The organism is Luteipulveratus halotolerans (genome assembly GCF_001247745.1).
In the GTDB taxonomy this organism is placed as follows: Bacteria; Actinomycetota; Actinomycetes; order Actinomycetales; family Dermatophilaceae; genus Luteipulveratus; species Luteipulveratus halotolerans.
The window spans coordinates 1-56,528 of sequence record NZ_LAIR01000002.1 but is presented as its reverse complement, the minus strand read 5'-3'; the positions used below and the strand labels follow the sequence as shown (position 1 = coordinate 56,528).

Annotated in this window: 55 protein-coding genes, 1 tRNA gene, 1 pseudogene and 1 other annotated feature; of the genes and pseudogenes, 23 read left to right on the top strand and 34 right to left on the bottom strand. The window is 69.4% G+C overall.

What is annotated here, in order from left to right; translation table 11 throughout:
* Nucleotides 1-129 precede the first annotated feature (129 nt).
* Nucleotides 130-1,650 (bottom strand): hypothetical protein, encoded by a 1,521-nt coding sequence (locus VV01_RS00670; RefSeq protein ID WP_050668206.1) that lies wholly within the window; start codon nt 1,648-1,650, stop codon nt 130-132.
* Between the two features lie 153 nt (nt 1,651-1,803).
* Between VV01_RS00670 and VV01_RS00665 the strand changes: the two genes are divergently transcribed.
* From VV01_RS00665 to VV01_RS23715, 4 genes are all read left to right on the top strand, one after another.
* Nucleotides 1,804-4,080 carry a (Fe-S)-binding protein gene (locus tag VV01_RS00665; protein ID WP_050668205.1) on the top strand — a complete coding sequence of 759 codons (2,277 nt, stop codon included), beginning with the start codon at nt 1,804-1,806 and terminating at the stop codon, nt 4,078-4,080.
* Between the two features lie 148 nt (nt 4,081-4,228).
* Nucleotides 4,229-4,384 carry a hypothetical protein gene (locus tag VV01_RS23110; RefSeq protein ID WP_157508681.1) on the top strand — a complete coding sequence of 52 codons (156 nt, stop codon included), beginning with the start codon at nt 4,229-4,231 and terminating at the stop codon, nt 4,382-4,384.
* Nucleotides 4,385-4,488: 104 nt separating this feature from the next.
* The gene (locus VV01_RS00660; RefSeq protein ID WP_050668204.1) at nt 4,489-4,869 is read left to right on the top strand and encodes a peptidoglycan-binding domain-containing protein; all 381 of its coding nucleotides are present in this window, start codon (nt 4,489-4,491) and stop codon (nt 4,867-4,869) included.
* Nucleotides 4,845-5,054, top strand: coding sequence for a peptidoglycan-binding domain-containing protein (locus VV01_RS23715; RefSeq protein ID WP_050668203.1), 210 nt, complete (start codon nt 4,845-4,847; stop codon nt 5,052-5,054). The genes VV01_RS00660 and VV01_RS23715 overlap by 25 nt, the downstream gene beginning before the upstream one ends.
* A 49-nt stretch (nt 5,055-5,103) precedes the next feature.
* On the opposite strand, the gene VV01_RS00650 is transcribed toward VV01_RS23715, so the two are convergent.
* The gene (locus VV01_RS00650) at nt 5,104-5,712 is read right to left on the bottom strand and encodes a CGNR zinc finger domain-containing protein (RefSeq protein WP_050668202.1); all 609 of its coding nucleotides are present in this window, start codon (nt 5,710-5,712) and stop codon (nt 5,104-5,106) included.
* Nucleotides 5,713-5,797: 85 nt separating this feature from the next.
* On the opposite strand from VV01_RS00650, the gene VV01_RS00645 reads away from it, so the two are divergent.
* From VV01_RS00645 to VV01_RS00630, 4 genes are all read left to right on the top strand, one after another.
* On the top strand, nt 5,798-6,343 hold the full coding sequence (locus VV01_RS00645) for a hypothetical protein (protein WP_050668201.1): 546 nt from the start codon (nt 5,798-5,800) through the stop codon (nt 6,341-6,343).
* A gap of 90 nt (nt 6,344-6,433) precedes the next feature.
* Nucleotides 6,434-6,775, top strand: coding sequence for a WXG100 family type VII secretion target (locus VV01_RS00640; protein WP_050668200.1), 342 nt, complete (start codon nt 6,434-6,436; stop codon nt 6,773-6,775).
* Nucleotides 6,772-7,425 carry a hypothetical protein gene (locus VV01_RS00635; RefSeq protein WP_157508680.1) on the top strand — a complete coding sequence of 218 codons (654 nt, stop codon included), beginning with the start codon at nt 6,772-6,774 and terminating at the stop codon, nt 7,423-7,425. Before VV01_RS00640 ends, VV01_RS00635 begins: the two co-directional genes overlap by 4 nt.
* Nucleotides 7,422-8,999 (top strand): alpha/beta hydrolase family protein, encoded by a 1,578-nt coding sequence (locus tag VV01_RS00630; RefSeq protein ID WP_050668198.1) that lies wholly within the window; start codon nt 7,422-7,424, stop codon nt 8,997-8,999. The genes VV01_RS00635 and VV01_RS00630 overlap by 4 nt, the downstream gene beginning before the upstream one ends.
* Nucleotides 9,000-9,022: 23 nt before the next feature.
* Here VV01_RS00630 and VV01_RS00625 read toward each other — a convergent pair whose 3' ends face one another.
* The 9 genes from VV01_RS00625 to dcd form a co-directional block, all read right to left on the bottom strand.
* A complete protein-coding gene (locus VV01_RS00625) occupies nt 9,023-11,044 on the bottom strand; it encodes an ABC transporter ATP-binding protein (RefSeq protein WP_050668197.1) in 2,022 nt (673 codons plus the stop codon).
* Nucleotides 11,041-12,774, bottom strand: coding sequence for an ABC transporter ATP-binding protein (locus VV01_RS00620; RefSeq protein WP_050668196.1), 1,734 nt, complete (start codon nt 12,772-12,774; stop codon nt 11,041-11,043). The genes VV01_RS00625 and VV01_RS00620 overlap by 4 nt, the downstream gene beginning before the upstream one ends.
* Nucleotides 12,775-12,877: 103 nt before the next feature.
* Nucleotides 12,878-13,495: a TetR/AcrR family transcriptional regulator gene (locus VV01_RS00615; protein ID WP_050668195.1), complete on the bottom strand. Its 618-nt coding sequence runs from the start codon at nt 13,493-13,495 to the stop codon at nt 12,878-12,880.
* A gap of 340 nt (nt 13,496-13,835) precedes the next feature.
* Entirely contained in the window at nt 13,836-14,765 is a 930-nt protein-coding gene (locus VV01_RS00610) for an ABC transporter substrate-binding protein (RefSeq protein WP_050668194.1), read from the bottom strand.
* 32 nt (nt 14,766-14,797) lie between these two features.
* Nucleotides 14,798-15,565: an ABC transporter permease gene (locus tag VV01_RS00605; protein WP_082221139.1), complete on the bottom strand. Its 768-nt coding sequence runs from the start codon at nt 15,563-15,565 to the stop codon at nt 14,798-14,800.
* Nucleotides 15,562-16,209: an ABC transporter permease gene (locus VV01_RS00600; protein ID WP_050668193.1), complete on the bottom strand. Its 648-nt coding sequence runs from the start codon at nt 16,207-16,209 to the stop codon at nt 15,562-15,564. Before VV01_RS00600 ends, VV01_RS00605 begins: the two co-directional genes overlap by 4 nt.
* A 2-nt stretch (nt 16,210-16,211) precedes the next feature.
* Nucleotides 16,212-17,360 (bottom strand): ABC transporter ATP-binding protein, encoded by a 1,149-nt coding sequence (locus VV01_RS00595; RefSeq protein ID WP_050668192.1) that lies wholly within the window; start codon nt 17,358-17,360, stop codon nt 16,212-16,214.
* 48 nt (nt 17,361-17,408) lie between these two features.
* Nucleotides 17,409-18,047, bottom strand: coding sequence for an alpha/beta hydrolase (locus tag VV01_RS00590; RefSeq protein WP_050668191.1), 639 nt, complete (start codon nt 18,045-18,047; stop codon nt 17,409-17,411).
* A 2-nt stretch (nt 18,048-18,049) separates the two neighbouring features.
* On the bottom strand, nt 18,050-18,625 hold the full coding sequence (dcd, locus tag VV01_RS00585; protein WP_050671636.1) for a dCTP deaminase: 576 nt from the start codon (nt 18,623-18,625) through the stop codon (nt 18,050-18,052).
* 71 nt (nt 18,626-18,696) lie between these two features.
* On the opposite strand from dcd, the gene VV01_RS00580 reads away from it, so the two are divergent.
* Nucleotides 18,697-18,770, top strand: a tRNA-Gly gene (locus VV01_RS00580).
* A gap of 60 nt (nt 18,771-18,830) precedes the next feature.
* Here VV01_RS00580 and VV01_RS00575 read toward each other — a convergent pair.
* Entirely contained in the window at nt 18,831-19,622 is a 792-nt protein-coding gene (locus VV01_RS00575; RefSeq protein ID WP_157508679.1) for a hypothetical protein, read from the bottom strand.
* 211 nt (nt 19,623-19,833) lie between these two features.
* Here VV01_RS00575 and VV01_RS00565 point away from each other — a divergent pair, with 211 nt between their 5' ends.
* The gene (locus tag VV01_RS00565) at nt 19,834-20,205 is read left to right on the top strand and encodes a hypothetical protein (protein ID WP_157508678.1); all 372 of its coding nucleotides are present in this window, start codon (nt 19,834-19,836) and stop codon (nt 20,203-20,205) included.
* Nucleotides 20,205-20,369, top strand: coding sequence for a hypothetical protein (locus VV01_RS23105; RefSeq protein ID WP_157508677.1), 165 nt, complete (start codon nt 20,205-20,207; stop codon nt 20,367-20,369). The genes VV01_RS00565 and VV01_RS23105 overlap by 1 nt, the downstream gene beginning before the upstream one ends.
* On the opposite strand, the gene VV01_RS00560 is transcribed toward VV01_RS23105, so the two are convergent.
* From VV01_RS00560 to VV01_RS00550, 3 genes are all read right to left on the bottom strand, one after another.
* Entirely contained in the window at nt 20,370-20,996 is a 627-nt protein-coding gene (locus tag VV01_RS00560) for a superoxide dismutase (RefSeq protein WP_050668187.1), read from the bottom strand.
* 72 nt (nt 20,997-21,068) lie between these two features.
* The gene (locus VV01_RS00555) at nt 21,069-22,538 is read right to left on the bottom strand and encodes a glycosyltransferase family 39 protein (RefSeq protein ID WP_050668186.1); all 1,470 of its coding nucleotides are present in this window, start codon (nt 22,536-22,538) and stop codon (nt 21,069-21,071) included.
* Nucleotides 22,516-23,004 carry a Fur family transcriptional regulator gene (locus VV01_RS00550; protein ID WP_050668185.1) on the bottom strand — a complete coding sequence of 163 codons (489 nt, stop codon included), beginning with the start codon at nt 23,002-23,004 and terminating at the stop codon, nt 22,516-22,518. Before VV01_RS00550 ends, VV01_RS00555 begins: the two co-directional genes overlap by 23 nt.
* 88 nt (nt 23,005-23,092) lie before the next feature.
* On the opposite strand from VV01_RS00550, the gene VV01_RS00545 reads away from it, so the two are divergent.
* Together VV01_RS00545 and VV01_RS00540 are read left to right on the top strand one after the other, a co-directional pair.
* Nucleotides 23,093-23,659 carry a GNAT family N-acetyltransferase gene (locus VV01_RS00545; RefSeq protein WP_050668184.1) on the top strand — a complete coding sequence of 189 codons (567 nt, stop codon included), beginning with the start codon at nt 23,093-23,095 and terminating at the stop codon, nt 23,657-23,659.
* A 61-nt stretch (nt 23,660-23,720) separates the two neighbouring features.
* Nucleotides 23,721-24,242: a GNAT family N-acetyltransferase gene (locus tag VV01_RS00540; RefSeq protein ID WP_050668183.1), complete on the top strand. Its 522-nt coding sequence runs from the start codon at nt 23,721-23,723 to the stop codon at nt 24,240-24,242.
* Here the strand turns inward: VV01_RS00540 and VV01_RS00535 are convergent.
* From VV01_RS00535 to VV01_RS00500, 8 genes are all read right to left on the bottom strand, one after another.
* Complete coding sequence (locus tag VV01_RS00535) at nt 24,224-25,003, bottom strand: SDR family NAD(P)-dependent oxidoreductase (protein WP_050668182.1); 780 nt, start codon at nt 25,001-25,003, stop codon at nt 24,224-24,226. The two genes, VV01_RS00540 and VV01_RS00535, sit on opposite strands and share 19 nt — an antisense overlap.
* Before the next feature lie 233 nt (nt 25,004-25,236).
* Nucleotides 25,237-26,286, bottom strand: a complete 1,050-nt coding sequence (locus VV01_RS00530; protein ID WP_050668181.1) for a P1 family peptidase — start codon at nt 26,284-26,286, stop codon at nt 25,237-25,239.
* Between the two features lie 184 nt (nt 26,287-26,470).
* Nucleotides 26,471-27,349 (bottom strand): ATP-binding cassette domain-containing protein, encoded by an 879-nt coding sequence (locus VV01_RS00525; protein ID WP_231635121.1) that lies wholly within the window; start codon nt 27,347-27,349, stop codon nt 26,471-26,473.
* Nucleotides 27,346-28,314 (bottom strand): ABC transporter ATP-binding protein, encoded by a 969-nt coding sequence (locus VV01_RS00520; protein ID WP_050668180.1) that lies wholly within the window; start codon nt 28,312-28,314, stop codon nt 27,346-27,348. Before VV01_RS00520 ends, VV01_RS00525 begins: the two co-directional genes overlap by 4 nt.
* Complete coding sequence (locus VV01_RS00515; protein WP_050668179.1) at nt 28,311-29,144, bottom strand: ABC transporter permease; 834 nt, start codon at nt 29,142-29,144, stop codon at nt 28,311-28,313. The genes VV01_RS00520 and VV01_RS00515 overlap by 4 nt, the downstream gene beginning before the upstream one ends.
* Nucleotides 29,141-30,088: an ABC transporter permease gene (locus VV01_RS00510; RefSeq protein WP_050668178.1), complete on the bottom strand. Its 948-nt coding sequence runs from the start codon at nt 30,086-30,088 to the stop codon at nt 29,141-29,143. Before VV01_RS00510 ends, VV01_RS00515 begins: the two co-directional genes overlap by 4 nt.
* A 7-nt stretch (nt 30,089-30,095) precedes the next feature.
* Nucleotides 30,096-31,634, bottom strand: a complete 1,539-nt coding sequence (locus VV01_RS00505) for an ABC transporter substrate-binding protein (protein ID WP_050668177.1) — start codon at nt 31,632-31,634, stop codon at nt 30,096-30,098.
* Between the two features lie 190 nt (nt 31,635-31,824).
* Entirely contained in the window at nt 31,825-32,511 is a 687-nt protein-coding gene (locus VV01_RS00500) for an ImmA/IrrE family metallo-endopeptidase (protein WP_050668176.1), read from the bottom strand.
* A gap of 103 nt (nt 32,512-32,614) precedes the next feature.
* On the opposite strand from VV01_RS00500, the gene VV01_RS00495 reads away from it, so the two are divergent.
* Entirely contained in the window at nt 32,615-33,910 is a 1,296-nt protein-coding gene (locus tag VV01_RS00495; protein ID WP_050668175.1) for an ISL3 family transposase, read from the top strand.
* Nucleotides 33,911-33,919: 9 nt separating this feature from the next.
* On the opposite strand, the gene VV01_RS00490 is transcribed toward VV01_RS00495, so the two are convergent.
* The 3 genes from VV01_RS00490 to VV01_RS00480 all read right to left on the bottom strand — a co-directional run bounded on the left by VV01_RS00490 (nt 33,920) and on the right by VV01_RS00480 (nt 35,881).
* Nucleotides 33,920-34,183 carry a hypothetical protein gene (locus tag VV01_RS00490; protein ID WP_050668174.1) on the bottom strand — a complete coding sequence of 88 codons (264 nt, stop codon included), beginning with the start codon at nt 34,181-34,183 and terminating at the stop codon, nt 33,920-33,922.
* A gap of 148 nt (nt 34,184-34,331) precedes the next feature.
* Nucleotides 34,332-34,820 carry a DUF4411 family protein gene (locus VV01_RS00485; protein WP_050668173.1) on the bottom strand — a complete coding sequence of 163 codons (489 nt, stop codon included), beginning with the start codon at nt 34,818-34,820 and terminating at the stop codon, nt 34,332-34,334.
* Nucleotides 34,820-35,881, bottom strand: a complete 1,062-nt coding sequence (locus tag VV01_RS00480) for an ImmA/IrrE family metallo-endopeptidase (protein ID WP_082220762.1) — start codon at nt 35,879-35,881, stop codon at nt 34,820-34,822. Before VV01_RS00480 ends, VV01_RS00485 begins: the two co-directional genes overlap by 1 nt.
* Before the next feature lie 819 nt (nt 35,882-36,700).
* Here VV01_RS00480 and VV01_RS00465 point away from each other — a divergent pair.
* Nucleotides 36,701-37,944 (top strand): IS3 family transposase gene (locus VV01_RS00465; RefSeq protein WP_157508676.1). Its coding sequence is split into 2 segments (ribosomal slippage): nt 36,701-36,989 and nt 36,989-37,944, totalling 1,245 coding nucleotides; the frame shifts between segments, so codons are not numbered across the junction.
* Nucleotides 36,988-37,116 (top strand) — a sequence feature (AL1L pseudoknot). (Overlaps the previous gene by 129 nt.)
* Here the strand turns inward: VV01_RS00465 and VV01_RS00460 are convergent.
* Nucleotides 37,900-38,412 carry a hypothetical protein gene (locus VV01_RS00460; protein WP_050668169.1) on the bottom strand — a complete coding sequence of 171 codons (513 nt, stop codon included), beginning with the start codon at nt 38,410-38,412 and terminating at the stop codon, nt 37,900-37,902. The two genes, VV01_RS00465 and VV01_RS00460, sit on opposite strands and share 45 nt — an antisense overlap.
* Before the next feature lie 234 nt (nt 38,413-38,646).
* On the opposite strand from VV01_RS00460, the gene VV01_RS00455 reads away from it, so the two are divergent.
* The gene (locus VV01_RS00455; protein ID WP_050668168.1) at nt 38,647-39,303 is read left to right on the top strand and encodes a hypothetical protein; all 657 of its coding nucleotides are present in this window, start codon (nt 38,647-38,649) and stop codon (nt 39,301-39,303) included.
* A 99-nt stretch (nt 39,304-39,402) separates the two neighbouring features.
* On the opposite strand, the gene VV01_RS00450 is transcribed toward VV01_RS00455, so the two are convergent.
* On the bottom strand, nt 39,403-41,388 hold the full coding sequence (locus VV01_RS00450; RefSeq protein ID WP_157508675.1) for an MSCRAMM family protein: 1,986 nt from the start codon (nt 41,386-41,388) through the stop codon (nt 39,403-39,405).
* A gap of 367 nt (nt 41,389-41,755) precedes the next feature.
* Between VV01_RS00450 and VV01_RS00445 the strand changes: the two genes are divergently transcribed.
* Nucleotides 41,756-43,156, top strand: coding sequence for an amidase (locus tag VV01_RS00445; protein WP_050668166.1), 1,401 nt, complete (start codon nt 41,756-41,758; stop codon nt 43,154-43,156).
* 15 nt (nt 43,157-43,171) lie between these two features.
* Here VV01_RS00445 and VV01_RS00440 read toward each other — a convergent pair whose 3' ends face one another.
* Nucleotides 43,172-44,503, bottom strand: a complete 1,332-nt coding sequence (locus VV01_RS00440; RefSeq protein ID WP_050668165.1) for a bifunctional metallophosphatase/5'-nucleotidase — start codon at nt 44,501-44,503, stop codon at nt 43,172-43,174.
* 201 nt (nt 44,504-44,704) lie between these two features.
* Here VV01_RS00440 and VV01_RS00435 point away from each other — a divergent pair, with 201 nt between their 5' ends.
* From VV01_RS00435 to VV01_RS00425, 3 genes are all read left to right on the top strand, one after another.
* On the top strand, nt 44,705-46,558 hold the full coding sequence (locus VV01_RS00435; RefSeq protein WP_050668164.1) for an acyl-CoA dehydrogenase: 1,854 nt from the start codon (nt 44,705-44,707) through the stop codon (nt 46,556-46,558).
* Between the two features lie 305 nt (nt 46,559-46,863).
* A complete protein-coding gene (locus VV01_RS00430; protein WP_050668163.1) occupies nt 46,864-47,301 on the top strand; it encodes a peptidase inhibitor family I36 protein in 438 nt (145 codons plus the stop codon).
* Between the two features lie 166 nt (nt 47,302-47,467).
* Complete coding sequence (locus VV01_RS00425) at nt 47,468-48,829, top strand: alkaline phosphatase PhoX (RefSeq protein ID WP_050668162.1); 1,362 nt, start codon at nt 47,468-47,470, stop codon at nt 48,827-48,829.
* A 138-nt stretch (nt 48,830-48,967) separates the two neighbouring features.
* Here the strand turns inward: VV01_RS00425 and VV01_RS00420 are convergent, their stop codons facing one another.
* From VV01_RS00420 to VV01_RS00405, 4 genes are read right to left on the bottom strand one after another with little or no spacing between them, the layout of a single operon-like run.
* Nucleotides 48,968-49,573, bottom strand: coding sequence for a class I SAM-dependent methyltransferase (locus VV01_RS00420; protein WP_050668161.1), 606 nt, complete (start codon nt 49,571-49,573; stop codon nt 48,968-48,970).
* Nucleotides 49,574-49,608: 35 nt separating this feature from the next.
* Nucleotides 49,609-50,052, bottom strand: coding sequence for a type II 3-dehydroquinate dehydratase (aroQ, locus tag VV01_RS00415; protein WP_050668160.1), 444 nt, complete (start codon nt 50,050-50,052; stop codon nt 49,609-49,611).
* Nucleotides 50,053-50,096: 44 nt separating this feature from the next.
* Nucleotides 50,097-50,564 carry a group II truncated hemoglobin gene (locus tag VV01_RS00410; RefSeq protein ID WP_050668159.1) on the bottom strand — a complete coding sequence of 156 codons (468 nt, stop codon included), beginning with the start codon at nt 50,562-50,564 and terminating at the stop codon, nt 50,097-50,099.
* Complete coding sequence (locus VV01_RS00405; protein WP_050668158.1) at nt 50,561-51,082, bottom strand: hypothetical protein; 522 nt, start codon at nt 51,080-51,082, stop codon at nt 50,561-50,563. Before VV01_RS00405 ends, VV01_RS00410 begins: the two co-directional genes overlap by 4 nt.
* Before the next feature lie 88 nt (nt 51,083-51,170).
* Here VV01_RS00405 and VV01_RS00400 point away from each other — a divergent pair, with 88 nt between their 5' ends.
* From VV01_RS00400 to VV01_RS22085, 3 genes are all read left to right on the top strand, one after another.
* Nucleotides 51,171-53,648 (top strand): phosphoketolase family protein, encoded by a 2,478-nt coding sequence (locus VV01_RS00400; protein ID WP_050671633.1) that lies wholly within the window; start codon nt 51,171-51,173, stop codon nt 53,646-53,648.
* A complete protein-coding gene (locus tag VV01_RS00395; RefSeq protein ID WP_050668157.1) occupies nt 53,645-54,448 on the top strand; it encodes a pentapeptide repeat-containing protein in 804 nt (267 codons plus the stop codon). The genes VV01_RS00400 and VV01_RS00395 overlap by 4 nt, the downstream gene beginning before the upstream one ends.
* Before the next feature lie 300 nt (nt 54,449-54,748).
* Nucleotides 54,749-55,102, top strand: a complete 354-nt coding sequence (locus VV01_RS22085) for a GIY-YIG nuclease family protein (RefSeq protein WP_331456397.1) — start codon at nt 54,749-54,751, stop codon at nt 55,100-55,102.
* 134 nt (nt 55,103-55,236) lie between these two features.
* Here VV01_RS22085 and VV01_RS00390 read toward each other — a convergent pair.
* Nucleotides 55,237-56,427: pseudogene (locus VV01_RS00390) on the bottom strand (acetate/propionate family kinase).
* Between the last annotated feature and the right edge of the window lie 101 nt (nt 56,428-56,528).

Sequence of the window (56,528 nt, the reverse complement as noted above, 5' to 3'; positions counted from 1 at the left end):
TTCGGTTGGTTTCGGTCGTCGTCCGCGTGTCACCAGGGCAGCGCGGGCTCACTTATGTCTATTCCAACAGGCGGTTATTGATACTGCAACCGATGCCCAGCAGTCGAACGTCGTACGCCGACAGCCGGCTCAGCGGTTCAGCTCACCGACGTAGAGGTCGGGTACGAACGCGCCGAGCGCAGACTGCAGCTCGCTCCGAAGGTCCTCGGGGTCGCGCCCACCGCGCACGGGGCACAGGTGTGTGAACGGCGGCACCTCGTCCCAGGCCTGGTAGGACACATCGGCTCCGGCCTCGTGCCGCGGAGCCGCGACCGCGATCCCCACGGGCGCCTTGGCGTCACCCGGTGCACCACTGAGGGTGATGGCCACAGCGGCGATCTCGTCCCAGCCGAACCGCCAGCCACCCGCATGAGTGAGGCGCATGCCGTCCGAGTCGATGACGATCCGTCGGGTCAGGTCGAAGAACAGCGTCACCAGGCCCGCTACACCGATCAGCAGGAAGACCAGCCCGAGTGCACCCCCGACCAGTCGTGCCGCGAGGGGGTTGTCGACGAAGGCGGACGCATACATCACGAGCACGCCCAACGCGAAGACCGGGACGACCACGGCGCCGACCTTGAGCTGAAGGCTGCGAGACGACGTGCGCACCGTGCGGGCCGAGACGCCGGACGGCCTCACCTGAGGCGCGGGCGTCGGGATCCGAACGGCAGGCGATGCCTGCGGGACCGCAGGACCGAGGTCCGCAGAGCGTGCGAGCAGGTCCGGCGCGAACGCTCGTACGAGGTCGGTGACCTCGCGCTCGACCTCGGCCGGGTCGCGTTCGGCAGCGATGTCGTAGGCATGCGTGAAGGGCGGCTCGTCAGTGACGACCACGGCGCCCGTGGCCAGCCGCGGGTCCGCCAGCGCCAGGAGCAGCCGGACGGGCGCCCCCGCTGCATCGCCGCCGGTTACCGCGATGCCGCGCAGCTCGCTCCAGCGCAGCCCCCAGCGGTCATGCCCGGTCGTGCGCAAGCCCTCGACCTCACCGATCAGGCGAACCGCTGCGCCCGCCTCGGGATCGGCGACGAGCTCGATCGTGCGGCGCGGCAGGTCGAGCGGCCGCATCCGAGGGTCGGGCGTCGGCAGGACGTACGCCGGCGCCGCCTCGACCGAACGGGCCGCCGCGGCGGGCGGCGCGACCTCGTACGCCGGGGGTGCGACGTCGGCGTACGGCTGCGGTGTGGCCGTGGGCGTGGCGGGCCAGGTCGATGACGGCTGGACGTCGCGCACCGCCTCCCACCGTCCTCCGCCGACCTCGACGACATCGAGCGGCGGCCGGCTGTGCAGCCACAGCAGGCCGAGCAGGCCCGTCGGGAACGCGAGCACGGCGAACCACTCGCTGACCTCCAGCAGGACGCCGATCGCCACGAAGACACCGATGCCCACCAGCCAGCTCCAGCCCGGGATGTCACGCGGCCGGCGGAGCTCTCGAAGCCCGATCAGGAGTGAGGTTGCCATGGCGATCACTCCGACCCAGGGGACGGCGCCGGACGGGAGGCCGACTGCGACGCTCACGGCCACCACGCCCATCGCGAGCAGCAGGTAAGGCCCGAGGTAGGGCAGCCCCAGGTGATGGCGACCCTTCGGACGGAAGTACGGGTGCGGTCTCATCGACTCCCCTTGTCGTGGGCCTTGCCGTGGGTCGGCGCGACGGCCGGGGCAGAGCGTACTGACGCCGTCACGCGTCGCCCTGTGACGAGACAGAAGTGGCAAAGGTTCGCCTCAGCAGTTACCGGTGGGTAACAACTGGTTAGACTGCCGTCCATGTCAGCACTGCAGATCGTCGCGGCGGTCATCACCCTCGGCATCACGCTCGTCGGCATCGTGATGACGGCGCGCGCCGTGCCCCAGATCATGTCCGGTTTCCGCCTCGGCCAGGCCGACAAGTCGCGTGGCGATGCCAAGGGCAAGCGCACCGTGACGATGCTGCGCGAGATCTTCGGCCACACGCGCATGTCACGGCTGCCGATCGTCGCCATCGCCCACTGGGTGACGATGGTGTCGTTCATGCTCCTGTCGTTGGCGGTGCTGCAGTCCTACTTCCAGGTCTGGGACCCGACCTTCGCGCTGCCGATCATCGGCCACTTCTTCCTGTGGGGCTGGGTCAACGAGATCCTCGGCTGGACCGGCATCGTCGGCATCCTGTGGCTCATCTGGAACCGCTACAAGAACCACCCGGGCCGCAACGACAGCCCGCAGGGCCGCTACTCCCGCTTCTTCGGCTCGACGTTCTGGCAGGCCTACTTCGTCGAGCTCGTCATCGCGATCGAGATCTTCTGCGTCGTCACGCTGCGCGGCCTGGAGTACGCCCTCGACAAGACCGGCGACGGTGAGCACGCCGACCTGCTGCACTTCCCGCTGACCGCGTGGTTCGGCGAGTGGTTCACCGACCTGGGCCGCGACGGCATCAAGCAGTTCATCGTCGTGATCTCGACGATCAAGATCGTCACCGCGATGGTCTGGCTGATCACCATCTGCAGCAACATCACGATGGGTGTCGCCTGGCACCGCTTCCTGGCGTTCTTCAACATCTTCTTCAAGCGCAACGCCGACGGCAAGACCGCTCTCGGCCCGCTGAAGCCCATGCAGATCGAGGGCCAGCCGGTCGACTTCGACAACCTCGACGAGCTCATGGAGGACGAGGACGACGTCAAGCTCGGCGTCGGCAAGGTCGAGGACTTCACCTGGAAGGGCCTGCTCGACTTCTCGACCTGCACCGAGTGCGGTCGTTGCCAGTCGCAGTGCCCCGCCTGGAACACCGAGAAGCCGCTGTCGCCCAAGCTGCTGATGATGACGCTGCGTGAGAACGCCGCCGCGCGCGCTCCGTACATGAAGGCCGCCCAGGCCGGCAACGCCCCCGAGGAGGCCCCGGCCGCCGTCACGACCGCCCTCATCGGCGACACGTCGTACGACCTGATGGCGCCGCTGACCGCGTACAACCCGCACGGCCCGGACGCGGTCATCGACCAGGACGTCCTGTGGTCCTGTACGACGTGCGGCGCCTGCGTCGAGCAGTGTCCGGTCGACATCGAGCACGTCGACCACATCGTCGACATGCGCCGCTACCAGGTGCTCATCGAGTCGGCCTTCCCGAGCGAGCTCGGCGGTCTGTTCAAGAACCTCGAGAACAAGCAGAACCCGTGGGGCATGTCGGCTCGCGCCCGTCTCGACTGGGCCAAGGACCTGCCGTTCGACGTCAAGGTGATCGGCTCGGACATCGAGTCGGCCGACGAGGTCGAGTGGCTGTTCTGGGTCGGCTGCGCGGGCGCGTACGAGGACCGTGCCAAGAAGACCACGCGTGCGGTGGCCGAGCTGCTGCACACCGCGGGCGTCGAGTTCGCGGTCCTCGGTGACGGCGAGACCTGCACCGGTGACCCGGCTCGCCGCGCCGGCAACGAGATGCTCTTCCAGATGCTGGCGTCGCAGAACGTCGAGGTGCTCAACGAGTCCAAGGCCAAGAAGATCGTCGTCACCTGCGCGCACTGCTTCAACACGATCAAGAACGAGTACCCGCAGCTCGGCGGCGAGTACGAGGTCGTGCACCACACGCAGCTGCTCAACCGCCTCGTCCGCGAGAAGAAGCTCGTGCCGGTGGCCCGTCCCGACGAGGCCGACACCTCGGGTGCCGCCTCGACCGCGAGCTCGGTGACCTACCACGACCCGTGCTACCTCGGTCGCCACAACGGCGTCTACGCCCCGCCGCGCGAGCTCATCGGCGCGCTGCCCGGCGTCGAGTACAAGGAGATGGAGCGCTCCGGCGAGAAGTCCTTCTGCTGCGGCGCCGGCGGTGCCCGCATGTGGATGGAGGAGAAGCTCGGCTCGCGCATCAACCTCAACCGCACCGACGAGGCCGTCGCCACCGGCGCCGACCGCATCGCCATCGGCTGCCCGTTCTGCCGCGTGATGATGACCGACGGCCTGACCGCCAAGCAGTCCGACGGCGAGGCCCGCGAAGAGGTCGAGGTCGTCGACGTCGCCAACATGCTGCTGGCGGCCATCCGCCGCGGCGAGGACAAGGAGCCGGCCACCGCCGACGCCTGATCCGCCGACCGTTCGAAGGCCCGCCGCGTACGCCGTGGCGGGCCTTCGGCGTACCCGGTGGTCGTCGGTGACAACCCGACCACCGGGTCAGGCGTCCTGACAGTGGTCCCGGCACCGCGCCCCGACCCACCGCGACGAGAGGCATCCGATGAACACCGACGTTCGGCAGCGCACGCTCCAGGCCGGCTCGTTCGCGGCCACCGCCATGCTCGGTCTCGGCGTGCCGGCCACTCCCGGCCACGGCTCGCCCGACACCGACGCCCGCGATGCTCACCTCACCACCTGGCACGCCCTGCAGGGCTGAGGACAACCCCGACGTCCGCTGAGACGTCCCTGTGACGGAGCCGTCTGCACCCGCAGACAGCCCACGCGGCACTGGGGAGTGCCGCTCGTCCTTGGGGAGGAACCATGAATCACCACATCACTCGACGCACCTTGCTCGCCGGCACGGCCGCGGGATCAGCGGCTGTCGTGCTCGGTGTCGCAGGCGCTGGTGCGGCGCACGCCGACGACCCGGCGTACCCGCAGCTGCGGCTCGGGTCGGTCGAGAGCACGTACAAACCGGTGCGCACGGTGCAGTACCTCCTGCGCCGCTGGGTTCCATCACTCGCGGTCGACGGATCGTTCGGCTACGGCACGCAGGCCGCGGTCAAGCGGTTCCAGTCGGCCGAGCGGCTGCCCATCACCGGCAGGCTGTCGACCACCACCGAGTGGTACAGGCTGCTGCTGCGCAGCAGGTGCGCTACGGGTCACGTGGCAACGCGGTGGTCGCGCTGCAGATCAAGCTGAACCAGACCATCTCGCCACCCGCACAGCGACTCGTCGTCGACGGGAGCTTCGGGACGAAGACGACCAACGCGGTGAAGATCTTCCAGCAGATGGTCAACGACAACACCGGCTACCCGAACCTGCGGGTCGACGGGGTCGCCGGGCCGGCGACCTGGCACGCGCTGCTCCCGGCCACCGACATCTGACCGTACGAGCACGGCGGTCGGCCGAGCGCTCCCGGCGCCGGCCGACCGCTCACTCGCGGGAGCGGGCGGCGTACGACGCCTGCTTGGCCCGGTTGCCGCACACCGCCATCTGGCACCACCGCCGCTTGCCTGACCCGAGGAAGAGCCATCCGCAGCCCGCGCCCGGACACGCGCGCACGGCTGCGACCCGATCGGAGGTCAGCACCTCCGTCGCGGCGAGGACGAACAGGTCGAGCGGCTCACCCAGGGTGGGCCGAGTCGGGTGGGCCCAGGAGGCGCCCTCGTCCGAGCGGACCAGCACCTGACGAGACCGGCCCGACGCCGCCGCGTCCGCGACCCTGCCGAAGGCTGCGCCGGTCGCCCGACCGGTGAGTGCGGCGTACAGGTCGGTGCGCAGCGAGCGCGTCTCCTCGAGTACGCCGTGGGCCTCGTCAGGATGACGAGCTGCCTTGCGCTGCAGGGCGTTCGAGCGCTCGTCGGACATGATTCCGAGCGATGCGGCCAGCACGGGCAGGTAGGTGTAGTCGCGCAGGTACTCGTGCCGGTCGTCGTGCGCCTCGCCCCAGCCGGCCCACGTGTTGCACAGCTCGAGGCCGGGGTGCCCGGCGAGCGGCTTGGGCAGCACTCGGCCGTCGACCGTCGTCCACCAGGTCGCCATCGTGACCCCTCACTCTTGACCGCCCGCAGCCTAACCGCTTGAGTTGCCTAACCAGTTATTCATGTTTTTGGGTTAGGAGATCGCCATGATCACTCGCACACTCGTCGGCGTACTCGCGGCGGCGGCCGCCGGCGCCACCGTGCTCGCGCCGACTCCGACCGCCACCGCCGACTCCGGCTGGCACGCCGTCCACGAGTCGTGGCAGCCCTACGTCGAGAGCAACCTCCACCTGCCCGCGGCGAGGTACTGCGGCACGTTCGACATGACGCTGCACGCGATCTCGCAGGACATCAAGGTCAAGGCGCTGACGCGATGGGACGACGGCACGCCCAGGACCGAGGTCTACACCGGACCGTTGCTGACACGGGCGACGAACGAGACCAGCGGGTCACATGTCGACCTCGACCTCAGTGGGCGCGCTGAGGTGCTCTACCGCGCGGACGGCTCCATGGCCACCTACGGGACCGAGGGGCCTGTCGGCATCGGGTGGGGCGCTGGCAGCGGGCCGGACCTGCCGCAGGGCTACTACCGGTTCACCGGCCACCACGTCATCGAGTTCCAGCCCGACGGGTCCAAGAGCCTGGTGGTGCGCGAGGGCACCGAGACGGAGGTGTGCGCGCTCGTGGACTGACGTCCACATCCCCTGTGGCACAACGGAACTCGTCCACAGCCGCTGCCCTCGGGCGTGCGCCACCGACCTGCCGGCGACAGGCTCGGACGCATGACCGATGACCCCCAGCAGATCCGTGACGCGGCACGCACCGTCGAGCGCCTGGCTCGCGATGCACGGTCGGCGCAGCGCGGCCTTATCCGCGCCGGGTGCTCCTCCTGGAAGGGTGTCGGCGCTGATCGCTACCGCACCCGGCTCCACGACCGCGCTCGCGAGTTCGGTTCGCGTGCAGACGATCTCGACGAGCTCGCGCGTCGCCTGACCGCTCATGCGTCCGCCGTCGAGAGGCATGAGCGCACCCTCAGCAGGCTGGTACCGCGGCCGCACGGGATGGACCTCGACGGGGTCGTCGACGCGGCCCGCTCGTGGCAGTCCGCGGCGGTACGGTCATGAGCGCCGTGCGTCGTACGACGCTGCGCTCCCCCGACGACCACGCTCGCGCACAGGTCGAGCTCGACGCACTGCGCGACGCGCCCGCCCACGTCCAGGTCGTCGTACGCCGACCCGATCACGTGCTGTGGTGCCGTGCGGCGGTCGCCGGTCCCGGATTCGTCGCGTCGTGCGTCCTGGTCGACGAGGCGGACGGCTCCACCGTGACCGTCGTGGCATCGGGTGCCCTGGAGCACCTCGTGGACACGCTCTGGGAGCTGATCCCCGAGACGTCCGTCAGCGGTCGCCCAGCCGGCTGGGGGCGAGAGCCGGTGGCGGTCGAGGACGTCGCACTGCTCGCCGACGGCGTACGCCACGGCGACGTCGCCGCGCTCGACGTCGCCCTCGACATCACCGGCCACGGTGCGATGCCCGAGTGGGTGCGCGAGGCGGCGTACGGGATGCATACCGTGCTCATGATCGGTCTGTCGTCGACCGGCTCCGATGTGGTGATCCGCCACGCACAGCTCATGCCGAGCGGGTGGTTCGAGATGTCACTCGGCGACGACGGCCTCGCCCGCGTCGAACCTCTCGGCAGCACCGACCTGCGCCACGCGCTCCTGAACGCGTGCACCTCGATGGTCGTCTCCGGCGCAATCAGGACTGCGGCATGAGCACCATCCGCACCGCGGGCGCACCACCCGAGACACGCGTCGCCCCGCCTCAGTTCTCCGGTGGCGCCCTGTCCTACGAGGCGCGTGCCGACGACCTGCGTACGACGGGATCCTCTCTCGACCGCTCCGGCGACGCTGCCCGCCACGTCGCCGGCGGCGTCGTCCGCATGAGCGCCCACCTCCCTCACAAGAGCGCTCTGATCGCTCCGCGCACCGGCGCCCGGGTCGCCCAGCAGGTGACGGCCCTGACGCTCGGCCGACAGGCGCTTCCCGCCCTCGCGCTGCGGCTGGAGGTCACCGGACGCGGCCTCCGCCTGGCCGCCGGCACCTACGAGCGCGCCGAGCAGACCGTCGAGCGGATGCTCACGGCTGGTCGCGAGGCTGCGCTCACCCGCTTCGGCGGCGTCGCGGTCGGAGGCACACTCATCCTGGCGCTCGGCGAACGGGCACCGGTCGTTCTCACGCTGCTCGCGGTCGGCCGCCCGCAGGCCGCCGGCCGCGTCACCCTGCAGGCCCTCAACGGCACGGCGTACGAGCACCCCTGGCTCACGGATGCCACCATCGGCGCCGCGCGGGCACCGCTCGGCAACGACGCGATCTCGCTGGAGTCACAGATCGCCGTCCTGCTCGCAGCTGCCCAAGGCGTCGGGCTGCTCACCGACAACACTCCGATCATCGCGCGACCGGTCCCGCCGCCGACGACCGATGCAGCCCGCGCACGCGAAGCCCGCGCAGCAACCGCACCACCGCGCGATCTCGCGGGCCTCGTGAGCGCGCAGGCCAAGGTCGAGAGCCCGTCTGCCCAGATCGACGGTGTCGGGCGCGTGCGTGTCCAGCGGGTCGTCGACCGCAGCGGAGGTGGTCGTTGGATCGTGACGATCCCGGGGACCCAGTCCTGGGACCCGATCGGTGGGCGCAACGCCTCCAATGCCGCTGCCAACGTCCTGCTCGCCGCTCAGAAGAGCACGCGGCTCGACGCAGCAGTCCGCCAGGCGATCACGTCGGCGATGGGCCAGGCGGGAGTGCGGCCCGGCGCAGAGCCGATCATGCTCAGCGGGCACAGCCAGGGTGGGCTGGTCGCCGCCAAGCTCGCGACGGACGAGTCGTTCCGCAGGACGTTCGGCGCACCGGCCGTGGTCACCTCAGGCTCGCCGATCTCTCGCTACGCCTTCCCCGACGACGTCGCAGTGCTGTCCTTGGAGCACCGGACCGACCCGGTGCCGCGCCTCGACGCCGCGCCCGATCCCGACCGGGCCAACCGTCTGCGCGTCGTGCTCGACCCGACCATGAACACCGACGGCAGGCCCGGCGACGAGTGGGTCGCCCCCGGACACCCCGTCCCAGCGGGCAGCAGCGCCCAGCCGGACACACCCATCGAGACGCACAACGGCGCCCGCTACGCCGCGTCGGCGCAGGCCCAGCTCGGACGTGACAGCACCAACCCGGCTCTGCAGCGCTGGTACGCCGACCACGAGGGCTTCCTGACCGGTCAGGTGAGCGGGACGTACGACTTCACGCTCGAGCGTGAAGACACCTCCGTCACCGCGGGGACCCCCTCCTCGTCCCCGCGGTGATGAGCGGTGTCACGTGCGAGGCGTCACGGCGCGGCGACGCCGGCCGCGTCCTCCTCGTCGACGTCGACGACAGCGCCACGGAACTGCGCCATGTAGAGGCGGTAGTACGCACCCTCGGCCGCGATCAGCTGGGCATGGCTGCCCTGCTCGACGATGTGTCCGTCCTCCATGACCAGGATCGTGTCGGCGTCACGGATCGTCGACAGGCGGTGCGCGATCACGAAGCTCGTGCGGTCCGAACGCAGTGCCGCCATGGCGTGCTGGAGCAGCACCTCGGTGCGGGTGTCGACCGAGCTGGTCGCCTCATCGAGCACGAGCATCGCCGGGTCGGCGAGGAAGGCCCGCGCGATCGTGATGAGCTGGCGCTCACCGACCGACACGTTGTTGCCCTCCTCGTCGACGACGGTGTCGTAGCCGTCCGGAAGCGAGTGCACGAACCTGTCGACGAACGTCGCCCGAGCCGCCTCCTGGATCTGCTCCTCGGTGGCGTCGAGGTTGCCGTACGCGATGTTGTCGCGGATCGTGCCGCCGAACAGCCAGGTGTCCTGCAGCACCATGCCGATGCGGTCGCGCAGCTCGGCCCGCGGCACCGAGCGAATATCCGTGCCATCCAACGTGATTCGGCCGCCGTCGAGCTCGTAGAAGCGCATCAGCAGGTTGACCAGCGTCGTCTTGCCGGCGCCCGTCGGACCCACGATCGCCACCGTCTGCCCCGGCTCGGCGACCAGGTCGAGGTGCTCGATCAGGGGCGTGTCGGCGTACCCGAAGCTCACGTCCTCGAACGCCACCCGTCCGCGCGTATGCGGCAGGTGCCCGTCCGCATCAGCCGACTGCTCCGGCGCGTCCAGCAGCTCGAAGACCCGCTCGGCCGAGGCGACGCCCGACTGCAGCAGGTTGGCCATCGACGCCAGCTGGGCGAGCGGCTGGGTGAACTGGCGGGAGTACTGCACGAACGCCGTCACACCACCGATCGTCATCGAGCCGCTCGCGACCCGCAGCCCGCCGACGACACAGACGATGACGTAGGTGAGGTTCCCGACGAACATCATGATCGGCATCATCAGACCGGAGATGAACTGCGCCTTGTGGCTGACCGAGCGCAGCTGCTCGTTCTTGGCGTCGAACCGCTCCTCGACCTCACGACGTCGACCGAACACCGTCACCAGCTCGTGCCCGGTGAAGGTCTCCTCGATCTGGCCGTTGAGCTCGCCGGTGTGGCTCCACTGGGCCACGAACTGCTTCTGCGACCGCTTCATGATCTGGCCGGTCACCATCATGGCCAGCGGGATCGACACGACCGCGAAGATCGTGAGCAGCGGCGACACCGTCAGCATCATCACGAGCACGCCGACCACCGTGAGCAGCGAGAACAGCAGCTGGCTCAACGTCTGCGTGAGCGACTGGCCGATGTTGTCGATGTCGTTGGTGACTCGCGACAGCAGCTCACCGCGCGGCTGCTGGTCGAAATAGCTCAGCGGCAGCCGATGGATCTTGGCCTCGACGTCGTCGCGCAGCCGACGCACCGTCGCCTGGACGGCGTCGTTGAGCAGCCAGCTCTGGGCGTACTGGAAGACCGACGCCAGCGCGAACAGTGTCAGCACGATCAGCAGGATCTTGCCGACGGCGCCGAAGTCGATGCCCTGCCCGGGCACCAGGTCGTCCATCGCCGACACCATGTCGGCGAACGTGCCCTGCCCGCTGTCCCGCAGACCGTCGACGACCTGGTCCTTGCTCTGACCGTCCGGCAGCTCCTGGCCGATCGCGCCGGCGAAGATCTTGTCGACGGCATGACCGGTGATGCGCGGACCGATCACGTTGAGCACGACCGCGGTCACCGTCAGCGCCAGCACCGCGACCATGCGCACCATCTGCGGGCGCAGCAGACCGATGAGCCTCTTGGCGGACGGCTTGAAGTTCATCGACTTGTCGGTCGGCCCCATCGCGGCCATCGGGCCGCCGCCGATCCGCGTCGTACGACGAGGGGTCGCCATCGTCTTGACCGCGCCCTTGTCGTCGGCGGGCGCTTCCTTCGTCTCGTCACTCATGCCGCACTCTCCTGAGCCGCCTGCGACTCGACGATCTCCTGATAGGTCTCGCAGGTGTCGAGCAGCTCGTCGTGGGTGCCCGAACCGACCACGAGGCCGTCGTCGAGCACAATGATTCGATCAGCACCGGTGATGGTCGAAACCCGTTGTGCGACAAGAAAAACCGTTGCATCACGGGTGTACGGCGCGAGCGCGCCCCGCAGCCGCGCGTCCGTCGCGAGGTCCAGCGCCGAGAACGAGTCGTCGAACAGGTAGATCGACGGCCGGGCGACGATGGCGCGCGCGATGCACAGGCGCTGCCGCTGACCGCCCGAGACGTTGGTGCCGCCCTGGGCGATCGTCGCCTCGAGACCACCATCCATCTTGGCGACGAAGTCCTTGGCCTGAGCGACCTCCAACGCCTCCCAGATCTCCTCGTCGGTGGCACTCGGATTGCCGTAGCGCAGGTTGCTCGCCACCGTGCCACTGAACAGGTAGGGCTTCTGCGGGACGATGCCGAGATGCCCCCAGAGCATCTCGGGATCGAGCTCGCGGACGTCCACCCCGTCGATCGTGACCCGACCATCGGTGGCGTCGAAAAGCCTTGCCACCAAAGAGATCAACGTCGTCTTGCCCGACCCGGTCGAACCGATGACGGCGACCGTCTGGCCCGGCTCGGCACGCAGCGACACGTCGCGCAGCACGGGCACATCCGCCCCCGGGTAGCGCATCGACACGTGGTCGAGCTCGACGACGCCGCGGACCTGCTCGACGCGTACGGGCTCGCGCGGCGGCACGACCGAGCTCTCGGTGTCGAGCACTCCCTGGATGCGCTCGGACGACACCGACGCGCGCGGGATCATCATCACCATGAAGGTCGCCATCATCACCGACATCAGGATCTGGATCAGATAGGTCATGTACGCCGTCAGCGAGCCGACCTGCATGTCACCGCTGCCGACCCGGTGACCGCCGAACCACAGGACCGCGACGGTGGAGGCGTTCATGACGAGCATGACGATCGGGAACATCGCGCCCATCAGCCGCATCACGCGCCGTGACACCTCGGTCAGCTCGGCGTTGGCGCCGGTGAACCGCGAGGTCTCGTACGGCTCGCGGACGAAGGCGCGGATGACGCGCACGCCCATCAGCTGCTCGCGCAGCACCCGGTTGACCTCGTCGAGCTTCTTCTGCATCGACCGGAAGCCGGGCACCATGCGCGAGACGATCAGGCCGATCGCGATCGCGAGCACCGGCACCGCCACGACCATCAGCCAGCTCAGCCCGACGTCCTCACGCAGGGCCATCACGACACCGCCGGCCATCATGATCGGTGCCGCAACCACCATGTTGCAGCCCATCAGCACGAGCATCTGCACCTGCTGGACGTCGTTGGTGGAGCGCGTGATCAGCGACGGCGCGCCGAACTCGTTGACCTCACGGCCGGAGAACCGGCCGACGGTGCGGAAGATCGCCGCTCGTACGTCGCGGCCGAATCCCGTTGCGGTGAAAGCGCCGACGTAGGTCGCAGCGCCCGCAGCGAGCACCTGGACGAACGACACCGCGAGCATGATCAGACCGGTGTGCCAGATGTAGTCGGTGTCACCGCGGGACAGTCCTTTGTCGATGATCGCGGCGTTGAGGCTGGGCAGGTACAACGAGGCCGCCACGCTCACCAGCTGGAGCGCGATGAGGGCAGCCAGCCATCCGCCGTACGCCTGGAGGCGTTCGCGGAGGAGCTTCACAAGCACGAGGAGTCCTTCGTGGTCGAGGAGATGGGGGTGCGGTGGGCCGCCGAGGGCCGAAGAGCGGGCTCGACGCTAGACGTTGAACCCTGCGTGAGGTCAACCGAATTCACGGCGCCCCCTCGCTGTCGCGGTCGATCAGCACGCCGCCGAGGACGATGTCGACGATCTCGTCCGGCTTGAGCAGCGTGCCGTGGGTGATCTCGGGGTGGCTCCCCGAGAAGGTCAGCAGTCGCAGGTAGGTGACGAGCTGTTCGGGCGCGACGCGGAACCGGTCGGCGTCGGGTCGGACGAGGTCGACGATGTCGGTGCTCAGCGCCTGGTGCCTCTCAGGTGTTCGGCTGCGGTTGAGGTGCTCCGACGGCGGCGCCGTCATCCCGAGAGCGGCCATCAGACCGAACACCGCGCTGAACCGCTCCTGCAGCAGTGCGACGAGGGCGATCAGCCGCTCCCGCAACGGCAGGTCGACGGTGATCTCGCACAGCGCCTGCTCGAGAGGCTCGGGGTCGAACGCGCGGGCGATGGCAGCGTCGAGCAGCTCGTCCTTGCTGGCGAACGCCCGGAAGATCGTGCCCTCCGCAACGCCGGCGGCCTCAGCGATCTGCCGCGTCGACGGCGTACGACCGTGCTCGCGGATCGCTGCGAGGGTCGCGTCGATCAGGGCGTTGCGCCGCTCGTGCGCCGGCAGCGGGCGGGCGCGAGCAGAGGTGCTGTCGGCGGAGGTCACGAGCGCGACGCTACATGAGTGAGCGCTCACTCATCCAGTCGTCGATGTGTGTGCACCGCAGGTCATGACAGATGTCACGGGTCCAGCCGTCCTCCCCCGGCACAAGGTGGCGAGCTGCACACGCATGGATGTCCGGCCGCTCAGCTTTCGCCGCACCTCGGCAAAGGTGGCGAGCTGCACATCCATACGTGTGCACCTGCCCAGCTTTTGCCGGTGGGCTCGTACGAATCTCGTCTGATCGGCAGTGCATGGACTGCCGGACAGACGGTTTTCGTACGAGGGCGCGGGCGTACGACGGCGCCCTCACCCCCGGGGCGAGGGTGAGGGCGTACGACGTGGGTCAGGCGAGGCCGTTCTGCTTCAGGAAGGTGGCCGCCACGGACTTGGCGTCCTTCTTGTCGACGACGACCTGCTTGAGCATCTGCGCGAGCACGGGTGTCGTCAGCTTGGTCGACACCGCGTTGAGGGTGACCTGCACCTTGGGTGTCGCGGCCTTCTTGGCGATCAGCGGTACGACGTTGTCGGAGCCGAACAGCTGCTTGTCGTCCTTGAGCACCACGAACCCGTTGGTCGTGATCGCCGGGTCGGTCGAGAAGATGTTGGCCGCCTGCGCCTGGCCGTTCTTGAGGGCCGACGCGATCGCCTGCGGGTTGCCGAGCGGCCGGAACGACTTGGGCGTGAGCTGGTAGGTCGACTTCAGGCCGACCAGGCCCTGCTCACGCGTGCGGAACTCGGCCGGCGCTGCGATGGTGACCTCGTTGGCGTGCTTGGCCAGGTCGGAGATCGTCTTGAGCTGCCACTTGTCGGCGACGTTCTTGGGGACGACGATCGCGTTGGAGTCCTCGGCCGCCGACTTCTGCAGCGCGAGCTGGTCACACGGCACGGTCGTGAGCAGCGCGGCGTAGATCTCGTCCGGGCCCTTGGCCTGCGCATCCTTGTCGAGGAAGGTCAGCAGCGAGTTGGTGTATTCGGGCACGATCTGGACCGAGCCGTCCGAGAGCGCCTTGAGGTAGGCCTCACGTGCGCCGATCGGGTCGGTCGTGGAGGCGTTGATGCCCTTGGCCTTCAGCGCGCCGGCGTAGACCTCGGCGATCAGGCTCGACTCGGGGAAGTCGGCGGAGCCGATCTTGATCGGGCCGTCCTTCGGCTTCTCGGAGCTGTCGCAGCTGCCTCCGCCACCGGACTCCAGCGCATCACCGGAGAGTCCGCAGCCGCTGAGCGCCAGCACGGTGACCGCGGCCGCCGCCACGAGGCTCGTCGTACGTCGCATGGTCCGGTTTCCTTGTCTGCGAAGGGAATTCATCAGCTGCTGCTCCCGGTGGCATGTGCGCCGGCCGCGCTCAGGCGAGTCGCCTCGTCCGCGCCACCGCGACGGCGCCGCGGCGTACGACCGGTGAGACCCGGCGAGACGACCGTGCGCTGGATCAGCGCGAGCAGCAGGTCGGCGAGCAGCGCGAGGGCAGCGACCAGCACCGAGCCGCCGATCATCTCGGGATAGATGCTGGAGGCGAGGCCGTCGCGCAGGAACGCTCCGAGCGCATCGAGCCCGACGAACGCCGCGATGGTGGCCGTCGCGATGACCTGCAGGGTGGCGCTGCGCAGACCCGAGAACATCAGCGGCAGTGCGCACGGCAGCTCGACCTTGCCGAACACCTGCATCCCGGACATGCCCATGCCCTTGGCGGCGTCGCGTGCGGCCGGGTCGGTCTCGCTCACACCGGAGTACGCACCCGCCAGCAACGGTGGGATCGCCAGGATCACGAGCACGGCGATGGCGGGCACGAGGAACCCCGCGTCGCCGTCACCCTTGAACTTGGGTGTCAGCCACATCGAGGCTGCGAAGAGCAGGCCCAGGCTCGGCACGGCTCGCAGCGAGTTGGCGATCGAGACGAGCCACTTGGCACGGCCGGTGTGCGCGATCCACGACCCCAGCGGGATCGCGATGATCAGGGCGATCAGCAGCACGAGCCCGGAGTACCAGACGTGCTCGACGATGCGGTGCCCGATGCCGTCCGGTCCCGACCAGTTGCTGCCGTCGGTGAGCCACTTCCAGGTGTCGGTGATGATCATGCGGTCCTCGCCCTCAGCCACGGCGTGAGCGCCCGCGCGATCAGCTGGATGACCAGGTCGAACAGCAGCGCGAGGATGACGCAGGCGCCGATGCCGACCCAGATCTCGGTCCAGTACTCACGTTTGTAGCCGTCGGTCAGGTAGTAGCCGAGCTGCGGGATGCCGAGCAGGGCGGCGACGCTGACGATGCTCACGTTGCTGACCGCTGCGACGCGCAGGCCGGAGGCGATGACCGGCACGGCCAGCGGCAGCTCGACGCCGAGGAACCGCTTGAGCGGTGGGTAGCCGATCGCGGTGGCCGCCTGCCGGGTCGACTCGGGCACGGCCTCGAGACCGTCAGTGACCGTGCGGACGAGCAGCGCCAGCGTGTAGAGCGTCATCGCCGCGATGACGTTGACGGGGTCGAGGATCTTGGTGCCGAGGAAGATCGGCATCACGACGAACAGCACGAGCGACGGGATCGTGTAGAGCAGCCCCGAGCCGGACAGCAGCACCGGCTTGAGCCAGCGCACCCGCTGCCCGAGCCAGCCCAGCGGCAGCGCGATCAGCAGCCCGATGATCAGCGGGATGCCGGCGAGCTGGGTGTGCTGCCAGGCCCGGTCGAGGATGTCGGACCAGTTGTCACCGATGTAGCTCCAGTCCACGGCTAGTCACCCGCGGCACTGGTGGGGGCGATGTCCTCGTCGTGCACCTCAGGCCGGTCGACCTCTTCGATCGCGTGCAGCACCTCGTGAGCGCGCACCGTGCCGACCAGGCGGCCGTCGTCGTCGACCAGGACGCCACGCCGGCTCGGCGAGGACAGCGCCGCGTCGAGCGAAGCCCGCAGCGGACCGCGAGCCCGGGCGACCGTGCCACCGCGGTGGAGCATCGACTGCTCGATGGGCGCCTCGATGCGGTGCGGCTCGACCCAGCCCTGCGGGCGGCCGTCGTCGACGACCAGCAGCCAGCCGTCGCGCGTGGCGGCCCGGGCCTGCTCGGGCGTCGTCCCGAGCGGCACGGTCGGCTCGTCGGCCAGGCGCAGGTCGGGCGCGTCGGTGAAGGCCAGGGCGCGGTAGCCGCGGTCACGCCCCACGAAGTCGGCCACGAAGTCGTCGATCGGGTGCGCCAGCAGATAGGACGGCTCGGCGATCTGGGCGAGCTTGCCACCGACCCGCAGCACCGCCACCTGGTCACCGAGCTTGATGGCCTCGTCGATGTCGTGCGTGACGAAGATGATCGTCTTGCCGATCTCGCTCTGCAGCCGCAGGAACTCGTCCTGCAGCTGGTCACGCACCACCGGGTCGACGGCGCTGAACGGCTCGTCCATCAGCATCACGGGCGGGTCGGCGGCGAGCGCACGAGCCACGCCCACGCGCTGCTGCTGACCGCCGGACAGCTGTGACGGGTAGCGGTCGGCGAAATCGCCTGGCAACCCGACGAGCTCGAGCACCTCGTGCGCGCGATCGCGCGCCTTGCGCTTGTCCCAGCCGTTGAGCAACGGCACCGTGGCGACGTTGTCGACGATCTTCTTGTGCGGGAACAGCCCGGCGTGCTGGATGACGTAGCCGATGCCTCGGCGCAGCTCGGAGGCGTTGACCGAGGTGACATCGCGGTCGTCGATGAGGATCTGACCGGAGGTCGGCTCGATCATGCGGTTGATCATGCGCAAGGACGTGGTCTTGCCACAGCCGGACGGACCGACGAACACCGTGATCTGCCCGGTCGGCGCCTCGAGTGACAGGTGGTCGACCGCGGTCGTCGACTCCCTGCCGCCAGCAGCCGGGTAGCTCTTGGTGACCTGCTCGAAGCGGATCATGCGTGCCAACCTAACGCCTGGGACCGACAGCCGGTGGGACTTCGTCCGTTATGCGACACCAAACACAGAGTTATCTCTGCGCAGCAGCATCTGCTCGGTGAACCGCGAAGCCAGCCGATGCCACTCCCCCGCCCGCCACAGCATCGCGTGCCAGCCCGCCATGTCGACGAACGTCGCGTCACCGCCTGCGGCCTGCACCCGGCGTACGAGAGCCTCGGACTTGTGCGGATCGGTGACGGTGTCCTGACGGCCGTGGACGACGAGCAGCGGTGTGCCCACGAACGTCTCACCGGCGTACTCCTGCGCCACCCACGGCGCGAGCGCGACCACGCTCGACACCTCGGGGTGGTCGGCGAGCTCGAGCGCCACGCGGCCGCCGAGCGAGTGGCCGATCACGCCGATCGGGAGGTCCGGGTACGCCGACCGCAGCCGCTCCAGCGCCCACGTCGCGTCGCGTACGGGTGAACGATCGTCGTCGTTGTAGCCGCGAACAGCGTTGCGCAGCAAGGCTGCTCCGACCCGACCGCGGCTGCGCGCCTCGACGTCGCGCGCGAACGGCAGCATCCGCAGCAACGCCGGCTCGAACCGCTTGACCGGCGTCTCGCTGCGCTCCTCGCCGCCGTGCAGCACCAGGGCGATGGCGCGCGGTCGTCGTACGCGCGGCATCTGCAGGTGCGGCGAGGCCACGGTCAGACCTGGGAGCGGTGGAAGCTCTGGAACGAACGGCTCGCGGTCGGGCCGCGCTGGCCCTGGTAGTGAGAGCCGTACTTCGCGCTGCCGTAAGGGTTCTCGGCCGGTGAGCTCAGCTGGAAGAAGCACAGCTGACCGATCTTCATGCCGGGCCAGAGCTTGATCGGCAGGGTCGCGACGTTGGACAGCTCGAGCGTGACGTGCCCCGAGAAGCCGGGGTCGACGAAGCCGGCGGTCGCGTGTGTCAGCAGGCCCAGTCGGCCGAGGCTCGACTTGCCCTCGACCCGCGCGGCGATGTCGTCGGGCAGCGTGACGGCCTCGAGCGTGGACCCCAGGACGAACTCGCCGGGGTGCAGCACGAACGGCTCACCGTCGGCGACCTCGAGCGGCCGCGTGAGCTCTTCCTGCTCCTCGGCCGGGTCGATGTAGGGGTACTTGTGGTTGTCGAACAGCCGGAAGAAACGGTCCATCCGGATGTCGATGCTGGAGGGCTGGATCATCGAGGCGTCGTAGGGGTCGAGCTGGACACGACCGGCCTCGATCTGCGCCAGGATGTCGCGGTCGGAGAGCAGCACGTCGGTCACGGTATCTCAGCGGCGACTTCTTGCCCCGAGAAGTGTCGGGTTAGACTCTCCGGGCACGCCTCGCGGGCGTAGTTCAATGGTAGAACATCAGCTTCCCAAGCTGAATACGCGAGTTCGATTCTCGTCGCCCGCTCCAGACACCGAGAAGCGCCGGGCCCCAACGGGTTCCGGCGCTTCTCGCATGTACGCCAGTCGCTCAGCCGGGCGTCACCGACCAGCTGCCGCGGGTGTGGATGATCATCATCGCGGGCAGGTGGATCTTGTCGATCTTGGCGCCCTTGCTGGCCTCGTCGGTGCCGAAGATCCGCATCTCCTGACCGACGTCGCCGCGGGCACGCACCGAGAACATGTCGCCAGCACCGGCCGGCGTGAAGTCGTACGTCAGCGACTTCGCCTTCGAGTCGAGGATGAAGACCTTCGACCCGGTGCCGGCGACCTTGCCCTTGCGTACCGGGCTGGTGCTCCAGTCCTTGACCGTGACACGCCATCGCCCCTGGGCGCTGACGATCAGCCGGGGGTGGGTGTCGTCCTTCTCGATCGAGGTGACGTACTGCCCGCGGACCGGCCCGGGCTGATCGGCCCAGTGGTCGATGCGGCCGGGCTCGGTGAGCATGACCGGCCCGTTGCAGCGCGAGCAGTCGAGGTCGACGACCACGCCGAACTGGCCCGCCTGCTGGACGTCGATCAGCTGGGCGCCCGTGCCGCTGAAAGTGCGGCTGCCTCCGCGCTTGAGCGTGCCGGTCTGCTTCTTCGGCGGCACGGCCACGGTCGTCGGCGACGGCGACTCGGTGGTCGGCGACGGCGACTCGCTCGTCGAAGGGGCCGCCGGGCTCTGCGTGCCCGCGGGTGGCGTCGTGGCCCCAGACGCGGACCCCGGCGGCGGTGCCGCCATCGGCGCGTCGGAGCCGGAGCAGCCCGCCAGCGCGAGGCCGAGTGCCAGGACCGCGGGCGCGGCCGATCGTCGTACGTCCCTGTTCCCCCACATCACGCCGGCACCCTAGCGACAGCCGGTCGGCCCTGCCCGCGCCGCCTGAAGGCGTACGCACCGGTCAGGGCGAGCACGACCGGACCCCAGAGCGCCATCGGGGCGAGGCACGCTGTGGTGAGCGCCTCCCAACCGGACCCGGCTCCCCCGCGCGAACGAGTCCGCGCAGTCGCGCGGGCCAATGGCGTCGGCGTACGCCGGTAGGTTCGCCGCCGTGGATGCGAGCGCATGGGTGTCGGCCGGAGCGGCCTTCGTCGGGGGCCTGGTCGGGGCCGGGCTGTCGGCGTGGGTCGCGCTGCGCGGTCAGCGGCAGACCGGTCGGGCGGAGTGGTACCGCCGGTTCGAGGCCGCGATCGAGCAGCTGACCGCACCGTCGCCCGAGCAGCACCGCATCGGCGAGGACATGCTGTCCGAGCTGGTCGACAGCGACCTCGGCACCCCTGAGGAGCGCGACCTGGCCAAACGGATCCTGCGCGGACAGCTGGAGCCCGACATCCGGAAGGTCGTGGCGTTCCTGCACGGTGCTTCGTTGGACCAGGTCCGGGTCGAGGAGGACAATGAGGACGAGCCGAAGGAGGAGCGCTGATGAGCAGCATCGCCGACAACCCCGGCCCCGTCGTGCGGGTGCGACCCGAAGCCGTGCGCATGGCGCGCGCCCTCGTACGCAGCGCCCTGCGCGACGGTGAGAAGGTCGACCCGATCGTCGAGAAGATCGCGCGCGCGGATCGGGCCGACCGCCCCGCTGACTGACTAGGCCGGCAGGATCAGACCGTTGGTCGCCTGACGCGCGCGGGTGAACCTGTCGATCACGTCCGCCCAGTTGACGATGTTCCACCACGCCTTGACGTAGTCGGGCTTGACGTTGCGGTACTGCAGGTAGAACGCGTGCTCCCACATGTCGAGCATGAGCAGCGGCGTGAGCCCGACGGGCAGGTTGCCCTGGTGGTCGTACAGCTGGCAGATCAGCAGCCGCTGACCGATCGAGTCCCAGGCGAGGATCGACCAGCCGGAGCCCTGGATGCCGAGCGCGTTGGCCTCGAAGTGCGCGCGGAACGCGTCGAACGACCCGAACTGGTCGTCGATCGCCTGCTGCAGCTCACCGTCGGGCTTGTCGCCGCCGTCGGGCGACATGTTGGGCCAGAACACCGAGTGGTTGACGTGACCGGCCAGGTTGAAGGCCAGGTTCTTCTCGAGCAGGTTGACCTTGCCGAGCTCGTCCTTGTCGCGCATCTCCTCCATCTGCTCGATGGCGGTGTTCGCACCCTTGACGTAGGTGTCGTGGTGCTTGGAGTGGTGCAGCTCCATGATCTCGCCGCTGATGTACGGCGCGAGGGCGCCGTAGTCGTAGGGGAGCTCGGGCAGCGTGTAGTCGGCCATGGGTCTCCTTCGCTGGTGGCTAGATGCGACTGAGTCGCATATGGCCACCGTACGACGGCCGCCCGCCTCCGGTCAGTCCAGGTGCCGTGCGCGTTGCCAGAGCTCGTCCCAGCCGACCCGCGGGTCTCGGCAGACGGCGACCGGCTCACCCTGCTCCTCGTTGTCGACGTCGACGCCGTTGTCGAGCCGGTCGACGACCTCGCATGATGCGAACTTCGTTCGCAGAGAGGGGAACTGGGCACCGACGACGACCACGACGCGGGTGTCCGGCGCCGGAGGTCGCTCGTCGGCGAGCGCGTTGTGCCCGCTCACGACGACGGCCCGCAGCTCTTCGGACCCGAACCTGTCGAGCGCACCTGCCTCGCCGTAGTTGCTGGCGAGCACCACGGCGCGAGCGCGGCCCGAGGGCGGCAGCGCGTCGTACGCCGTCTGCACCTGACGGACGTACGCCGGCCAGCCGACGGTGTCGCCGACGGTGGGGTTCATGGCCGTGACCGGCGTACGAGCGAGCACGCCGAGGGGCAGGACTGGCAACGAGATCGCAGCAGCCACAACGGAGTTCAGCGCCACGGCGGCGGCCCAACCCCGTGGACGGCCGACGCGGGCGCAGCCGATCGCGAGCACGGCGGCCAGCAGACCGACGTAGTAGTACGGCTGTGAACCCATGACCGCGGTCAGGACGACCGCCACCGGGAGCGCCACCGCGATGCCGCGCGCGGGCCGCAGGTCCGGGTGCTTCCACAGCGCGACCAGTCCGCGCCACCACAGCGGCACCAGCACCGGGCCGAGCAGAAGGAGGAGGTAGACCCAGGTCATCACCCGCACCTCGCCCGCGTTGTGCTCGGCGAGCGCACGACCGAACCTCACCTGCGGCCAGTCGTGGCCGGCCTGGTAGGCGAGGGTGGGCGCGGCGAGCACCGCAGCCACGGCCACGCCTCCCCAGAACCAGCGCGAGCGCAGCGGCGACCACTGCCGGCACACTGCCAGCCCGACCGCCGACGACAGCAGCAGCACCGCCACCAGCAGCTTGTTGGCCGTGGCCGCACCGACGACCGCCCCGACCGCGAGCCACCACCGGTCGTCGCGCAGCAACGCCCGCAGCACCAGCAGCACGACCACCGGCCAGACGAGCAGGTCCAGGGACGACGTCAGCAGCTGGTGCCCGTTCGACAGCGTGAACGGCGCGAACCCGAAGCCCCAGGCCGCGAGCCCCTGAGCGGCCCCGCCGCCACCGACCTCGCGGGCGATGGCAGCGACCACCAGCACGGCCGCGAGCACCGCTGCCATGGCCGGCAGCCGCAGCGCCCAGGGGTGATCGCTCAGGGCGGTGGTCGTGCGAGCCAGCCACGGCGTCACGAACGGCTGGTCGACATAGCCCCACGCCGGGCGCAGCATCCGGAAGTACAGCTCGTCACGGTGGTAGCCGTAACGCTCCGACGTGATCAGCAGGAGCACCGCGAGCGCAGCGACCGCCGACAGGACCGGCCCGTACGCGAACGCGGGACGGTCGACCGGTGGGTCAGTCGCCGCTGGAGCTCGCACAGTCGACGCACGTGCCGAGAAGGGCTGCGTGACACGGGTCGATCTCGAAACCCGTTGCGCTGCGTACGGACTCGCGTAGTGGCTCGAGGTCGGCAACGGGCAGGTCGAAGAACCGGTGGCAGTGCGTGCACTGCAGGTGGGCGTGCGACTGCCGGGCCTGCGGCGTCAGGTGGTAGATCGTGGCGCTGCCCGGCACGTGGGTGTGGGTGAGCACGCCCAGATCGGTGAGGGCCTGGAGCGAGCGGTAGACCGTCGCGCGGTGCACACCCGGGGTCGTCTCGGTGACCGCCGCGCAGATCGCCTCGGCGTCAAGATGTCCGTACGCCGCGTCGAGGGTCTCCAGGACCGCGCGCCGTCCGGGAGTGACGCGCTCGCCCTCCTCACGCAGCCGCCGCAGCGCCTCGTCGACACGCGACACCGGACGTGCGGCGACGCCGTCACGGGTCGGCTGGGTGGCGCGAGTCATACCCCCAGTCTGACGGCTCCTCGCGACCGTGCAAGCGCACCGGTGAATCTCGGATGCGCGGCGCGGGCACCAGGGCGACGATGGCGGCATGACCCGCCCTGTCCTGCGTACCACGCGTCTGCGTCTCGAACCGCTCGGCGACGAGCACCTCGACCACCTCGTCGAGCTGGACGGCGACCCCGAGGTGATGCGCTTCCTGACCGGCCGCGCTCGTACCCGCGCCCAGGTCGAGGCCCTGCAGCCCGCGCGTACGGACCCTGCCTTCGACCAGGCGGGCATCGGGTTCTGGGTCGGGTTCGACGGCGACATGTTCATCGGCTGGTGGCTGCTCACCACGCCGGACGGGCCGGAGTTCGGCGGGCCCGAGTCGGTCGAGATCGGCTACCGCCTGATGCGAGCGCAGTGGCGCCGGGGGTACGCCGCCGAAGGAGCCCGCGAGCTGCTGCGCTACGTCTTCGAGGACACGTCGTACACCCGGGTGTACGCCGACACGATGGCGGTCAACGTCGGCTCACGCGGCGTCATGGAGAAGATCGGGATGGCGTATGAACGCACCTACTACGCGACGTTCGAGCACCCCCTGCCGGGCACGGAGCAGGGCGAGGTGATCTACGCGATCACGCGCGAGGGCTGGACGGCGTCAAGATCGCGTTGACCCGCGTCAGGACCGCATCAACGTCGGCCGTCGCGGCACCCCCGAGGCGGACGCTGCAGGAGTGGACACACACATCGCTCTCACCACCGTGCCGGCGCTGCACACGCCCCGACTCGCTCTCGAACCCGCACCGGCCGAGCACCGCGCCGTCGCGGCGCACTCGTGCGTGACTGCCGGACTGGCACCTGCGCCGGGCCTCTCCGCCTGCCGTGGGTGCTGGACCGGGCACGACGCAGGCGGCGTCGTCGGCTGGTGGGCGCTCGCCACACCCGTGCTGCCCGACCAGGGTCCGCCCGGTGGCCAGGCCCAGCTGCTGTGCGAGGTCGCCCCGGGCCGACGTGGCCACGGGCTCGGCGGCGAGGGTGCCTGGGCGCTGCTGGAGCATGCGTTCGCGACCTTGCGACTGCTGCGTGTCTTCGCCGAGGCCGACGTCGACGACGAGCGTTCGCGCCGCTTCGCCGAACGGCTCGGGATGACGTACGTCCGGTCGTTCCACCGGTGCGTCGAGCGCGGCCGTGAGACGGCCTGTGTGGAGTACGCGCTCAGCTGGACCCGCTGGCAGGTTCAGGCCGGGGGCTCATAACGCCCGTCGATCGCTGTCCAGCCGCCGTCGACGAAGATCTGGGTGCCGGTGACGTACGACGCCGCATCGCTCGCGAGGTAGACCACCGCACCCGCGAGCTCCTCAGGCTTGGACCAGCGGCCGAGTGCCGACTTCTGGGCGTAGGCGTCGGCCCACTCCTGGTTGTCGAGGATCGGTTGGGTGAGCGGCGTCTCGACCACTCCGGGCGCGACCGCGTTGACGCGCACGCCCTGGGGGCCGAGCTCCGCCGCCGCCGTACGGACGACCTGCAGCAGCGCGGCTTTGGTTGCGGCATAAGCACTTTGGCCCGGCTCGACCGTGATCGACCGGATCGAGGTGAACGCGATGATGCTGCCGCTGCCGCGCTCGGCCATGCCCCGGCCGAACGCCTTGATCATCTCGAACGAGCTCTTCAGGTTCAGCCCGATGACCTTGTCGAAGTCCTCGGAGGTGTAGTCGAGCATGCGCTTGCGGACGTTGACCGCTGCCGTGAGGACGAGGACCTCGACCGGGTCGAGGTCGGTCACGGCGCGCGAGATCGACTGCGGATCAAGGACGTTCAGCTCGTACGCCCGCGCCTGGCCGCCGTCCGCGGTCACCTCGTCGGCGACCCGACTCGCTGAGTCGGCGTTGACATCGGCGACGACCACCTCAGCACCGTGAGCGGCGAGGCCACCGACGACCGCGTGCCCGATGCCGCCGGCACCGCCCACCACGAGCGCCTTGCGGCCGGTCAGGTCGAACATCGTCGCGTAGTCCATCGGACCTCCTCGTCGCGTGAGGCGGCCCGACCTCGTCGTCGAGCGCCGTCCGTGGCGATGCTAGCCCGGCCGGGCCTGTCCATCTCGTACGAATCTCGTCTGGTCGGCACTCCATGCACTGCCGGACAGACAGATTTCGCCGCACCCGCGTACGAATCTCGTCTGGTCGGCACTCCATGCACTGCCGGACAGACAGATTTCGCCGCGGGGAGGCGTGGGACCGGCCGCTGGGTTCAGGCGAAGGCGCTGGGGAAGGCCTCTCGGTAGGACCGCCACCGGATGCCTGCGGCCTCGACCGTCTCGGAGGCGAGCAGCGCGTGACCGATCGCCCGCGTGACGCAGTCGGCCGCCGCCTCGAGCAGACCGTGGAACGCCACCGGGTCGGGTGCATCACGCTCGCCGGTCGCCAGCGCGAACAGCGTGTCGCCGTCGAACATCGTGTGCACCGGCCGGACCGCTCGTGCCATGCCGTCGTGACCGACGCCGGCGACCTTCTGGCACTGCGCCTTGGTGAGCGTGGCGTCGGTCGCGATCACGCCGATGGTCGTCGCCATGCCGTAGCGCAGCCCCGACTGCAGAGCGCGCTCCTCGGCCCGCTCTACCGCTGTCGCGAGCTCGGCGGGATCGGGCCGCCGCAGGTGGTCGAACTCGCCCGGGAGACCGAACCGGCCGGCGTACAGCTCGCCTGTGCGTGGGTCGACGCACGACCCCATCGGGTTGGCGACGACGAGGGCCGCGACCGTCGTACCGTCAGCGAGCACGGCACTGGCGCTGCCGACGCCGCCCTTGAGCCCGCCGGCCTTGGCGCCCGTGCCGCCGCCGACGTTGCCCTGGGCCACCGCCTCGTCGGAGGCCGCGTCGTGGGCCGCCTCTCCCATCGCCGCGTCGGGTCGTCGGGTGAAGTCGCCGCCTCGTTTGAGGTCGAAGATGACCGCGGCCGGCACCAGGGGTACGACCTCGCCGGGCTCTCCCATCGACAGGCCGATCCCGTTGCGCCCCAACGTATCTGCCACACCGCTCGCGGCGGCCAGGCCGTAGGCGCTGCCGCCGGTGAGGACGACCGCGTGGACGCGCTCGACCATGTTGCGCGGGTCGAGCAGGTCGGTCTCACGGGTGCCAGGGCCGCCGCCACGGACGTCCACCCCCGCCACGGCGCCGTCGTCCGGTGCGAGCACGCAGGTGGTGCCGGTCAACCAGCCGTCGCCGATGCGCTGCGCGTGGCCGACGCGGATGCCGGCCACGTCGACCAGCGAGTTGGTCGGTCCGGCCACGACGTCGTTCACGCTCGACTCCTCAGACACGAATCTCGTCTGTCCGGCACTCCATGCACTGCCGGACAGTCAGCCCTTGGCGCGCCCTCGTACATGTCTCGTCTGGTCGGCGCTCCATGCACTGCCGGACAGACGGTTCTTGCCCGGGCTGCCCGGCGAAAGTTGGCCACGTGCACATGCATACCTGTGCAGCCCATCAACGTGTGCCGGGGATCTGATCGGGCGTGCCGGCGGCCGATTCACGTACGCCGGCGGCCAGGTCGGAGGCGGTCCGCCCGGCCAACGCCTCGTCGAGCCTCGGGATCGCGGCTACGAGTGACTGCGTGTAGGGGTGCTGGGGACATTCGTACACGTCGTCGGTCGACCCGAGCTCGACGACCTCTCCGGCCTGCATCACAGCCACCCGCTCACACACGTGGCGTACGACGGACAGGTCGTGCGAGACGAACACCAGTGTCAGGTCGAGACGTTCGACGACGTCGAGGATCAGGTTGAGCACCTGCGCCCGCACCGACACGTCGAGCGCACTGACCGGCTCGTCCGCGACGAGGATGCGCGGCTCGGGCGCCAGCGCCCGGGCGATCGAGATGCGCTGGCGCTGTCCGCCGGAGAACTGGTGTGGGTAGCGGTCGAGGGCGTCGGCGGACAGCCCGACCGACTCCAGGAGCGACACCAGCCGGGCCCGATCGTGCGACTTGCCTTGCGCGACAAGGGGTTCGGCGATGATGTCGCGCACTCGCATGCGTGGGTCGAGTGAGCTCATGGGGTCCTGGAGCACCAGCTGCATCTGGTCGCGCAGGAACCCGAGCCGCCCCTCACGCAGACCACTGATCTCACGTCCGTCGACCTGCACGCTGCCACTGGTGGGGCGGTCGAGGCCGGCGATGATGCGCAGCAGCGTCGACTTGCCGCAGCCGGACTCGCCGACGATGCCGAACCGTTCGCCGGCCGCGATGTCGAGCGTGACGCCGCGCAGCGCATGCACGACCGGGGCGGGGCGCACGAGTGACGTGCGCGGACGACGGAAGTCACGGCGTACGTCGCTCACCCGGATCATCGGCTGCGTCTCAGTCACGCGACCTCACCTCCGACGGGGTGCACACACGCATGGCCACACTCGGGGTCGGCGCCCACCCATGCCGGCAACGTTTCGCACGCGGAATCGGCTGCGGCACAACGACTTCGGAAGACACAGCCTGCCGGGAACGCGCCCGCCTGCGGCACCGACCCGGGGATCGTGAGCAACCGACCGTCGCGATCGACAGCGAGGTCGGACGCCGCGAGCAGGCCTGCGGTGTAGCGGTGCTGAGGTCGATGGAACACCTCGCGCACCGGGCCCGCCTCGACGATGCGCCCGCCGTACATCACGAGCACCCGGTCGCACACGGTCGCGACCACGCCGAGGTCGTGCGTGATGAACAGCATCGCCGCGTCACGCGCCGCAACACCGCGCGTGATCAGGTCGAGCACGAGCGCTTGAACCGTGACGTCGAGAGCGGTGGTCGGCTCGTCACAGATCAGCAGGGCCGGATCGTTGGCGAGCGCGATGGCGGTGACGACGCGCTGGCGCTGCCCGCCGGAGAGCTGGTGGGGGTACGAGCGTGCCGCCTCCGCAGGCGACGGCAGCCCCACGTCGTCGAGCAGCTCGACGGCAGCGGCGCGAGCGGCCTTGCGGTCAGGGCGGGTTCGGTGCAGCAGCATGGCCTCGGCGACCTGGTCGCCGACGCGCATCGTCGGGTTGAGCGCCGTCATGGGCTCCTGGAACACCATCGACATCTGCTGACCACGCAGCGGCGCCAGCCGGCGCTCCGCAGCGCCGACCAGCTCGTCCGACGCGCCGAGCCGCACCGACCCGCCGGCGTGCAGGCCCTCGGGCAGCAGCCCCATCAGCGCGAGCGCGGTCAGCGACTTGCCCGAACCCGACTCGCCGATCAGGCCCACCCGCTCACCCCGGCCGATCGTGAGGGTGACGTCCTGGACGAGCGGCGTGCCACCGGCGTACACCGACAGGTCGGTGGCGGTGAGGACATCGTCGGTCATGGCTTCACCACCGTCTCACGCTGCTGCAGCCGTGGATCGAGCATGTCGCGAAGCCCGTCACCGAACAGGTTGAAACCCAGCACGGCCAGGGCGATTGCGGCGCCGGGGACGATCGCGAGACGCGGCACCTGGGACAGGATCGACTGGTTCTCCTGGAGCATGCGCCCCCACGACGCGACGTCGGGCGGCGCTCCGACGCCGATGAACGACAACGCCGCCTCGGCGAGGATCGCGATGGCGAACGACACCGACGCCTGCACGATCACCAGGCTCATGACGTTGGGCAGCACGTGCCGCAGGCCGATCGCGAACGGGCGCCGCCCCGCCGCGCGGGCCGCGACGACGTACTCGGTCGACATCACCTGGAGGGCGCCGCTGCGCACCACGCGCGCGAACGCCGGCACGGTCGAGATGCCGATCGCGATCATCGCCGTGACGACACTGGAGCCGTAGACCGCGCGCATCATGATCGCGAGCAGCAGCGCCGGGAACGCGAGCACGAAGTCGCTGACCCGCATCAGCAGCTCGCCCAGCCAGCGCCAGCTCATGGCCGCGACCAGGCCGAAGGGTACGCCGATCAGCGCGGCGACCCCGACCGACACGATGCCGACGAGCAAGGTCGTACGCGCCCCGGCCATGATCTGCGACAGCACGTCACGGCCGAGCCGGTCGGCGCCGAGCCAGTGGTCGCCCGACGGCCCGGCCAAGCGGTCCTGCGGGACCACGAGACCGGGGTCGTACGGCGTCCAGACGAACGACACCAGCGCGATCAGGACGACGAGCGCCACGAGGGCGCCGCCGACGACGAGGCTGGGGTTGAGGCGTCTCATCGAGCACTCCTCAGCCGTGGGTCGATGACGAGGTAGAGCAGGTCGACCACGAAGTTGACGACGAGCACCGCAGCGACGAGCAGCATCACGATGTCCTGCACGAGGAGCAGGTCGCGCTGGCCGACGGCGTCGAGCAGGCCGGACCCGAGGCCGGGGATCACGAACACCCGCTCGATCACGACCGCGCCGACGAGCAGCGTCGACAGCTGCAGGCCCAGCACCGTCACGACCGGGATCGCGGCGTTGCGCAGCCCGTGGCGGACCAGCGCACGCATGGGCCGCAGCCCCTTGGCCCGCGCCTTGCGGATGTAGTCCTCACGCATCACGTCGAGCACGGCCGAACGGACGTAGCGCGCGAGCACCGCGCCCTGCACGACACCGAGCGACACGACCGGAAGGACGAGCTGCTTGAGGAACATCGCGGGGTCCTCGGCGGGCGGCGTCCAGCCGTTGGCGGGCAGCCACCCGAGGCGTACGGCGAACAGCGCGACCAGCAGCAGACCTGCGAGGAAGGCAGGCACCGCGACCCCGACCTGCGACAACGCCGACAGCACCACGCCGGAGACCTGGCGATGGCGTACGGCCATCAGCACACCGAGCGGCAGGGCGATCAGCAGCGCCAGGACCATCGAGGTGACCACCAGCCAGAGCGTGACCTGCAGCCGGTCGGCCACCTGCGGCGCGATCTGCGCCTGCGAGACGTACGACGTGCCCAGGTCGAAGTGCAGCAGCCCACCGACCCAGTCGAGGTACTGCGTGACCTTGGGGCGGTCGAGGCCGTAGCGGTGCTCGAGCTCGGCAACCGCCTGATCGGACGCGCCGACGCCGAGCGCGACCCGGGCCGGGCTGCCGGGCAGGACGGCCATGAACGCGAAGACCACGACCGAGCTGACCGCGAGGCTCGCGACCAGCACGGCGAGCCGGGTCAGGATGCGCAGGATCATGCGGTGGTCATGAGCGGCTGAGCGCGGCCAGGTCGAAGCCCTCGGTGATGGCGTTCTTGGGCAGGCCGGTGATGTCCTTGTCGGCGACCATCAGGTTGGGCAGCAGGAACAGGAAGTCGGCTGCGGCGTCGTCGGCCAGGAGGCGCGCGGCCTTCTTCATGTTGGCGGTCTGGTCGGCCTCGGTGCCGGTGTCAGCCGCGGTCAGCAACGGCTTGAGCGCCGGGTTGCTGTAGCGGGTGTAGTACGTGGGGTCGCCGAAAACCGTTGGCAGATCCCGGGGTTCGACGTGGCTGACCATCGACATGTCGTAGTCGGCGTTCTTGAACACCGTCGTCAGCCAGGCCGCTGGGAACTCCAGGGTGTCGAGCTGGACCTTGAACCCGACCTGCTCGAGCATGCTCTTGACGACAGTGCCGCACGCCGTGGCGTAGGGCAGGCTCGGGAGGCGCAGGCGGATCGTCGTACCGACCTTGCCCGACTCCTTGAGCAGGTTCTTGGCCTTGGCCTGGTCGTAGGGCGTGACCTTGGTGAGGTCCTCGTACCACGGGTCGGTGGGCGGCACCATCGACCCGATGAGCTTGCCCTTGCCGGCCCAGCACGTGTCGAGCAGCCCCTGGTGGTCGATGCCATGACGCACGGCCTGGCGAACTCGCTTGTCGTTGAACGGTGCTCGCGCGCTGTTCATCGACAGGACGACCTCACCGTTGGTGGTGCCCTCGATGACCTGATATTTGCTCGTGGGGAACTGCGACAGGGCCTCCGGCGCCTGCACCGTGCTGATGACGTCGATCGTGCCGGACAGCAGGGCGTTGTTGAGAGCGGTCGGGTCCTTGAAGTACTTCAGCGTGACGGTCTTGAAGTGCGGCTTGGCGCCCCAGTACTTCTCGTTGCGGGTCAGCACGATCGAGTCGCCGCGCTTCCACGTCGTGAACGTGTAGGGGCCCGAACCGACCGGCGTGGTCGCGAGGTTGCCGCCGGCCTTGGGGAACACCGCCCCGACACGGGTGGTCATGTCGAACAGCCAGCTGTTGCTCGGCTGCTTGAGCGTGACCTTGACCTGGGTCGGGCTCACCGCCGTGGCCGAGGCGACGGGGTCCATCTTGGCCTTGAGCCCGATCGTCCACTTCGTCTTGACGTCGGTGATCGACTGCACCACGTCGTCGGCGGTGACCTTGGCGCCCGTGCTGAACGTCGCCGCGGCCGGCAGGTCGAACGTGTAGGTCTTGCGGTCGGGGCTGACCGTCCACTTGGTCGCGAGGCCGGGGACGATCGTGCCGTCCTGGTCCTGCTTGACCAGCGTCTCGTAGATGTTGCCCAGCTCCGCCTGCGGGATCGCGGCACCGTCGTTGGTGGTGAAGTCGAGGCTCGCGGGCTCGGCGACCAGCCCGATGGTGACCTTGTTGTCGGTGGCACCGGTCGCGCCCGACGCGCCGCCTCCGCCCGTCGACCCGCCGCTGGTTCCCGATGAGCTCGAACCCGCCGAGCACGCTGCCAGCAGACTCACGCCCAGGCCCGCGGCCACGACTCGAGTACGACGAAGGGTCATCGACGCTCCTTGTGACAGGCGGTGCGCGCTCGCACCGGTTCGAGTGCCCAGCATGGCGTACGCCGGCCGGTCCCGCAGTCCCCGCCGTCACACCATCGGATCGGTGCTCCCGCGGCCACGTTCTTTCGCGACCGCATACGCCGCCCGGTCAGCGGGGCGGTCGCCGCGACGGCGCGTTGCTGAGGGAGACTCACGTGACGAGTCGGAGGTTGGGCGTCGCCGGCAGTGCGGACTGACCGATCCCATCGACCGCGACGGCCACCTGCCCGAGCGTGAGCCCGTGCAGCTCACGCAGCGTGATGCCGAGCGCACGGCACGCATCCACAACTGTCCCAGCGCGGTCAAGCGCGGGAAAGACCACATCGAACACCCGCGACCGCTCGCGTGCCATGCCTCCGGGTTCGCCGGAGCGAAAGCCGCGCTGCGCGAGATGGACGCAGTCTTGTCTGTACGCCCAGTCGGTGAGCCGGCCGATGTCGTGCAGCCGTCGCGTCATCGCCATCGCGGACACGCGATAGTGCGAGCGGAGCCGCAAGATCTCCGGGACCGCCGGCTCACGACCGGCGTGCGCCGCCAGAGCTTCGCGCGGCATCAGCAGCGCGGACGCGAACTCATCGGCCTCACGTTCCAGCGCTCGCGGATCGGCGCCGACCGCCACGCGCGAGTGCATGACCAAGTGTCCGAGCTCGTGCGCCAGGTCGAACCTGGACCGCTCGGCAGACTTGGCCGTCGACAGCAAGACGTAGGGCCGCTCGTCGTTCCACAGGCTGAACGCGTCGACCGCGTCGGCACCCGACGGCAGGCTCAGGACGCGTACGCCGTGCGCCTCGCTCAGCTGGACGAGGTTGGGCAGCGGCTCGTCGCCACGGCCCCACATCGCGGGTCTTCGATCTTGCGCGTGATAGCGGTCTGAGGGTGGGGCTCGTGGCCCTGCGGCAGGCTGGGTGTTCTCTACGCATCCAGCAGGCAGGACCACGAGCGTGTTCAAGGCTACGGCCGATGTCGATCCGGCGACGACGTTGTTCAATCTCCCGGGGTACCGGGTGCTGTCAGTGACTCGCGATGCGGGCGGGACTCGGCAGGTGCTGATCGAGGCTGGCGTGGTCGAGGCAGCGTGCCCGGGTTGCGGGGTGCTTACCTCGCGGGTGCATCAGCGGACGGTGCAGCGGGTGCGGGATGTGCCGTTCGACGGGCCGGTCGAGGTGCTGTGGTCCAAGAGGCGGTGGCGTTGCGCCGAGCGGTTGTGCCCACGGACGACGTTCACGGAGCATACCGAGCAGGTGCCGCCGCGGGCGCGGCTGACGACACGGCTGAAGGAACGGCTGGTGGCGGCGCTGTCCGGTGAGGTCCGGGCGGTGGACCGGGTCGGCGCCGAGTACGGGGTGACCTGGCCGACCGTGATGCGGCAGCTGACCGCGGCCCATGCTGCCCGGGCCGCGGCCGAGCAGTTCCGGCCCCGACCGGTGGCCTCGTTGGGGATCGATGAGCACCGGTTCCGCACGGTGCGCTGGTTCCGCGATGAGGCCGGTGCCTGGAAGCGGATCGAGCCGTGGATGACCACGTTCACCGACCTGGCCACCGGGCAGGTCCTGGGCGTGGTCGATGGCCGCGACAGCGCAGCAGTCAAGACGTGGTTGCGGACTCGGCCGCGATGGTGGCGTCACCGTGTGCGGACGGTCGCGATTGACCCGTCCGCGGCGTTCCGGTCTGCCGTACGGTCCTGGTTGCCCAAGGCCAGGGTCGCCGTGGACCACTTCCACCTGGTCAAGCTCGCCAATGACGCCCTGACCAAGGTGCGGCGGCGGGTGTCCTGGGACCGGCACGAGCGCCGCGGTCGAGGCACCGACCTGGCCTGGGCGCACCGCCTGCTGCTCCTACGCGGCTACGACACCCTCTCCAACCGTGCCCGGGAGCGGCTGAACGCCGTTCTGGCACAGGATGATCCGGCCCAGGAGATCAGCGCCGCGTGGGGTGTGAAGGAACAGCTGCGCCGTGTGCTGGCGGCCAGCAGCATCGCCGACGCCAGCGCCGAGCGGGCCACGTTCAACCAGTACGTGTCCTGGGCCGCGATGCCCGAGACGACCCGGCTGAAGAAGACCATCGACACCTGGTGGGCCGCGATCAAGGTGTTCATCCAGACCCGTGCGACCAACGCTCGCACCGAAGCCGCGAACGTCACAATCAAGAACATCAAGCGAGCAGGTCGCGGATACCGCTCACACACGAACTACCAGTGCCGCATCATGCTCTACAACGCCGCCCGAAGCGCGGCATGAACACCGACGTCACGCTGAAAGTCGAAGAGCCCACATCGCACGCAAGGTCGCTGCGGCTGTTGCGGACTGCTGGCCGTCCAGATCGGGTACGACGACGTCCGGCAACCTGAATCGCGCAACGACCCATTCGTACAGTTCGATGCCGATGCTGGCCGCCGCCCTCGCGGCGGTGAGCTGCGCGGCGGTAGCGCGGCGGCGCGCGCGGAAGAACCCTTGATCGAGCGAGATCGCTTCTCTCGCACGGCGACCCGAAGGACTGGACTCGTCGATCACCGGGGCTACTCCTCCGGTTGAGCAGGAACTAGCCCGTTCGGGGAGGCCACGCCATGATCTGACAGCCAGCGCTGCTCTACCCATCTGCCCATCGCGGGTTTCCTTTGCATCGAGTGCCGACGAATGAAGTGTTGCGGCACGCGACGGCCTACGGTCGCAGGTCCAAGCGCGCGCCCGACTCGCGGAGCATCTTGAAGGTGTCCGCGAACTCGACATCCATCCCGATGCACGCATCCGGGATGAGAATCCGTGACCTCGAGTTCGGGGCAGGCCGCTCGTGCGTGACGAGGATGTGAGCGTGCTCCTTCGCATAGGCCACGAGCAGGTAGTCAGCATCGTTGCCTGTGAACGCGGCGATCGCAGCCGGCGTGTAGGTACGCGAGCCTGCCCACAGGGTGAGCGGTGCGAAGTGCCGTGTCGTCGGCTGATCGATGGCGCGGAAGAAGGCGGGGTGAGCCCGCGCCCAGTCCGAAAGCGCGTCGTTGCCGGCGAGGAGCTCGTCGCGTACCGCTTCGATACTGCAGGCAAGGCCCTGCTGGTGAGCACGATCCAGCCAGGCCCAGAACCCGGGCACGATATCGAAGGCGTAATAACGGTTCTTGGCCTCGACAAGAACGTTGGTGTCGAGCAGATACATCAGGCGACCCCGAGGTCGTCCGCGAGGTTGCGGAACGTCTCATGCTTCTTGGTGCCTAGCAAGCGGTAAGCGTCTCGATATCCGGTGCTTCCCTCGAACGTGCTCGCCACGAGAGCACGCGCGAACTGGCGACTCAGCCGCAACGGTTGGGTGTAGTAGTAGTTGCCACCTTGAGCGTCGCCACGGCGGGCCGCCAGGAGGCCGATCACGCGCTCGAGCTCCTCTCCGTAACGCTGCTCGAAGCTGCCCCACGACAGCATCCGAGCGGCGAACAGCTGCTTGAGGACCACCAGGGTGCTGACGCGGTACCGTCTGGCAAGCCGGTCGAGCTCGGCCTCGGTCGGCTCACCGGAGTAGTCATCACGCAGGACCGCTTGTGGGACGAGCACGTCGGCCGCGACCTCGTTGCACCACAGCTCTGCCGCGCGACCGTGACGAGCTGTCATCGCAGCGTCAGACAGGGCACTCTCGCCGAGCCAGATGTGGGCTAGTTCGTGGATCATGGTGAAGATCTGGGCAGCCTTCGTGTCGGATCCGTTGACGAAGATCAGTGGCGCGACGGGATCGGCGAGAGCAAACCCTCGGAATTCCTCAGGCCGCAGAACACGATGCGTGTTCGATCCGACGATGCCGCTCACCATCACCAGCACGCCGGTGTCTTCGATGAGGTCGATAAGGCGACGCAGTGCGTCTTCCCAGTTCCTGAACACGGCCCGGTCGGCAACGTCGAAGTTCAACAACGTCCGGATGCGATCGGCCACCAGTGCGGGCGTGTCGTCTGTCGTCGCAGACCCCACGAAATCACGTGGGGCGTAGCCGTGCTCCACCGCGTAGCCGCGATACCAATCCTGGCGATCCTGGCAGATGTAGATCGTGTCGAGCATGTCGGCGGAGGGCTGGGCGACCGCAGCGTTCCCGATCGTGCGCAGGTCCGGAATCGGTACCTGTTCCTCCGGCGGCTCCGGCAGGAACAGCAGCCCGAGCGGAGTGTGCGTGTCGCGAGCGAACTTCTCGACTTGCTTGAGCGTGGGCTCCTTGCCAGCGGCCCACTCCTCAAGCATCGGGGCTCGCCTGTGGGCGGTCTCGTCGTCCCAACCAGCGCGCTGCACCGCCCAGCGAAGGACGTCAGGGGCGACGGAAACTCGCGTTGGCACCTGCTCACTCCTTCGAATCGCTCGTCGGAATGACGCAACCGGTCACCCTTGTCCAGACTCTACGACCGGAGACTGACCTAGTCTCCCAGAAGCGGGCTTGCGCTCGTCCGTCTCGCTCGGGCGCACTGTGATTGATCGGGTCTGACTCCACGTCGCCGGGCGGCGTGATACGCGCCCGGCCGACCCTGAAGGATTCGGTTGAGATGCCGAGGGTTTCGGCGATCGCGCTCTGCGTGACACGGCTGTCGTACGCCGCGAGCAGCGTCTCCTGGTACGCCGCCTCGGCCTCCTCCCGCGCGCGCCGCCTCGGCGAGACTTTGCAGCCAGTCCTGCTGCTCCACCGTCAGTTGGTCTTGGTCCTGGCCATCACAGGTCCCCTCTGAACGCCCAGCCGCCCGTGCCGCATGCCGGGCTGCAGATCTCGTCCTTGCCGGACGGTCAGTCAGCCGCACCATCAGCTGGAGGATGTGCCGCGGCGTCCTGAACTGCCTTCCCGATCTGACCCAGACAGTTTACCGAGCACGTAATCGTACAGGTCACCGTTGGTGCGCCCCCTTCGCCACGCCGGGGTCATTATCGAGTATGGAGCTTTTGTCCAGATCGAGCACCCACCGGTACTCACTGAGCGGTTCGCCGAGCCACCCGAAGAACCGTCGCAGCGGATACCACAACACGGAGTGAACCGCCCCGGGATGTCCGGAGACTTCATTACTGGAGGATGAAGTCATGGCACGTCCCTCGAAGTACCCGCGTGAGCTGCGGGAGCGTGCGGTCCGGATGGTGACGGAGTCAGTCGCCGCCGGCGAGTACACCAGCGAGTTCGAAGCGATCCGCACGATCGCGGCTCGACTGGGCATCGGGTCTCCCGAGACCCTGCGTAAGTGGGTTCGCCAGGCCCAGGTCGATGGCGGGACCCGACCGGGTCGCACGACCCAGGAGCTGGAGGAGATCCGGGCGTTGAAGAAGGAGAACGCCGAGCTGCGCCGGGCGAACGAGATCTTGAAGTCAGCGTCGGCTTTCTTCGCGGCGGAGCTCGACCGCCCACCCAGGTACTGACCGAGTTCATCGACACTCATCGTGAGGAGTTCGGGGTCGAGCCGATCTGTCGAGTGCTGTGCGAGCACGGCGTCAAGATCGCCCCGTCGACGTACTACGAGGCCCGCGATCGGGCGCCCTCAGCGCGGACGCTGCGCGATGCGCAGGTCGGCGAGCTGATCCGGTCCGCGCGTCAGCAGCGGTTCGTGACCCGGTTCGGTGCGCGCAAGATGTGGTTGCACCTGCGCAGGCAGGGCCATGACGTGGCCCGGTGCACCGTGGAGCGAGTGATGGCCGCGAACGGCTGGCAGGGCGCACTGCGGGGCAAGCAGGTGCGGACCACCATCGCTGACCCGCGCGATGCCCGAGCGGCGGATCTGGTCCAGCGAGACTTCACCGCCTCGGCCCCGAACCGGCTGTGGGTCGCTGACTTCACCTATGTCGCGACCTGGTCCGGGACCGTCTACGTCGCGTTCGTCATCGACGTCTACTCCCGGATGATCGTCGGCTGGCGCGCGGCCACCAGCATGAGCACCCAGCTGGTGCTGGACACCCTCGAGCACGCGATCTGGTCACGCCGCCAGCACGGCGTGGACGACCTGACCGGGCTGGTGCACCACACCGACGCCGGCAGCCAGTACACCTCTTTCGCCTTCACTACCAGGCTGATTGACGCCGGCGTGGACGCATCAGTGGGTTCGGTGGGCGACGCCTACGACAACGCGATGGCTGAGTCCCAGATCGGCGCGTACAAGACCGAGCTGATCCGTCCCGACGGGCCGTGGCGCGATGTCGAGCACGTCGAGCTCGACACCCTGCAGTGGGTCCACTGGTTCAACCACGACCGACCCCACGAGTCCATCGACGACCTGACACCCATCGAGGTCGAATCAGCCCACTACGCTGCACGAAACCGTCTCATCCCGTCCGGGTAGAGACACAACACGAAGTGTCCGGAAACCCCGGGGCGGTTCAGAGGCGAGGCCCATGCGCATGCTGAAGGCATTGCGCTTCCGACGCGCGATGCATAGCGCAGCGATCACGACTACGCCACAGGTGATCACCGCCCACGCCCGGCCGGCCTGGCACGCTGCCGCCGCACCCAACGCGATCACGAAGTTGGCGCGCGCGAACAGTGGATCAGCATCCTCGCCGAGGAGGGACGCGGCCACGAGAGACACCACGAGGACCCCTCCACACGCGGCGAAAGTCTCGTGACGCTCCACCCACCCTGCGGTCTCGACTCCCCAGGCAGTGGGCGCTTCCAGGTAGTCGAGCATCCGCGTCAACAACGACAACGGCTTCTCCCGCGCCACCAGGGCGACCATCGAGAGCCATGCAAGTACAGAGGCGGGCCAGGCGAGCAACCACGCATCAGCCTTCTCCTCGATCTGCGGTAGCACTGGCAACATCGTGTCTTCTCCTGTAGTGAGGCCAGACCCGTCGTCTGGCGAACAGAGCAGCATCGCACCGAGCACTGACTGACAAGTGTCGCGTTCGATCGCACGTGTGGAGCGCCGCAGGTGCGTGGCCGTGCTTCGTCCAGGGCGGCCGGCTCTCCGTGCAACGGTTGCAGCAGGTGTGATCGCGGGTACGTTCGACGGAGAAGCCCCACGTCTCCAACGAGAGGAAGTCCCATGGACGCCAAGTGGTGGTGGCTCATCGCCGCAGTGATCGTGATCCTGCTCCTACTCCTCCTTCTGCCGATGCTGCGCAAGCGCAAGGCCAACGCGCAGCGCGCCGAGGCCGCCGAGCTGCGCCAGGACGCGCAGGGCCGAGCCCCTCGGGTTCAGGCCCGCGAGGCCGAGGCCGATCAGGTGAGCGCAGCCGCACAGCAGACACGTGCCGAGGCCGACCGCAAGGAGGCTGAGGCTCGCCAGCTCGAGGCCGAGGCCGCCGAACGCCAGCGGCTCGCCGACCGTGAGCGCGAGGCGCACGACCAGCGACTGCGCAAGGCCGACGAGATCGACCCCGATGTCGAGACCGACGACCACGGCCGCCGGGTCGGCGGACCCGGTCCCGACCGTGACCACAGGACCGGACGCGACGAGCGCGCGTACGACCAGAACAGTCCCGTCACCGACGACCGCGCGTACGACCAGCAGCGTCCCGTCACCGACGACCGTGGCTTCGTCGAGGGTGAGCGGGCCGAGGGCGGTCGCGGTGCGACGCCGGCCACCGGCGGACCCACCGACCGACCGCTGGCCGCCGACGGACGACCGCAGTTCGCCGACGAGGCCGAGGAGCGGGAGTGGCTGCGGCGCAACCCGCCCCGCCACGACCGCGAGCGCTGACCGCAGCACACACCGACGGCCGGTCCGGTGCACTTTCGCACCGGGCCGGCCGTGGTCGTCGTACGCGCGTGGGCTCCAGGGTGATGCCCACGCGGCCCGTCACGGGTCGACGACGATGGTGCAGACCAACGTGGTCTTGGGCGCGGTCGGCGGCAGGTTCTTCGCCGCCACCGACACATCACCCGGTTGGTTGGTCGTGTTCTCCACGACGACGTTGCCGTCGCCGTCGACGCAGCTGATCGTCGAGGCTGTGCCGCCCTCGACCTGCGAGTCGACCGAGACGGTCACGTCGGTCAGTGGAGTGTTGGTGAAGGCCACGGCGGCCGGCGTACCGGATCCGCCGCAGGTGGCCTCGTCGGTGACCGCGACCTGCTTGGTCGCGTCGGCGTTGACGTATCCCGCCGGCACCTTCTCGGTGACGGTGTAGGAGCCGTCGAGCAGACCCGGTACGCACGCCTTGCCGGCCGAGTCGGTGGTGACGACCACCGGGTCGGCGAGCCCGCCGCCCGACACGGTGAACTGGACGCCGGGGTGCGGCGCCACACCGCCCTGAGCCGCAGCGTGCTTGCGGGTCTTGGTGATGTCGATCGCGCCGCGCTCACGCTCGTTGACGAACGTGCAGGTCACGTCGTCGCCCGCGCTCAGCGAGATCGATGCCGGGTCGGAGCCGTCGTCGCAGGTGGCCGAGGCGAGGTTCCAGTTGGGCGTGTCGGCCTCGGTCAGGCCGTACGTCCCCGGCGCGAGGTCCTCGAACGAACGCTGCGCCTGGCCCGCCTGACCGACACCTGTGGTGGTGAGGGTGAACGAACCCGGGTCGAGCCCACCGGTCGAGGTGAAGTCGAACGCACCCGCCTGGTCCTTGGTCTGCTTCACGACCGTGAGCCTGGCCCTCGCCTTGTTGTAGTAGGTGCAGTCGAGCACGTCCGCCACCGCGTCGATGTCGAACGTGATCTGCTGACCTGAGACCGACGGGGTGACACCGGTGCTCGCCGAGCAGTCGATCTTGTCGAAGTCCCACCCGGACGGCAGCGTGTCCTCCTTCACGGTGTAGCCCGAACCCAGGAGCACGTTGTCGAACGTGATCGTGTCCTTGGTCTTGTCGTTGAGCGTGAACGTGCTCGCGGTGGCCGGGTCGGTGCCGAACGACTTGGTGTAGCCGAAGTCGGCGTCCGACTCATCCGGGACGGTGTCCTTGTGGATGACGACGTTGCCGCAGTTGCTGAGGTTGATCGGGACGGGCGCGATGTAGTCCTTCAGCTGCGAGGTGAACGAGTCCGACGACCGGCTCTTGAGCATGGCCGAGCCGAACGACTCGCACTTGTTCGCGTTGAAGATCGCGCTGAGGTCGATCTGCGCCTCACCGAACGTGCGGGCCGCCAGTGACGAACCCGCCGGGATCGTCCCGTCGGCCTGAGCAGCCGGGATCACCGAGGTGTTGATCGTGCCGGCGGCCTTGGTCGGGTCGAGCGTGGTGGCGGGCCCCCACGCCGAACCGGTCCACCGGCGTACGGTCACGACCGCCCGCGCACCACCCTGGTCGATGCTGTACTCGACCAGCAGGTCGCCCACGGTGCGTACGACGTTCGGGCCGGTGCCGCAGGGCGTCTTGGAGTGGTTGAACTCGAAGTCCATCAACGTCGTACCACTCGGGTCGGAGACGCGGGTCCAGTACATGTTGAGGTAGCCGGGCTTGCCGGGCTCGACGTAGACCCCGAAGACGCGCAGGTCGCTCTTGTTGTTGGGAATGCTGCCGGTGGTCGAGCTCGGGCAGCTGGTGTCCTCCTTGGTGCCGCCCGAGTAGGAGTCGTCCGTCTGACCTGTCGGCTTGTCCACGCTGCGCTGCTCGGTGACGTTCATCCAGTCGAGCGTGGCGTCCGGGTCGGGGTCGACCCGGAAGTTGGCGTCGTTGTCGATCTGGAAGCTGCTGCCCTCGAGTGACGCCTCGTAGTGGGAGGCGATCGCGAGGCTCGGGCCGACGACCGCAGCCAGGGCTATGGCGCAGAAGATGGCGATGACGCGGCGTAGGCGGCGGGCGTGCCGTGTCCGCCAGGAGCGGGATTGTTCGTGCATGGTTGTGTTCTCCATCGAAGGCACGCGAAAGTCCGTGACGCGCGCTTGCGGAAATGCGTCAAGAGATGGCTTGCCGTCGCGGTGCGGCACAACGGTTCAGACCGGACCGACCCGCCTCATGCCGTCACTCCGGGGCGCAGTGCAGGGGCGGGTGGTGGAACCCCACGAGCACGAGAATGGCACCAGTTCCACAGCACCGCCGCACACCCGTTCGTTCTTGCGCGGATTTACCATCTCTTGAAGAAGTCACCGGTCCCGAGCCCGGAATCTCGGGCAATACGGGGCGCGCATTCTTCTGATCTCACGGTCGGACTGCAAGATCTCGCGGCGCGCTGGGCCCGATCTGCCACCACTGAGTCCCCATCAGCAGCACGATGGGCCGATGGATGATGAGCTCGCCTGGCTGCCTGCGACCGCACTGCTGCAGGGGTACGCCGACCGCGCCTTCTCCCCCAGCGAGGTCCAGGCGGCCGTCGAGTCGGTGATCGCACGGCGTGAGCCGACGCTCCACGCCTTCTGGCAGCACGACCCCGAGGACGCAGCCAAGGCGGCACGCGCCTCGACCGAACGCTGGGCCGCAGGCGCACCGCAGGGCCCGCTCGACGGCGTACCGGTCACGGTGAAGGAGAACATCGCCCGGCGCGGCGTCCCGATGCCCGCGGGAACGGCGGGACCTGCCCCACGCACCCCCGACGACAACGCGCCCGTCACCGACCGCGTCCTGGAGGCCGGCGCGGTCGTGCTCGGGTCCACCGTGATGCCCGACTGGGGGATGCTCTCGTCGGGCGTCTCGAGCCTGCACGGCATCTCGCGCAGCCCGCTCGACCCGCGCCTCACGACCGGCGGGTCCAGTGCGGGCGCGGGTGCGGCAGCCGCGGGCGGGTACGGCCCGCTCCATGTGGGCACCGACATCGGCGGCTCGATCCGCTTGCCCGGCACCTGGCTCGGTCTGGCCACGCTCAAGCCGTCCGACGGTCGCGTTCCGCTCGACGCGCCCTACCTCGGTCGTGCAGCAGGTCCGCTCACGCGTTCGGTCGCCGACGCCGGGCTGCTCATGAGCGTGATCACCCAGCCCGACCCACGCGACTGGTCGAGCCTCCCGGCGGCTGAGATCGACTGGGACACAACAGGTTTCGACCCATCTCGTACGACGGTCGGTGTCCTCGCCGACGCCGGCTGCGGCCTCCCCGTCGACCCCGAGGTCGCGGCCGTCACCGAGCGGGCAGCCGAGGTGTTCCGCGAGGCGGGCGCGACCGTCGTACCCCTCGACCCGTGGATGCGGCCCGAGCTGCTCGAACGCCTGGACCGGTTCTGGCGCGTGCGTTCGTTGGTCGACCTCGATGCGCTGGATCCGCAGGCGCAGCAACGGGTTCTGCCGTTCATCGTGCGCTGGGTCGAGGCGGCCCGCGGCACGAGCGGCACCGAGCTGATGGAGTGCTACACCGCGATCAGCACGATCCGCGCCCGCACCGTCGACGCGACCCTCGGCTGCGACATCGTGCTGTCACCGGTCGCACCGATGGCAGCGTTCCCCGCCGAACGGCCGATGCCGTGGGGCGAGGACGACCAGGGCATGGCGCACATCGGGTTCACTGCGCCGTTCAACATGTCGGGCCAGCCCGCGGCCACGGTCAACGCCGGCTTCACCGAGGACGGGCGCACGATCGGTGTGCAGCTCGCCGGTCGCCGGTTCGACGACGCCGGGGTGCTGCGGGCGGCGGCGTGGTGGGAGCAGCACCGGCCGACGAGCGCGCAGGTGGACTGGCCGTCGTACGACCGCTGACTGACAAGGCGGGCATCAGGGGAAGGTTGCCGCGAGGTAGGCCTCGAGGAACTCCGGCACGATCGTCGGCGTGTGCAGCTGCCGGTCCGGCGGCTCTCGGTCGACGAGTCTCCCGAGCGGACCGAGCTCGACATCGGTCGCGACCACGCGATAGCGCCGGGCGTCGTCGACGCGCTCGCCGGCGACGACCAGGTCGTCCTCGCCGACCACGGCCGCGTTGGACAGGTGCAGCCACCCGAACGGACGCCCCCTGAACACCGTCGACGGAGCGCTGACGTAGTCCGCCGAGCGCCCTCGGACGATGACCTCTCGCAGCTCGGCACCGGTCAGGGTCGCCGTCGTCGCGTTGGCGGGCGCGGACGTCGCCGCTGTGACCTCGCCGGCGGGCAGGCCCGCGGTGCACCGGGCTCCGAGCACCATCGCCAGGTCGGCGGGGACGTACGCGAGCAGGGCGTCGGCGACCAGACCCGCGACCTCCGACGAACCGGTCGCGGAGTGGCCGAACGCGTGCGGCAGCGTCGCCACCGGGTCGGCGAGCCAGGCGCGCAGCTCGTGCTCGGACTCGCGCACCGACGCCAGCACGGCGGGGTCGGGCGCGATGTCGGGCGGAGGCGTCTCGACCGAGATCGGGCCGACGGTCACCTGCCCGTCCTCGACGTCGACCACGACCCTGCCGAGCTGCTCGGCGAACGCACCTGCCTGCACGATCGGGACGCCGTGCGCCCGGTCGCCCTCCGGCAGCGTCACCTCGTCGCGACCGCCGACCACGAGATCGACCAGGTCGCCGAGCTCGGCGGCGACGCGCCGGTCATCGGCCAGGCCGGCATGGCTGAGCAGGATCACGACGTGGGCGCCGTTGAGCCGCAGCTGGCGGGCCTCCTCGCGCACCGTCTCGACGACGTCGTGGCCGGCGAGACCGAAGTCGGCGTACGCCGGCACCCACGACGCCACGCCGATGATCCCGATCGCGATGTCACCGGCGCGCACGGTGGGTGAGGGGACTGCACCGGGAGGGAAGGCGCCGTCCGGCTGGGTCACGTTGGCGAGGAGCACCGGGCTGCCGAGGGCCTCGGCGTACGCCGGGAGCCGGCCCGGCCCGTACCGCAGGAGCCCGCCGTCGGCCGCGACCGCAGCGTCCACACCGGACGCGCCGAGCGCCCGCCACCCGGACACGCCGTAGGTGAGACCGGACAGCCGGACCTCGGAGTCCTCGACGTTGCCGGCGTCGAGCAGCAGCACCGGGTGCGCCGCCTCGGACCTCAGCCGACGGGCGTACGCACTCAGCCGGGCGAGCGCGTCGTACCTGCTCTCGACGTCGTTCCAGTGCATGACCTCGAACCTGGCCATGAGACCCCTCTCACGATCCCCGGCAGGGACGTTACCTGCCGAGGACGCGACCTGTGGGACCGGCGATCCGGACGAACCGTTTGCGCTGGCTACTCGCAAGTAGGACAATGGATTACTAGCGAGTAACTTACGCCTGCCACAGCCGATGGCCACCGGTCCGGCGCACGTGGTTCTCCCGAGAAAGACACAGAAGGGGCCAGCATGGGTCACTACAAGAGCAACGTCCGCGATCTGGAGTTCAACCTCTTCGAGGTGTTCGGTCGCGGCGACGTCCTGGGCCAGGGCCCGTACGCCGACGTCGACGCCGAGACCGCGAGCGAGATGCTCAAGCAGGTCGCCGTCCTCGCCGAGAACGACCTCGCCGCGTCCTTCGACGACGCCGACCGCAACCCGCCGGTCTACGACCCCAAGACGTTCTCGGTGAAGATGCCCGAGAGCTTCAAGAAGAGCTACGCCGCCTACCAGGAGTCCGGCTTCTGGAACGTCGACGTCCCCGCCGAGCTCGACGGCACCGTCGTCCCGCCGTCGCTGAAGTGGGCCATGAACGAGATGGTCCTCGGTGCCAACCCGGCCATCGCGATGTACGCCGCGTCGTACTCCTTCGCCAAGCTGCTCCACATCCTCGGCAACGAGGACCAGAAGAAGCTGGCCAAGTGGATCATCGAGAAGGGCTGGCACTGCACCATGGTGCTGACCGAGCCCGACGCGGGCTCCGACGTCGGCGCCGGCCGCACCAAGGCCACCCAGAACGACGACGGCACCTGGAACGTCGAGGGCGTCAAGCGCTTCATCACCTCGGCCGAGTCCGACATGGTCGACAACGTCGTCCACTTCGTCCTGGCCCGCCCCGAGGGCGCCGGCCCCGGCACCAAGGGCCTATCGCTGTTCATCGTCTCCAAGTACGACGTCGACCTCGAGACCGGTGAGCTCGGCGAGCGCAACGGCGCCTACGTCACCAACGTCGAGCACAAGATGGGCCTGAAGGTCTCCACCACGTGCGAGGTCACCTTCGGTGACAAGGAGCCGGCCGTCGGCACGCTCTTCGGCGACAAGCACGACGGCATCGCCCAGATGTTCCGCGTCATCGAGCACGCCCGCATGCTCGTCGGCACGAAGGCCATCGCGACGCTGTCGACCGGCTACCTCAACGCGCTCGACTACGCCAAGCAGCGCGTCCAGGGCGCCGACATGACCACGCCGGCCAAGGACGCCCCGCGCGTCACGATCACCCACCACCCGGACGTGCGTCGTTCGCTGATGACGCAGAAGGCGTACGCCGAGGGCCTGCGCGCACTGGTCGTGTTCACCGCGACCCAGCAGGACACGGTCGACGCCGAGCAGCACAAGACCGGCGTCGAGGACATCGCGTCCGACTCGCCGGCCGCGCTGGCCAACCGCGTCAACGACCTGCTCCTGCCGATCGTCAAGGGCGTCGGCTCCGAGCGCGCCTGGGTGCTGCTCGGCACCGAGTCGCTGCAGACCTTCGGTGGCTCCGGCTTCCTGCAGGAGTACCCGATCGAGCAGTACGTGCGTGACGCCAAGATCGACACGCTGTACGAGGGCACGACCGCCATCCAGTCCCTGGACTTCTTCTTCCGCAAGATCGTCAAGGACCAGGGCCAGGCCATCGGCTGGCTGTCGCAGCAGATCGCCGAGACCGTCAAGGGCGGCGGCGCCGACGACACGCTCGCCGGTGAGCGCGAGCTGCTCGGCACCGCGGTTGCTGACTTCCAGGCGACGCTGGAGCTGATGTTCGGCCACGCCATGGGTGCGCTCGAGGCGCCGAAGGAGGCCTACAAGGTCGGCCTCAACTCCTCGCGTCTGCTGCTCGCCGCGGGTGACGTCGTCATCGGCTGGCTGCTGCTGCGTCAGGCCGAGGTCGCGCAGGCTCGCCTCGACGCGGGCGACGCGGGCAAGGACGAGGCGTTCTACACCGGCAAGGTCGCCGCGGCGAGGTTCTTCGCCCAGACCGTGCTGCCGCGCCTGGCCTCCGACCGCGCCATCGCCGAGGGCGTCAACCTCGACATCATGGAGCTCGACGAGTCGGCGTTCTGATCCGTCTCTGATCCGACCGAAGGGCCGGTCCCCGCTGCGGGGGCCGGCCCTCCGTCGTACCCGCGGCGCTACATCACGGCTACATGCCTTCCTCGTCGAGGCCACGAATCGCCTTCTCAGAACAGCACTTTCGTGCTGTATTAGGAGAGCCGCACCTGCCCTCTGCGCGCCCGCGTAACGGCTGGGCGGCCGTGCATCAACGTTGTTGTCGTCTGGGCCGGCCGGTTGAGTCGTGGTGAGCCGCCGACGCGGCACCGCAGGGTCGGGCAACGGGCCTGACCCGTCACTTTCTGGGGGTACGACGCATGACTGCAGCAACCCGCGTACGCAAGAGCCTGGTCGCCGGTGCGGCCGTGGCCATGGTGGGCCTGGGCGCCCTCGCCGCCGAGGCGCCGTCGGCGTCCGCGAGCTACCGAGATGGTTACTGCGAGAAGGGCGAGTTCTGCTACTTCTACAACAGCATGGACGACAGCACGTTCCGAGGCTCCGGGTCCGACTTCGTCAGCAGCATCGCCAACTACGGCTCCGACCCGTCCACCTGCTACACGTTCCGCAGCCCGGGCGCCGGCCAGGGCCCGTGCATCAAGAACAACGCGGCGGCCGTGTGGAACCGCACGAGTCGCTCCGTCCGCGTCTACTACAACAGCAACTCCTCGGGCGCGTACGTGACGGTGCCGCCCGGCGGCTGGGGCAACCTGCCGATCAACCTGCAGAACCAGAACGCGTCGCACAAGTTCCTCTGATCCTCAGGGTCCCCTGAGCGCGGCGAAGGGCCGGATCCCCACTGCGGGAGCCGGCCCTTCGTCGTACGCCGATGTCTTTCGTCCACCTGGCGTTCATTTTTCGTTAACGTCGTGGGCTCGACCGCGGCCTCGCCCCCGGCCGTGGGCCAACCGGTAGGAGCCACCGATGTCTCTGTCCCGCCGCACCTTCCTCGTCAGCACCGGCGCCGCCGGGCTCTCGCTCGCCCTGTCGGGCCGGGCCGAGGCGCTGCACACCGTCCAGCCCGGCCCGCGCGCGGGCTACGGTCCGCTGCTGCCCGACCCGGCCGGCGTCCTCGACCTGCCGCGCGGCTTCAGGTACCAGATCCTGTCCCGTGAGGGCGGTCAGCTGCTGTCCGGTCAGGGCCTGGTCCCCGGCAGCCACGACGGCATGGGCAGCTTCGCCGGACCCCGCAACCACACCCACCTCGTACGCAATCACGAGAACTACCCCGACGCCGTCCACACCGTCCCGACCGACGGGCTCGACACGACGTACGACCCGGGCGCCGGTGGCGGCACCACCAACCTCGTGCTCGACGCCGCGCTGCGCCCGCGCGAGGAGTACGTCAGCCTCGGCGGCACCGCGATCAACTGCTCCGGCGGGCACACGCCCTGGAAGACCTGGCTGACCTGCGAGGAGACCGAGGGGCGCGCGGGCACCAACGGCTACACCAAGGACCACGGCTGGATCTTCGAGGTCGACCCCTACGACAACCGCCGCAACGCCGACCCCACCCCGCTCACCGACATGGGCCGGTTCATGCACGAGGCCGTCGCGGTCGACCCGGCCACCGGTGTCGTCTACGAGACCGAGGACGCGTTCTCGGGCGCGCCGCTCGGGTCGTTCTACCGGTTCCTCCCGCACCGGCCCCTCGGCGGTCACGGCAGCCTGCGCGCCGGCGGCACCCTGCAGGCGATGCACGCGCCCGGGCTCACCGACATGTCGCTGGTGCGCGAGCCCGGTACGACGTTCACCGGGGTCGAGTGGTTCGACGTGCCCGACCCGACTGCCGCCGTCACACCGGTGCGCGCACAGGACTACGCCAAGCCGATCGTGCGGGGTCAGAAGCTCGAGGGCTGCTGGTGGGGCGACGCCGACGGCTGCGTCTACTTCGTGTCGTCCTTCGCACGGCCCAAGGACGGCTCGGCCGCCGTCCACGACGGGCAGGTCTGGAAGCACGATCCCAGCGCCGGCACCCTCACGCTGGAGATCATCTTCAACGGCACCGACGCCGACGACACGTACGAGTGCCCCGACAACATCTGCATGTCGCCCTACGGCGGGCTGATGATGTGCGAGGACTCCAGCGGCGAGAACTACCTGCTCGGGACGACGCGCGACGGTGAGCCGTTCACGTTCGCCCGCAACCGCCAGGAGCTCTCGCCCGGCGAGACCGGCGAGCTGTCGGGCGTGTCGTTCTCCGCCGACGGGCGGACGCTGTTCTTCAACGTCTACACACCGGGTACGACGTTCGCGGTGACCGGTCCCTGGCGCCGCCACGGGTGAGCCGGTCGGCGTACGGCTGGGTCGACTGACCGGCTGGTCGATGACGGCACCCCACCCGCTGACGATGCACCCGCCGGATGTCGGGGCTCTCGTCAGCGGGCGGGGTGGCGTCGACGAGACGCGGGGTGTCGCGGTCGGTCAGGGGCGGCGCAGGATCGCGACGAGGAAGTCGGAGTCGGGGCTGAACGGCCTCAGGTCCCAGGTTCCGAGCAGCGTGTCGGACACCAGACCCGCCCGCTCGGCGTCGGCGAGGAAGTCCTCGAACAGGTAGCCCCGCTCGGCGCCGAAGCCGATGGCGGCTCGGCCACCGGGTACGAGGTGCGCGGCCAGCCGTTCGAGCACGCGTGCGCGTGTGGTCGGCGCCAGGAACGTCATGACGTTGCCGGCGCTGACCACCAGGTCGAACGGCTCGGTCACGCCCGTCGCCGGCAGGTCGAGCTCGGCGAGGTCCTGCACCAGCCAGGTCGGGCCGGGGTGGTCGTGCTCGGCCGCCTCGATCAGCGTCGGGTCGACGTCGACGCCGACGACGGCGTGGCCGGCCCGGTGCAGCGCGCCACCGACACGCCCCGGCCCGCAGCCGGCGTCGAGGATGCGCGCACCGCGCTCGGCCATCGCGTCGACCAGCCGCGCCTCACCGTCGAGGTCGGCGCCTTCGCGGGCGAGCGACCGGAACCGCTCGACGTACCAGCTCGAGTGCTCGGGGTTCTCCTCGACCTGGCGCATCCACAGGCTCTTGTCGACCATCACCCCATCGTGCTCGGCAGCCTGGGGCCGCGCGACTAAGGGGTCGACGTGAGCGCGACCAGCCGGCGTACGGCCAGCTCGTAGCCCTGCACACCGCAGCCGACGATCACGCCGGACGCGAGGTCGGACAGGTAGGAGTGCGCCCGAAACCCTTCGCGCGCATGGACATTCGAGATGTGCACCTCGACGAACGGCGCGTCGAGCGTCGCCAGCGCGTCACGGATCGCGACCGAGGTGTGGGTGTAAGCGGCGGCGTTGATGACGACGCCGTCGGTGCCGTCGGCGGCCAGCCGCTGGATCTCGTCGACGAGCGCGCCCTCGTGGTTGGACTGGAACCAGCTCAGCTCACAGCCGAGCTCGCTCGCCACCTCGGCACACGACGCCTCGATCGCCGCGAGCGTGGTGCTGCCGTAGGTCTGCGGCTCGCGCTGGCCGAGCAGGTTGAGGTTGGGCCCGTTGAGGACGGCGAACGACGACATGCCGCCCAGTATGGCCGCCCGGCCGGCCGTCGTACGACGACCGCTCAGCCTTCGTACGGCGGCGCGACTCCCCAGCCCCAGCGGGGCACGGGCGCCTCGCGTACGACGTCGGCACCGGGCTGTGAGTTGGACCGCGCCAGGCGGGTGCCCCACTCGATGTAGCCGACGAACGCCGCGCGGAACTCGGGGTCGTCCGGCAGTCCGGCCTCGTCGACGCTGTCGAGGAGCAAGTCCATCCACCGGCGGCGCTGCTGCTCGGTGATCGCCTTGTCGAGGTGGTGGGCGAGCATCCGCGGATATCCGCCGAGCTCGTCCGTGTAGCGCGCCGGACCGCCGAAGACCTCACCCAGCCACAGCGCGACGTGGTGCGGGTGATCCGGACTCATATGCGCGAACAGCGGGCCGACCACGTCGTCGCGCAGCACCTTGTCGTAGAACACCGAGGTCAGCCGCTCGAACGCCTCGGCGCCGCCGGCCCAGTCGTACAGGCTGGGCGGCTCGGACGCCGTCATGCAGTGCGCCCTCGACGCGAGGACGGGCCCGACCGGCGTACCTCGTGGACCGCGGTGAGCGCGTCCTGCAGCTCCTTGATCCAGTCGCCCTCGTGCTCGGCGACCAGGCGCACGGACCACGCCAGCGCATCGGAGCGTGAACGCGCGACACCGGCGTCGACGAGGGTGTCGAGCACCTGCCGCTCGGGCTGACGCAGCCGCGTCATGACCGGGATCGACAGGTTGGTGAAGACCTCGCGCGTCTCACCGCACTGCGCACCCCACGCGACCTTGCGGCCGTAGCGGCGCTCGGCCTCGTCGGCGATGCGCATCCGCTGCTGCCGGGTGTCCTCACGGAAGCGCTTGATCCGGCCGGCCTCGGCTGCGCGGACCGCCGGCTCGTCGTCCTGGGCGTCGATGTCGGGGGCCGTGAGCGTGCCCACGACGACGATCTCCTCACGGTCGACACTGACCTCGGGCTCCGCCTCGAACCACTCGTCGGGGAGCCGCCCGACGAGCCAACCACTGACTGTGCTCATGAGTTGATTACACGCTTACACCGTTGCGTCGTCAAGAGCTGCCGGTGACCCCTCGACCCGAGGACGACCGCGCGGCACAGTGGAGCGCATGACGCCACCGCGCAAGCGCACCTCGTCCACGCCGAAGCCGAAGTCGTCCACGAAGCCCCTGTCGCGCGGCCAGCTCGCCGACCTCGACGCGTGGTGGCGAGCCGCCAACTACGTGTCCGTGGGCCAGATCTACCTGCTCGACAACGCCCTGCTGCAGCGCGACCTCGTGCCGGACGACATCAAGCCGCGACTGCTCGGCCACTGGGGTACGACGCCCGGCCTCAACCTCGTCTACACCCACCTCAACCGGCTCATCCGTGAGCGCGACGTCAACGCGATCTTCCTGGCCGGTCCCGGCCACGGTGGCCCGGCGGTCGTCGCGAACTCCTACCTCGAGGGCACCTACAGCGAGATCTACCCGCGCATCACCGAGGACGCCGAAGGCCTGCAAGCACTGTTCCGGCAGTTCTCCTTCCCCGGCGGGATCCCGTCGCACGCCGCACCCGAGACGCCCGGCTCGATCCACGAGGGCGGCGAGCTCGGCTACGTCCTGTCGCACGCATACGGCGCGGCCATGGACAACCCCGACCTGGTCGTGGCGGCCGTCGTCGGCGACGGCGAGTTCGAGACCGGGCCGCTCGCGACGTCCTGGCACGCCAACAAGTTCGTCGACCCGACCGTGGACGGCGCGGTGCTGCCGATCCTGCACCTCAACGGCTACAAGATCGCCAATCCGACTGTGCCCGCTCGCATTCCGCGCGAAGACCTCGTCTCGCTGCTGGAGGGCCACGGGCACGAGGTGATCACCGTCGAGGGCGACGACCCCGCATCGGTGCACCAGCAGATGGCGGCCGCTCTCGACACCGCACACGACCGCATCCGCGCGATCCAGGACGCCGCGCGCGCCCCGAAGTCCAAGCGCAGCAAGGGTTCTGACGCCGTACGCTGGCCGATGATCCTGCTCGTCACGCCCAAGGGCTGGACCGGGCCGTCCACGGTCGACGGCGTGCAGGTCGAGGGCACCTGGCGCGCTCACCAGGTGCCTCTCGCCGAGACGCGCACCGACGCCAAGCACCGCAAGCAGCTGCAGGAGTGGCTCGCGTCGTACGATCCCGGCTCACTCTTCGACGACGAGGGACGCCTCGTCGAGTCGCTGCGCGCGCTTGCGCCGGTCGGCGTACGACGGATGAGTGCCAACCCTCATGCCAATGGTGGCCTGCTGCGAAAGCCGTTGAAGGTCAGGGACTTTCGCGAGTATGCCGTTGACGTCGCCTCTCCCGGTGCGTCTGTCCACGAGGCCACCAAGGTCTTCGGGACGATGGTCGCCGACATCGTGCGCGACAACCCGTCGTCGTTCCGGCTGTTCGGCCCCGACGAGACGGAGTCCAACAGGCTCGGAGCGGTGTACGACGCCACGGACAAGGTGTTCGCCGGCGAGATCCTGCCGGTCGACGAGCACCTCGCGCGCAGCGGTCGCGTGATGGAGATGCTGTCGGAGCACACCTGCCAGGGCTGGTTGGAGGGCTATCTGCTGACCGGCCGGCACGGGTTGTTCTCCTGCTACGAGGCGTTCATCCACATCGTCGACTCGATGTTCAACCAGCACGCCAAGTGGCTCAACACCACGCGTGAGCTGGAGTGGCGGCCGCCGATCGCATCGCTGAACTACCTGCTGACCTCGCACGTGTGGCGCCAGGACCACAACGGGTTCACCCACCAGGACCCGGGATTCATCGACGTGGTCCTCAACAAGAAGGCCGAGATCGTCCGCGCGTACTTCCCGCCGGACACCAACACGCTGCTGTCGACGATGGAGCACTGCCTGCAGAGCAGGCACTACGTCAACGTCGTCGTGGCGGGCAAGCAGCCGCAGTTCGACTGGCTCACCGCCGAGCAGGCTGCGGACCACTGCGCGCGCGGCGCCGGCATCTGGGAGTGGGCGTCCAACGACGAGGGCGACCCCGAGGTCGTCATCGCCTCGGCCGGCGACATCCCGACTCTGGAGGCCCTCGCCGCCGTCAGCCTGCTGCGAGAACACCTGCCAGAGCTGCGAATTCGCTTCGTCAACGTCGTCGACCTGATGCGCCTGCAGGACGAGAAGGAGCACCCGCACGGGCTGTCCGACCGCGACTTCGACACCCTCTTCACGCGCGACAAGCCGGTGATCTTCGCCTATCACGGCTACCCGTGGGTGATCCACCGCCTGACCTACCGGCGTACGAACCACGACAACCTGCACGTGCGCGGATACAAGGAGGAGGGCACGACCACGACGCCGTTCGACATGGTGATGATGAACGACCTCGACCGCTACCACCTGGTCATCGACGTCATCGACCGTGTGCCCGCGCTCGGGTCGCGGGCAGCCGGGCTGCGCCAGCAGATGGTCGACGCCCGCCGACGTGCCAAGGAGTGGACCCGCGAGCACGGCGAGGACGCCCCCGAGGTGCGCGACTGGGCGTGGAACACTGGTGTGGGCGACCGGAAGTCGCCTTCTTCGACCTCGACGAGTGAGACGGCGGCAGACTTCGGGTGACCTCTTCTGAGCGTGAGCTGCGGGCCGACTGCTCGCAGTGCTTCGGACTCTGCTGTGTCGTACCGGCTTTCAGCGCCTCGGTCGACTTCGCCATCGACAAGCCCGCCCGGACGCCGTGCCCCAACCTCGCCGCGAACTCGCTCTGCTCGGTGCACACCCGCCTGCCGGAGCTCGGGTTCAGAGGGTGCACGGTGTACGACTGCTTCGGCGCCGGCCAGCGGGTGTCGCAGGAGACGTTCGACGGGGTCGACTGGCGCTCGGAGTCGGCGCCGGAGATGTTCGACGTGTTCCCCGTGATGCGCGATCTGCACGAATTGCTCTGGTACGTCACGGAGTCCGTACGCCTGCTGCCGTCCGGGGCACTGCGGGCGTCGCTGCGCGCGGAGGGTGAGCGGCTGGACGGGCTCGGCAGCGGGGCGCCGGCCGAGGTCGCTTCGGTCGATGTCGACGCCTTGCGCGCTGAGGTGAATCCGCTGCTGCAGCAGGCGAGCTCGGTGCTCCGGACCTCCGCCCGCGCTGACGGCTCTGACATGCGCGGCGCTGACCTGTTCGGGGCGGACCTGCGGAGGCGCGACCTGCGAGGAGCATCGCTGCGCGGGGCGCTGATGGTCGCGGCTGACCTGCGCGGTGTCGATCTCGCGGGCGCCGACGTCACCGGGGCCGACCTGCGGGACGCCGACCTGCGCGGGGCCGATCTGACCGGCACGTTGTACCTGCTCCAGTCGCAGCTCGACTCAGCGCGGGGTGACTCGTCCACACAGCTGCCGACGGATCGTCGGGCACCCGTCCGCTGGGCGTGACCGTCGCCCTCCACCCGCCTCCCCCAGGAACGTCAACACCGTTGACGCGAAAGCGCAACGGTGTTGACGTTGCCGGCAGACCCCTGCCAGTCAGTCGAACCCGCTCATCGAGCCGCCCACCCGCTGGTCGAGCCGCCCACCCGCTGGTTGAGCCGGTCGAGCCGCCCACCCGCTGGTCGAGCCGGTCGAGCCCCCAGGGCGAGACCGAGTCGAAACCACGGCGACCGCGCACGACAACTGTCCACACCCTGCGACTGAGGACAGCCGCGGCCCACAGGCCGTCGACGTTGAATTGCGCACATGTTTCGCCCCTTTCAGGGTCAGGCCATGGCCTGGACGTACATTCTTCGCTGCAGTGACGGCTCCTACTACGTCGGCAGTACCCGAGACCTAGAGCGTCGCCTGGCTCAGCATCAGGCCGGCGAAGGAGCGGCATACACGCGATGCCGCCGACCGGTCGAGCTCGTCTGGGCACAGGAGTTCGAACGTGTCGATGAGGCGTATGCCCGAGAGAAGCAGGTGCAGGGATGGAGTCGCGAGAAGCGGGAAGCATTGATTGCTGGCTCCTTCGAGCGACTGCCAGAGCTCGCCAGGCGGCGAGGTGTGCGTGACTCTCCCCGCGTGTCACCTGGTTTCGACACGGCCCTCGGCTAGCGCCTCGGACCGGCTCAACCAGCGAGAGCCCGCCTCCGCTAGCGCCTCGGACCGGCTCAACCAGCGAGAGCCCGGCTCCGCTAGCGCTCCCCTACTCGACCTGCAGAATGCGGCTCCGCCTACTTGACCCGCGGTCAGGCGATGGTGGCGACCGTGTGGCGCGCGATGGCGAGCTCCTCGTTGGTCGGGACCACGAGCACCGTCACTGCCGAGGAGTCCGTCGAGATCACCCGCGGGCCGTCGTTCTTGCCCTTGTTGCGACGGCCGTCGATGCGAATCCCCAAGAACTCCAGGCCCTTCAGCGCCTCCTCGCGCAGCTCGACACTGTTCTCGCCGACACCAGCCGTGAAGGTGACCACGTCGACGCCACCGAGCACTGCGGCGTACGCGCCGATGTACTTGCGCAGGCGGTGCAGGTAGATGTCGAGCGTCAGCCGCGCGTCGTCGTCACCGTCGTGCACCGCGCTCGCGAGGTCGCGGAAGTCGCCGATGCCCGAGACGCCGAGGATGCCGGACTTCTTGTTGAGCAGCGTGTCGAGGTCGCTGACGCTCAGGCCCGCGACCCGGTGCAGGTGCAGGAGTACGCCGGGGTCGATGTCGCCACCGCGCGTGCCCATCACCAGACCCTCGAGCGGCGTGAGCCCCATCGACGTGTCGACCGGCCGACCACCGCGCACCGCCGACGCGGACGCGCCGTTGCCGAGGTGCAGAACGATCTGCTTGAGGTCGGCGTCACCCTCGCGCCCGAGGAACGCGCCGCCTCCGCCGACACGAACTCGTGCGACGTGCCGTGGAAGCCGTAGCGCCGGATCGCGTGCTTGTCGGCCAGCTCTCGGTCGATCGCGTACGTCGACGCCTCGGCGGGCAGGTCGGAGAAGAACGCCGTGTCGAAGACCGCGACCTGCGGAAGGTCGGGAAAAGCCTTGGTGGCGCTGCGGATTCCGTCGATGTTGGCCGGGTTGTGCAGAGGAGCCAGCTCGGCGACTCGCTCGATCTCGGCCAGGACCTTGTCATCGACGACGGTCGGCTCGGTGAGCGAGCGTCCGCCGTGCACGACCCGGTGACCGACGGCGACCAGCCCGGACGACGCGAGGTCGACGCCGCGGTCGGCCAGCGTCGTCCGCATCAGCTCCGTCGCCCGCACCGTGATCAGGCGCCGAGGCGGAGGTCTCGGACTCCTCGCCGTCGACCGTGACCGAGATCGTCGAGCCCTTCGACCCCACGCGCTCGACGATGCCCTTGGCGTGCGCCTCACCCGTCTCGGGGTCGACCACCTGGAACTTCAGCGAGGACGAGCCGGCGTTGAGGACGAGGACTGCGCTCACTTCGAATCTCCTTGTGCCTCAACGGTGGACGCGCTCTGGATGGCGGTGATCGCCACCGTGCTGATGATGTCCCTCCACGAGCGCTCCTCGTGACAGGTCGT

Coding starts and splice junctions, on each gene's coding strand:
- VV01_RS00515 (WP_050668179.1), bottom strand. CDS start 29,144: ATGAGACGCCTCAACCCCAGCCTCGTCGTCGGCGGCGCCCTCGTGGCG.
- VV01_RS00435 (WP_050668164.1), top strand. CDS start 44,705: ATGGGTCACTACAAGAGCAACGTCCGCGATCTGGAGTTCAACCTCTTC.
- VV01_RS00660 (WP_050668204.1), top strand. CDS start 4,489: ATGAATCACCACATCACTCGACGCACCTTGCTCGCCGGCACGGCCGCG.
- VV01_RS00535 (WP_050668182.1), bottom strand. CDS start 25,003: ATGGACTACGCGACGATGTTCGACCTGACCGGCCGCAAGGCGCTCGTG.
- VV01_RS00610 (WP_050668194.1), bottom strand. CDS start 14,765: ATGCGACGTACGACGAGCCTCGTGGCGGCGGCCGCGGTCACCGTGCTG.
- VV01_RS00410 (WP_050668159.1), bottom strand. CDS start 50,564: ATGACGGCGTCCGAGCCGCCCAGCCTGTACGACTGGGCCGGCGGCGCC.
- VV01_RS00400 (WP_050671633.1), top strand. CDS start 51,171: ATGACGCCACCGCGCAAGCGCACCTCGTCCACGCCGAAGCCGAAGTCG.
- VV01_RS00560 (WP_050668187.1), bottom strand. CDS start 20,996: ATGGCCGACTACACGCTGCCCGAGCTCCCCTACGACTACGGCGCCCTC.
- VV01_RS00425 (WP_050668162.1), top strand. CDS start 47,468: ATGTCTCTGTCCCGCCGCACCTTCCTCGTCAGCACCGGCGCCGCCGGG.
- VV01_RS00485 (WP_050668173.1), bottom strand. CDS start 34,820: ATGTATCTGCTCGACACCAACGTTCTTGTCGAGGCCAAGAACCGTTAT.
- VV01_RS00420 (WP_050668161.1), bottom strand. CDS start 49,573: ATGGTCGACAAGAGCCTGTGGATGCGCCAGGTCGAGGAGAACCCCGAG.
- VV01_RS00665 (WP_050668205.1), top strand. CDS start 1,804: ATGTCAGCACTGCAGATCGTCGCGGCGGTCATCACCCTCGGCATCACG.
- VV01_RS00480 (WP_082220762.1), bottom strand. CDS start 35,881: ATGCTTGAGGAGTGGGCCGCTGGCAAGGAGCCCACGCTCAAGCAAGTC.
- VV01_RS23105 (WP_157508677.1), top strand. CDS start 20,205: ATGAGCAGCATCGCCGACAACCCCGGCCCCGTCGTGCGGGTGCGACCC.
- VV01_RS00405 (WP_050668158.1), bottom strand. CDS start 51,082: ATGAGCACAGTCAGTGGTTGGCTCGTCGGGCGGCTCCCCGACGAGTGG.
- VV01_RS00595 (WP_050668192.1), bottom strand. CDS start 17,360: ATGATCCGCTTCGAGCAGGTCACCAAGAGCTACCCGGCTGCTGGCGGC.
- VV01_RS23110 (WP_157508681.1), top strand. CDS start 4,229: ATGAACACCGACGTTCGGCAGCGCACGCTCCAGGCCGGCTCGTTCGCG.
- VV01_RS00630 (WP_050668198.1), top strand. CDS start 7,422: ATGAGCACCATCCGCACCGCGGGCGCACCACCCGAGACACGCGTCGCC.
- VV01_RS00625 (WP_050668197.1), bottom strand. CDS start 11,044: ATGAGTGACGAGACGAAGGAAGCGCCCGCCGACGACAAGGGCGCGGTC.
- VV01_RS00645 (WP_050668201.1), top strand. CDS start 5,798: ATGATCACTCGCACACTCGTCGGCGTACTCGCGGCGGCGGCCGCCGGC.
- VV01_RS00455 (WP_050668168.1), top strand. CDS start 38,647: ATGGACGCCAAGTGGTGGTGGCTCATCGCCGCAGTGATCGTGATCCTG.
- VV01_RS00670 (WP_050668206.1), bottom strand. CDS start 1,650: ATGAGACCGCACCCGTACTTCCGTCCGAAGGGTCGCCATCACCTGGGG.
- VV01_RS00605 (WP_082221139.1), bottom strand. CDS start 15,565: ATGATCATCACCGACACCTGGAAGTGGCTCACCGACGGCAGCAACTGG.
- VV01_RS00640 (WP_050668200.1), top strand. CDS start 6,434: ATGACCGATGACCCCCAGCAGATCCGTGACGCGGCACGCACCGTCGAG.
- VV01_RS00505 (WP_050668177.1), bottom strand. CDS start 31,634: ATGACCCTTCGTCGTACTCGAGTCGTGGCCGCGGGCCTGGGCGTGAGT.
- VV01_RS00430 (WP_050668163.1), top strand. CDS start 46,864: ATGACTGCAGCAACCCGCGTACGCAAGAGCCTGGTCGCCGGTGCGGCC.
- VV01_RS00520 (WP_050668180.1), bottom strand. CDS start 28,314: ATGACCGACGATGTCCTCACCGCCACCGACCTGTCGGTGTACGCCGGT.
- VV01_RS00440 (WP_050668165.1), bottom strand. CDS start 44,503: ATGGCCAGGTTCGAGGTCATGCACTGGAACGACGTCGAGAGCAGGTAC.
- VV01_RS00545 (WP_050668184.1), top strand. CDS start 23,093: ATGACCCGCCCTGTCCTGCGTACCACGCGTCTGCGTCTCGAACCGCTC.
- VV01_RS00650 (WP_050668202.1), bottom strand. CDS start 5,712: ATGGCGACCTGGTGGACGACGGTCGACGGCCGAGTGCTGCCCAAGCCG.
- VV01_RS00635 (WP_157508680.1), top strand. CDS start 6,772: ATGAGCGCCGTGCGTCGTACGACGCTGCGCTCCCCCGACGACCACGCT.
- VV01_RS00510 (WP_050668178.1), bottom strand. CDS start 30,088: ATGATCCTGCGCATCCTGACCCGGCTCGCCGTGCTGGTCGCGAGCCTC.
- VV01_RS00500 (WP_050668176.1), bottom strand. CDS start 32,511: ATGTGGGGCCGTGGCGACGAGCCGCTGCCCAACCTCGTCCAGCTGAGC.
- VV01_RS00450 (WP_157508675.1), bottom strand. CDS start 41,388: ATGGAGAACACAACCATGCACGAACAATCCCGCTCCTGGCGGACACGG.
- VV01_RS00445 (WP_050668166.1), top strand. CDS start 41,756: ATGGATGATGAGCTCGCCTGGCTGCCTGCGACCGCACTGCTGCAGGGG.
- aroQ (WP_050668160.1), bottom strand. CDS start 50,052: ATGTCGTCGTTCGCCGTCCTCAACGGGCCCAACCTCAACCTGCTCGGC.
- VV01_RS00550 (WP_050668185.1), bottom strand. CDS start 23,004: ATGACTCGCGCCACCCAGCCGACCCGTGACGGCGTCGCCGCACGTCCG.
- VV01_RS22085 (WP_331456397.1), top strand. CDS start 54,749: ATGTTTCGCCCCTTTCAGGGTCAGGCCATGGCCTGGACGTACATTCTT.